The sequence below is a fragment of the Delftia sp. SD018 genome (assembly GCF_017355445.1).
GTDB lineage: Bacteria > Pseudomonadota > Gammaproteobacteria > Burkholderiales > Burkholderiaceae_C > Comamonas > Comamonas acidovorans.
Map to the genome: position 1 here is coordinate 57,050 of NZ_JADDRN010000014.1, position 53,741 is coordinate 110,790.

Genomic DNA, 53,741 nt, shown 5'->3' on the forward strand with positions numbered 1-53,741 from the left:
TTCCAGCTTGCCCAGCACCACGTTGCCACGTTCCTGGCGAGACTGCGCACCGATGCGCTGCAATGCCACCAGGGGCGTGCGGCCGATGGCGTCTTCGATGGTCGGATAAATTTTCATAGCCTCACACTGTGCCATAATTCGCCCCTGCGCTAAGTAGCCCGGGTGGTGAAATTGGTAGACGCAGGGGACTCAAAATCCCCCGCCGCAAGGCGTGCCGGTTCGATTCCGGCCCCGGGCACCAGAGATTACGTAGCCGAAAAAGCAGTCACCTGCTTTTTCGGCTATTTCTTTTCCGGCCGCTGTCTTCACAGCGTCCGCACAAACCTCAAGCCCCTTTGCATCCAGCCGTGTTCAACGGCTGCACTGCATTTCAAGGCCTTCCAGCCTGCACCGATCCTGCGTCCTCATGCCTTGGGCGGGATGACGCCTGCGCGCTTTTCGCCGCACAGGGCCCAACCTGTGTACAACTTTGGCATCAACCGCCTCTCAAGGCCTGCCAGGCCTGGACCTTGGCCCATGCTGAAGCCTGCTTGAAGCAGCACCATCCCAGCCTGCAGGCAGGGCTGCAGCCCTGCGTCAAATTCAGCACCTTCCCTCTGAAAACCGCCACTTGCACCACCGTCATGCAGCCCTTGCCCAGCGCGGGCACCAGCCCGGTGCGCCCACGGCTCGGGCCTGTAAAAGCCCATGAAAAAAGCCACCCTGGGGTGGCTTTCTTTCTCCACAGATCCATTGAACAACCCTGTGGATAATCAGTGAACAGCAAGTGAACGAGGCGTCCAAGTGCTTGCATTCACTGGCCGCAGGCTAAGCTGCCTGCAAATCAGGCAACCTCCAGATCCAAGGGAAAACCCTCGATTCGGAAGGCGCCTGACACACCTTGCCTCAGGCATCCGTGCGGCGGATCTGCGCGCGCCCTGCCGCCGTGATGTGCCATTGATGGCTGCTGTCCACTTCGACCAGTCCACGCTCGCGCAGCCTCTTGGACAGATGCTCGCGCGCCGCGCTTTCCAGCGACACGGGCTCGCCCATCTCCAGCTTCTTGAGCACTTCGAGTTCATCCACCGTCGGCTCGTATACGGGTGCGTGATATGTGGTTTCGGCCATCGCTACTCCTTCGCTATTCAAAGTCTCATGCCCCAGGACTCTAGGGGGCACGGACCCAAACATAGCCTTGGCCCGGGAGCCGCGCAATCGGTGGCCGCACCTTTTTTCGAGTTGTGGGCGATGATTGCACGCTTTGCGGCGGCGTCCCACAGGCGCCAGGGCCAGGCCCCGGCCTGACAACGGGCGATCCACGCTCTTGCCGCACCCGCCCCATTGGCCGCTCCCTCACCCATCTGACCCAGGAATTCAGGTTTTCATGCTGTACGCCATCACCGCCTTGTTCGCCTTCCAGTTGCTGGGGGAGGCCATCGTCCAGCTCACGGGGCTGCCGCTTCCGGGCGCGCTCGTGGGCACGCTGCTGCTGCTGGCGGCGCTGCTGCTGCACGGCCGCCTGCCCGAGTCGCTGGAGAAGGCCGCCGGCGTGCTGCTGCAGAACATGATGCTGCTGTTCATTCCCGTCATTGCAGGCGTGATGCTGGAGTTCGACCGGCTGTCGCGCGAATGGCAGCCCTTCGTGATCGCCTGCGTGGCCGGTGCGGCCATTACCTTCCTGGCCACGGCCTTCACCTTCCGCTGGTGCCTGGAGCGCCAGCGCGCCCGCGAAGCGGCCGCCAGCCAGGGAGACAAGGCATGAGCGCGCTCACCACCCACTGGCACAGCGCCTGGCAATCGCTGTCCGGCAACGCCTCCACCGCCCATCTGCCCTGGCTGGTGCTGACCATGGCCGTCTACCTGGCGGCCACGGCGCTGTACCGCAGAAGCGGCAACCATCCGCTCCTGATTCCCGTCTTCACGGCTGTGGTCGTCATCGTGGGCGTGCTGCTGGCCACGGGCACCTCCTATGCCAGCTACCGCAGCGGCGTCTCGCTGCTGGGACTGCTGGTCGGCCCGGCCACCGTCGCGCTGGCAATTCCGCTGTACGCCCAGCGCGAGCGCATACGCGCGCTGTGGCTGCCCATCAGCGTGGCGCTGGCCGTGGGCTGCGTGGTGGCGTTGCTGTCGGCACTGCTGATCGGCTGGAGCCTGGGAGCGACGGTGCAGACACTGGTGGCGCTGGCGCCCAAGTCGGCCACCATTCCCATCGCCCTGCCCATGGCCGAGCGCTTTGGCGGGCCGGCCTCGCTGGCGGCCGTGGCCGTGGCCATCACCGGCATTGCGGGCACGATGATGGCGCCGCTGCTGATCCGCCTGGTGCGCAGCGATGACCCAGCCGTGCAGGGTTTTGCCCTGGGACTTACAGCCCACGCCATTGGCACGGCACGCGCGCTGCAGGTGAATCCGACCATGGGCGCCTTCTCGGCCCTGGCCATGGGCCTGAACGGCGTGGCCACGGCCGTGGTCATGCCGCTGTGCCTGGCCGTGCTGCCCTGGTTTTGAGCGCGATTGCGGGTTTTCCCCAGAGACACCCCCACAAGCCTGTGGACAAGCGCCGCCAGCAGCAAGGATAAGTCAGTTAAGTGACTGTCATCGTTGAACAATCCAAAGCCTGCTTAATTTTCAGGCAGGCCGGTGCTCCCTGGCGCGCTGCTGCAGCCATGACGAGAACACGCGCAGGGCGGGCGCGGGCTGCGCATCGGGCGCCAGGGCCGGCGTGACCAGGTAGTAGGCACGGTTGCCGCGCAGTGGCTGGGGGCAGGCAATGATGAGGTCGCCGCGCGCCAGTTCCTGCTCGATCAGCATGGGTGGCATCAGCGCTACGCCCAGGCCCTGGCTGGCCGCCACGGCCAGCATGGAGAACAGCTCCAGCCGCATGCCGTCCAGCGCGCGCGGCGCGGCCACGCCCATGGCATCGAACCACTGCTGCCAGCCGTAGGGCCGCGTGCTTTGCTGCAGCAGCGGCATCCGGGCCACGATGTCCGCCCCCACGGGCAGCCAAGCGCGGCCCGGCTCGCGCGCCTGGGCCGTGGCCAGCAGTTGCGGGCTGCACACGGGCACCACCTCTTCATCCATCAGCCACTGCGCCTGCACGCCGGGCCAGCGCGCCACCTGCTCGGGCGTGCCTGCATAGAGCGCGGCGTCGAACACGGTATCGGCAAACAGGAAGGGCCGCGTCTGCACGTCGATGTGCACCGTGACCTCGGGATGCTCGCGCGCCAGCTGCGGCAGGCGCGGCAGCAGCCAGCGCGTGGCGAAGGTGGGCACGGCCGCCAGGTTGAGCGGCCCGCCTTCGCCCTGGTGGGCCATGATGTCCAGCGTGTCGCGCTCCAGGCCGTGCAGCCAGCGCGAGACCTGCTGTGCGTACTGCGTGCCCGCCTCCGTCAGCAGCACGCCGTGGCGCGTGCGCCGGAACAGCTGCACGCCCAGGAACTCCTCCAGCGCAATGATCTGGCGCGATACCGCGCTTTGCGTGAGCGACAGTTCCTGCGCCGCACGCGTGTAGCTGATGTGCCGGGCGGCCGATTCAAAGCAGGCCAGGGCTTGGGTGGATGGCAGGGCTCTACGCATATCTCATGAATTCAACGCACTCCAATGGCACACATCATAGGGAATAACCCGCAACATGGAATCCATACATGCGCTTTACGCATTCATGGATGAACAAACATCGTTTGCGCCACGCGCAGGCCCGCTTCTAAGATGCGTCGCAACAACGCTCCATGGCCACAGCCTGCCCGGCTTTGGCATATGGCAGCGACCCGCCCTTGACCTCTTTGTTTTTTGGAGAAACCACGCCATGGCCCGCAACAGCTTCCAATGGGATGACCCCTTCCAGCTCGACCAGCAACTGAGCGAAGACGAGCGCATGATCCGCGACGCGGCCCATGCCTACTGCCAGGAGAAGCTGGCCCCCCGCGTGCTGGAAATGTTCCGCCACGAAAAGTCCGACGTGAGCATCTTCCGCGAGATGGGCGAGCTGGGCCTGCTGGGCCCCACCATCCCCACGCAGTACGGCGGCGCGGGCCTGAACTACGTCAGCTACGGCCTGGTGGCGCGCGAGATCGAGCGCGTGGACTCGGGCTACCGCTCCATGGCCAGCGTGCAAAGCTCGCTGGTGATGGTGCCCATCAATGAATTCGGCACCGAAGACCAGAAGAACAGGTACCTGCCCAAGCTGGCCAGCGGCGAGTTCATCGGCTGCTTCGGCCTGACCGAACCCGACCACGGCTCCGACCCCGGCAGCATGTCCAGCCGCGCCTACAAGGTGGACGGCGGCTACCGCCTCAAGGGCAACAAGATGTGGATCACCAACAGCCCCGTGGCCGACGTGTTCGTGGTCTGGGCCAAGGAAGTGACCGAGGACGGCCATGTGGGCGAGATCCGCGGCTTCATCCTGGACAAGGGCATGAAGGGCCTGTCGGCCCCGGCCATCCACGGCAAGGTGGGCCTGCGCGCCTCCATCACGGGCGAGATCGTGATGGACGACGTCTTCGTTCCCGAGGAAAACGCCTTCCCCGAGGTGCGCGGCCTCAAGGGCCCCTTCACCTGCCTGAACAGCGCACGCTTCGGCATCGCCTGGGGCGCCCTGGGCGCAGCCGAGTTCTGCTGGCACACGGCGCGCCAGTACACGCTGGACCGCAAGCAGTTCGGCCGCCCCCTGGCTGCCAACCAGCTGATCCAGAAGAAGCTGGCCGACATGCAGACCGAGATCACCCTGGGCCTGCAGGCCGCGCTGCGCGTGGGCCGCATGAAGGACGAGCACCAGAACGTGATCGAGATCACCTCGCTGATCAAGCGCAACAACTGCGGCAAGTCGCTGGACATCGCCCGCATGGCGCGCGACATGATGGGTGGCAACGGCATCAGCGACGAGTTCGGCGTGGCCCGCCACCTGGTCAACCTGGAAGTGGTCAACACCTACGAGGGCACGCACGATGTGCATGCGCTGATCCTGGGCCGGGCCCAGACCGGCATCGCAGCGTTTTCGAACTGAAGCTCCCCCTGAGCCGCTGCGCGGCTTCCCCCTCTCTACTTGCTCCGCAAGGGAGGGGGACGACGCCCTCGCCGCGAGGCGGCTCTTGCTCGGCGTCTCTCGCTTGGGCAGCGTCCGTCTCGCACGCTATGGGGGATGGAAGCTCAAGCACTCAGCTGAACTACCAGCGGCATCGGGCGCGCTCATATTTCTTCCCTCTCATGTCCTCCACATCCTCCGCGCCGGCCGCATTGGCCGGCATCAAGGTGCTTGATCTTTCCCGCGTGCTGGCCGGGCCCTGGTGCACGCAGACGCTGGCCGACCTGGGTGCCGATGTGATCAAGGTCGAGCGGCCCGTGGCCGGCGATGACACGCGCCACTGGGGGCCTCCGTTCCTGCCGCGCGACGATGGCCAGGCCACGCAGGAGGCCAGTTATTTCACGGCCTGCAACCGCAACAAGCGCTCGGTCACCATCGACATGTCCACCCCCGATGGGCAGCAGCTGATTCGCCAGATGGCGGCCGGGGCCGATGTGCTGGTGGAGAACTTCAAGGTCGGTGGCCTGGCGCAGTACGGGCTGGACTACGAAAGCCTCAAGGCGCTCAACCCGCGCCTGATCTATTGCTCGGTCACGGGTTTCGGCCAGACCGGCCCGTATGCCGAGCGCGCGGGCTACGACCTCATGGTGCAGGCCATGTGCGGGCTGATGAGCATCACCGGCCATGCCGACGAGGCGCCCGGAGGCGGCCCGCTCAAGGTGGGTGTGGCCGTGATCGATGTCTTCACGGGCCTGTATGCCAGCAATGCCATCCTGGCCGCGCTGCATGCGCGCCAGGCCTCGGGCCGGGGCCAGCACATCGACATGGCCCTGCTCGACGTGGGCATGGCCGTGCTGGCCAACCAGGCCGCCGGCTTTCTGGCCACGGGCGAATCGCCGGGCCGTGCCGGCAACATCCACCCTAGCCTGGCGCCCTACCAGGACTTCGCCACGGCCAACGGCAACGTGCTGCTGGCCATTGGCAATGACGGGCAGTTCGCGCGCTTTTGCGCCGCCGTCGGCGAAGCCGGCTGGTCGCAGGACGAGCGCTTTGTCACCAACACCGCGCGCGTGCGCAACCGCCAGGCGCTGCTGGAGCGGATGGTGCCCCTCATGAAGACACGCGGCACGGCCGAATGGATTGCGCTGCTGGAAGACAAGGCCGTGCCCTGCGGCCCCATCAACACCATCGCCCAGGCCTTCGACGACCCGCAGGTGCGCGCACGCGGCATACGCGTCGAGCTGCCGCGCGAGGCCGGCGACGGCATCTCGCGCATCGCCGGCGTGGCCAGCCCCATGCGGCTGAGCGATACCCCGCCCGTGCTGCGCAGCGCACCGCCCTCCCTGGGCCAGCACACCGATGAAGTGCTGGGCGAGCTGGGCATTGCGCCCATGGCCATCCAGGCGCTGCGCTCGCGCGGCGTGGTCTGATCGCCAGCGCCGCGCAGCACCGCCTCCACATTTCTCAGCCCAAGCACCGCCATACGAATGTCCTAAAGAATCACGCCCTCCCACCCGTCGGTGCCTCACAACAAACGTCCACAACATCCATTCAAGGAGACAACACCATGACTCACACCTCCCGCATCGCGCTCGCCGGCATCCTCGGCGCCCTCGCGCTTTCGGGCGCAGCCCATGCCCAGGGCTACCCCACCAAGCCCATCAAGCTGCTCGTGCCCTTCGCGGCCGGCGGCACCACCGACCTGATCGCGCGCATAGTGGCCGAGCCGCTGGGCCGTGCCCTGGGCCAGCCCGTGGTGGTCGAGAACAAGGGCGGCGGCGGCGGCAGCATCGGCGCGGCCGAGACGGCGCGCTCCCAGCCCGATGGCTACAGCCTGGGCATCGCCACCGTGTCCACCACGGCCACCAACCCGGCGATCAACCCCAAGATCCCGTACAACGTGCTGACCGACTTCACGCCCATCGTGAACATCGCGGCCACGCCCAACATCATTGCGGCCAACCCCAAGTTCGCGGGCAAGAACTACCAGGAGTTCCTGGCCGAGGTGAAGAAGAACCCCGGCAAGTACTCCTACGCCTCGCCCGGCAACGGCAGCATCACCCATCTGATGATGGAGATGTTCAAGCTGTCCACGGGCACCGACATCACCCACGTGCCCTACCGTGGCAGCGGCCCCGCGCTGAACGACGCCGTGGCCGGCCAGGTTCCGCTGATCTTCGACAACCTGCCCTCGGCCCTGGGCTTCGTCAAGGAAAAGCGCCTGGTGCCCATCGTAGTGGCCGCGCCCCAGCGCCTGGCAGCGCTGCCCGATGTTCCCACCTTCAAGGAAGTGGGCCTGGCCCCCGTCAACCGCATGGCCTACTACGGCATCGTCGGCCCCAAGAACCTGCCGCGCGACATCGTGGACAAGGTCAACGCCGCCACGCGCAAGGTGCTGCAGGACCCGGCCATCAAGAAGCGCATCGAGGAAACCGGCTCGCTGATCGTGGCCGACACGCCCGAGCATTTCTTTGAAGAGATCAAGGCCGAACTGGCGGTCTACAAGGACGTGGTGCAAAAGCAGAACCTGACGATGGATTGAGCCTGCGCGTCACCCGCTGACCATCCCCGCCACGGCGGGGATTTTTGTTGGAGGGCTCGAAGGCGGGAGCCGCCAAGCGACATCCCAGCAACCTGCCTCCTTACCTGTCTTTTGCCCTGCGAGATACAATGTATCTCACCCCTTTTTGCAAAAGCACACCATGGCAACCACCACCATGATCCACGTGCGCGTGGATGAAGAGATCAAGGCACAGGCCGCCGAAACCCTGGCCGGCATGGGCTTGACGGTGTCGGATGCCGTACGTGTCTTCCTGATGCGCGTGGTGGCCGACCAGCAATTGCCCTTCGACCTCAGGGCACCCAACGCCGAGACGCGCGCAGCCATGCAGGAGGCACGCACCATGCGCAAGGCACGCTTTGCCACCGCGGACGATTTGCTCCATGACCTCGAAAAAGGCAGCGAGCAGTAAGCGCGCAGTCCTTCCCCGCGCATCGGACCGGACCAAGGCTTTCGCCAAGGACTGGGTCCGGCTGTCGCATTCCGGCCGCCATGACATGAAGCGGTTGAAGGAGGCCATGCTGCTGCTGATTGCCAACGACGCCCCCCTGGAGCCTCAGTGGCTGGACCATGCCCTCACCGGCGACTGGGCCGATCACAGGGAGTGCCACGTGGGGGGCGATTTCCTGCTGATCTACCGGCTCGATGGCCAGGGCGCCAACGAATCGATCGTTTTCGTGCGAGCCGGCACGCACGCCGAGCTGTTCGACTAAGACACACCCAGCAACGCCTCGCACACCTCGCACAGGCGCTCGGCCAGACGCCGGCCCGGCGCCGACAACTGGGCGCGCACATGCAGTGCCACTTCCACATCAGGCACGGGGGCGAAGCCGGCCATGCCGTCGAGCAGGCGGTGGCCGGGACCGACCAGCCTGCGCGGCAGCAGGCTGATGCCCAGGCCCTGCTCCACGGCGGCTTCCAGGCTCGCCAGGCTAGCGCTCACATAGGCCAGGCGCCAGCGCCGGCCGGCGGCATCCAGCGCATGCGTCATCTCGCTGCGGTACAGGCCGCCCTGCGGAAATACCACCAGAGGCAAGGGATCCATCCCGTGGCAGGGATGCCGCGCACTGTCTATCCAGGCCAGCGGTTCGGGCCAGCGCGCCATGCCGGGCGCGCTGCCGCTGCGCTGCTTGACGATGGCCAGGTCCAGCTCGCCGGCCTGCAGTTGCTGCCATATCGCCTGCGACAGCCCGCTGGTCAGCTCCAGGCGCAACTGCGGCTGGCTGCGCGCCAGCGCGCCCAAGGCGGGCATCAAGGCATTGCCGGCAAAGTCCTCGGGAACACCGATGCGCAGCACGGCTTCGGTGGCGCCAGCCAACTGCTCCACGGCCTCGTCCATGAGGGCCAGGATTCGTTGCGCATAGGCCAGCAAGCGCTCTCCTTCCAGCGTGCATTCCACATGGCGCCCGCTGCGGTCCAGCAGCGTGCAGCCCATTTGCTCCTCCAGCCTGCGGATCTGCTGGCTGACCGTGGACTGGGTCAGGTGCACGCCCTGCGCCGCGCGCGTGAAGCTGCCGGTTTCGGCCACGGCGCAGAAGCTGCGCAGCAGGGTGGGGTCTATGGAAGAGGGTTGCATGGGGCGTGGGCGGGTTTCAGTGGCTTTGTCACTGCCCGGCATTTGATCATTTAATTTTCCAATTGATGCCCTCCGTCCTAGACTGCGGCCTCAGCTCCCTATTGCCAGCCATCCCCCATGCAAGAACAAGAACACATCCGCCTTCTGCGCCATGCCGTGCAGTTGGCGCACGACAACCGCCTGCGGGGCGGCCGGCCCTTCGGCGCCCTGCTCGCGCGCGAGGGGCAGATCCTGTCCACGGGCGTCAATGAGATCGTGCAAAGCCATGACCCCAGTGCCCATGCCGAAATGCAGGCGCTGCGCGCCGGCACGCGCGCCCAGGCCAACCCCAGCCTGGCTGGCTGCACCATCTACGCCAGCGGCCACCCCTGCCCCATGTGCCTGGCGGCGCTGGTGATGGCCCGGGCCGAGCAGGTTTTCTTCGCCTTCGACAACGCGGACGCCCAGCCTTACGGCCTGTCCAGCGAAGGCGCCTACCAGCGGCTGCGCATGCCGCTGCAGCCGCCACCGCTGCCCCTTACGCGGCTGGACACGGGCATCACGGCGGCCCAGCTGTATGGCAACGCCCCCTGGGCCTGAAGCCATGTCGTCCATTGCGCCTGCACGCACCGAGGCGCCCGCCGCAGCGCACGCCATTCCAACGGCGCTGTGGCTGGCCACCGTGGTCCTGGTCACGCTGAACCTGCGCCCGTTTCTCACGGCCATCGGCCCGCTGGGCCCGCAGATCCAGTCCGCCACGGGCATGGATCTGTCCACGCTGTCCTGGCTGACGCTGCTGCCCATGGCGTTGATGGGGATCGGCGCCTGGCTGGCCCCGGCCGCGCTGCGGCGCCTGGGTCCGCGCCGCGCAGTGGTCGGGTCCTTGGCGGTGATTGCGCTGGGCTGCGCGCTGCGCGTGGCGGGCTCCAGTGCAGCCACCCTGCTGGCCACGGCAGCGCTGTGCGGCGCTGGCGTGGCCCTGGTGCAAGGCGTGCTGCCGGGCCTGATCAAGCGCCAGTCGCCCGCACGCATGGCCCAGATGATGGGGCTGTACTCGGCGGCGCTCATGGGCGGCGGGGCGCTCGGTGCCCAGATTTCGCCGCTGGCCGTGCAATGGGGGCTGGACTGGCGCTTTGCACTGGCGCTCTGGACTGCACCCGCCCTGCTGGCATTGGCCCTGGCGCGGCATGCGCTGAGCACATTGCCGGGTCCGGCGCCCATGGCCGCCCATGCCTCGCAAGACACCGGCTGGCTGCGCCAGCGCCCGCGCACCTGGCTGCTGATGGCCTGCTTCGGCCTCATCAATGGCGGCTATGCGGCCATGGTGGCCTGGCTTGCGCCCTTCTACCAGACGCACGGCTGGAGCCCCGCGCAAAGCGGCGGCCTGGTGGCCCTGCTGTCGGTGGCCCAGGCCAGCGCCGCGCTGGGACTGCCCGTGCTGGCTGCGCGCCATGCCGACCGGCGGCCATGGCTGGGGTTCACGCTGCTGTGCCAGATCATCGGCCTGGCCGCGCTGGCCTGGTGGCCTGATGCAGCGCCGCTGCTCAACATCGTCATCCTCGGCATCGGCCTGGGTGGGTGCTTCGCCTTGATGATGGTGGTGGCGCTCGACCATCTTCCCCACCCCACGCAGGCCGGTGCGCTCAACGCACTGATGCAGGGCGGCGGCTTTCTGATTGCGGCGCTGGCGCCCTATGTGATCGCCCGGCTGCACCAGTTCACGGGCGGATTCGGCGCCGGCTGGCTGGCCCAGATGGCCGCCGTGCTCGTGGTCTGCGTGCTGGTGTCCCGCCTGGCACCGCAGCGCTACGCCCAGGCCATGCGGGCACCCGGCGACTGACCCGCTTCAGTGCGCGGCCTGGAAGCCGGCCGACCAGCGCACGAAGGCCCAGATGCACCAGGCCAGGCCCAGCGCCACCAGGCCGCCGCCGATCCAGCCGATGTTCTGCATGCCCGCATGCATGCTGACCTGGCTGCCCAGCAGCGCACCGCCGCCAATGCCGATGTTGAAGATGCCCGAGAACATGGACATGCCCACATCGGTGGCGTCGGCCGCCAGCTTGAGCACCTGGGACTGCATGGCCAGGGCGAAGCAGATCATGGCGACACCCCAGACCGAGCTCATCACGTAGAGCGATGCCTCATGGCCCGAGGCCGGCACCAGCATCAGCAGGCTGGCCGACAGCACGCCAATGGCGGCCAGCAGAAAGCCGCGCGGATGGCGCAGGCCCCACCAGCTGAACATCACGCTGCCCACGATGCCCATGCCGCCGTACAGCAGCAGCACGGCCGTGGTGACCTTGCCCTCGAAGCCCGCGATGTCCTGCACGAAGGGCTCGATATAGCTGTAGGCCGTGAACTGCCCGGTGATCACGACCACCAGCAGGATGTAGATGGACAGCAGCGCCGGGCGGCGCAGCAGCATGGGCACGCTGGCCAGGTTGCCCGCGTTCTCGCTGGGCAGGCGCGGCAGCAGCCGGGCCAGGGCCACCATGACGATGGCGGCCACCCCGCCCACGGCCAGGAACGTCGTGCGCCAGCCCAGCCATTCGCCCACGATGCGGCCCAACGGAATGCCCAGGACCATGGCCATGGAGGTGCCGGTGGCCAGCAGGCTCAGCGCCACGGCCTTCCTGCCGGGCGGCGCCACGCGCACGGCCAGCGAGGCGGTGATGGACCAGAACACCGCGTGCGACAGCGCAATGCCGATGCGGCTGACCATGAGCGAGGCAAAGCTCCAGGCCACGCCCGACAGCACATGGCTGGCCACGAACAGCGCGAACACGCCCATCAGCAGCTTGCGCCGCTCCACATTGCGCGTTAGCAGCATGAAGGGCAGCGAGGCCAGGGCCACGATCCAGGCATAGATGGTCAGCATCAGCCCGACCTGCTCGGTGGGCATGCCAAAGCTCGCGCCAATGCTGCTGAGCAGGCCCACGGGCACGAACTCGGTGGTATTGAAGACGAAGGCGCCCAGCGCCAGCGCAATCACGCTGAGCCAGGCCTGGGCGGCCGTGGGTGTGGATGACGCGGAAACGGAGCCGGCCGCAGCGGAGACGGAAGGGGGCATGGGGAACGTGGGGCCTTTTTTGTTGCAGCGCAATATTGTGCTGCGCCATGCGACCGCCTGATGTCAGCTGCCGCGCAGGCCCCAGTGCCGCCAGGGGGACTCAGGCTGGAGGCAGGTGGCAGACGGCCTCGATGTTGTGGCCGTCGGGGTCGAGCACGAAGGCCGCGTAATAGTCGTCGTGGTAGTGCGGTCGCAGGCCGGGCTCGCCGTTGCAGCGCCCGCCTGCCGCCAGGGCCGCCGCATGGAAGTCATCGACCATGTGGCGGTTGTCCACGCGGAAGGCCACATGGATGGGCGGCTGGTTGGGCGTGCCCCCGCTGATCCAGAAATCGGGCTTGGGCGGCTCGCCGAAGCCCGCAGTGTCTGTATGGCCCGTGACTTCGGCAGAAAGCTCCATGAGGATTTCATAGCCCAGCGGCGCCAGGACGCGTGCATAGAAATCCTTGCTGCGCTCGAAGTCCGATACGAGGATTCCCGTGTGGTCGATCATGGCTGTGCTCCTGCCTGTTCATGACGGACACCAGCATGCCATGGAGACCGCTGCGGCACCAGTGGACTGGCGCAGGTGTTCAGTAAGCGACGGTGAAACGCTGGCGCAGGTGCAGGCCCTTGTCCAGCGCGTCGACCAGGGCCACGGCCAGGTCCGCTGCCGAAATCGTGCCGGGCTGGCCATCGGCCTGCATCAGCGGCTCATCCTTGCCCGTGCGGTATTGGCCTGTGCGTTCGCCATGGTCGCCCAGGTGCAGGGCAATGGGCGGGCTCAGCATCGTCCAGTCCAGGCCCTGCTCCTTTTGCAGATCGTTGAGGGCATCGCGGGCAGCCGAGGCGCCAGGCTTGATGGCGGCCGGGAACTCGGGCGTGTCCACCAGTTGCTTGCCGGGTGCGATGTAGAGGCTGCCTGCGCCGCCGACCACCAGGTAGCGCTTGATGCCGGCCGCCTTGGTGCCCGCCACGATGGCGCGCGAGCCGCGCATGAAATCCTCATAGATGTCGGGATTGCCCCAGCCCGCGTTGTAGGCGCTGACCACGGCGTCCGCGCCCGCCACGGCGCGCTGCACGGCGGCGGCGTCCAGTACATCGGCCTGCACGGCCTGCAGCCGCGGCTGGGCCGCCAGCTTGGCGGGGTCGCGCACCAGGGCCACGACCTCATGGCCGCGCTGCAGCAGCTCCTTCAATACCGCCGAACCCACAAAGCCGGTTGCGCCAATCAATGCCACTTTCATCTTCGGTCCTTTATGGCGCCAGGGCGCCTGTTCACGATGGCATTGAGATTACGCCGTTCACAATGCATGCGGTAGACGGCAATTTTTACCAAGACCTTGAAGTGCAGCTTCACAATACAGCCCATGGATGACTACAAACGCATGGCCGTTTTCGCCGCCGTGGTGCAGCACGGCTCCATGAGCGCCGCCGCGCGTGCCCTGGGCATGAGCCCCTCGGCCGTGAGCCAGCAGGTGCGCCAGCTCGAACGCGATGGCGGCGTCACCCTGCTGCACCGCTCCACCCGGCAGATCGCGCTGACCGACACCGGCGAGCGCTACTACCAGCAGTGCGCCGCCATGGCCCAGGCCGCCAGCCAGGCGCGGGCCGAGCTGGCGGCCGCGCGCGACGAGCCCGGCGGCGAGCTGCGCCTGTCAGCCACCGTGGGCTTTGCCCGCCACATCGCGCCGGCCCTGGGCCACTGGCTGGCTCGGCACCCCGCACTGCGCCTGCACCTGGATGTGGACGACGCGCCCATCGACCTCATACAAAGCCGCATCGACCTGGCCTTGCGCTTCGGCCGGCTGGCCGATTCCGGCTGGGCCGCCCGGCGCCTGGGCGCCATGCGCAATTGGCTGTGCGCCTCGCCCGCATGGATACAGGCCCAGGGTGGCGGCGCGGCCTGGCGCCACCCGGCACCGCTGGCCAGCATGCGCTGGCTGGGCCTGGCGCGCGAGGGCCAGGGCCAGGCCCTGCGTGCCGAGGCGCGCCACCCTGACACGGGCGAGACCTACAGCCTGCAGGTGCTGCCGCATGTGGCCAGCAACAACCAGCTGTCCATCCAGCAGATGTGCGAGGCGGGCCTTGGCCTGGCCCTGCTGGGCAGCATGGACGTGGCCGACACGGTGGCCGAAGGCCGCCTGGTGCGCCTGCTGCCCGACTGGGACTTCGGCGGCCTGGACATCTGGGCCGTCACCCCGCAGCGCCAGGCCCAGCCCGCCAAGGTGCGCCAGGCCATCGCTGCCTTGCAGGCCTATCTGGCCCGGTTGCCGGGCGTGGTCGATGCGCCGGCCCCGGCCTGAGGATCATGGACAGCGCACGAAAAAAAGCCCGCACGGGGCGGGCATGAAAACGAAGGAAGGACGCTCGCTCAGTCGAGGGCTGTCTTCTGGCCGTTCTTGAACACGCTCAGCGTGTACGAGGGGTTCTTCATCTCGCCGTTCTTCTCGAAGGCGATCTTCGAGGTCACGCCCGAGTAGTCGGCTTTTTGCAGGAAGGGGATGTAGACCTTGGGGTCCCAGGAGTTGGCGCGCTTCATGGCGTCGGCCAGCATCATGGTGGCGTCGTAGAAGTACGGGCTGTAGACCTGGAACTGGCCGGGGTACTTGGCGTCGTAGCGCTTTTTCCATTCCGTGCCGCCGGGCATCTTGGCCAGCGAGGCGCCGCCATCGGCGCAGATCACGTTGTCCAGCGGCTTGGCACCGGCCGCCACCTTGGCCAGCTCGGGCACGCACAGGCCGTCGCCGCCGAAGTACTTGGCATCGTTCAGGCCCAGCTGGGCCATCTGGCGCAGCATGGGGCCGGCCTGGCCGTACATGCCGCCGTAGAAGATGCCGTCGGGCTTCTTGGCCTTGATCGAGGTCAGGATGGCCATGAAGTCCGTGGCCTTGTCGTTCGTGAACTCCGAGGCCACGACCTTCACGCCCAGCTTTTCCGCATCCTTCTTGAACACATTGGCCAGGCCCTGGCCATAGGCCGTGCGGTCATCGATGATGGCCACGGTCTTGAGCTTGAGCGTCTGCGCCGCGTACTTGGCCAGTGCCGCGCCCAGCGCGTTGTCATTGGCGATCACGCGGTAGGTGGTGTTCCAGCCGGGCTTGGTCAGGTCGGGGTTGGTGGCCGCGCCCGTGATCATGGGAATGCCGCAGTCCTGGAAGACCTTGGACGAGGGAATGGCCACGCCCGAGTTGAGGAAGGCCACGGCGCCGGCGACCTTGTCGTCGCACAGCTTCTGCGAGGCGGCCGTGCCCTGCTTGGGATCGGCCACATCGTCCTCGGCCACCAGCTGGAACTTGACCTTCTTGCCGGCGATCTCCATGCCCTTGGCATTGAGCTCGTCGATGGCCATGCGCACGCCGTTTTCGTTGTCCTTGCCGAAATTGGCCTGGGGACCGGACACCGGGCCGATGTGGCCGATGCGGATCACCTGCTCCTGGGCCATGGCCACGCCACCCATGCCGGCCACGACGGCCGCAATACACAACTTCCGGGACATCTTCATCGCGCACTCCTCAGTTGAAACAGGCCGTCACGTTATTCCCGTCATCGCGGCTTGGCAATGCCGCGTGACGGGGCCGCGACACTCGGCACCAACTCAGTGTTTACGAGCATCCGTCCCCACCCAAAGCTGTGCTGGGTGGCGCGCCGCAACCGGCGACGCAGGCGACGCTTGCAACTCAGGCCGCGCGGGCCTGGCCCAGCGCCTGCACCTGGGCCAGCTGGTCCAGGGCCGCCAGGCAGGCATGGGCCACCTCCACGCCCTTCTTCACGAAGTGGGCGCGGAAGAACTCCACATGGTCGCCGTGCTCGTGGAAGTCGCGCGGCGTGAGCACGGCGGAGAACACCGGCACCTCGGTGTCGAGCTGCACGCGCATCAGCCCGTCGATCACGGCCGAGGACACGAACTCATGGCGGTAGATGCCGCCATTGACCACCAGAGCGCAGGCGATGATGGCGTCGAAGCGGCCAGTGTCGGCCAGCTTCTTGGCCAGCAGCGGGATCTCGAAGGCGCCGGGCACATTGAAGTGGCTGATGTTCTGCGCGGCCACGCCCTGGGCCTGCAGCTCGGCCGCCATGGAGTCGCGCGCCTGGTGCACGACATCGGTATGCCAGCTCGCGCAGATGACGGCCACGCGGCTGCGGCCCGCGACGGCCCTCCACGGCGTGCCCGAGGCCGTGCCGTGTGCGGAGAAATTCAAGGAGACAGGAGTCTGATTCATGGTGCTCTTTCAAGATGAGACAAATGAATCAGGGCGCGCGCCATGGCGCCGCATGGCGCGGCGCAGCCCATGGGAAAACCATGAGCATGGCGCCTGCCATGCAGGTGCTGCGCGATCTCTTTCATCCGGACTGTGACCGTCGGCTCTGGCATCTCACCAGATCTGCTGACCCCGGCCGGCCTTGCGGCTTGCCGGGCGCTCGCGGGCTCCTGGACACATGCCGAAAGACAGATCCAGATACCGCCGGTGGGGAATTTCGCCCCGCCCTGAGAACGCTGCTTTGCGGCGCACGGACTGCGCACCGCCAAAGACAGAGGCCATTCTAGCCGCGCCCGCAAGCCATTGCCGCGATCGGGGCGGCAGGCGCCCTTGCGCACCACGCCTGCGCAATTCATCTGGCAACACCTACAGAATATGGGCGAATTGCTATCAAAATAGAAGCTCCGCTGTCGCCCTTGTTGCCTTGCAAGGACGACTCAGGTCAACCAATACGGCCTGTCAAACGTCATAGGAAGAGATCCAGACAGGAAACACGCCTTTGCCCGGACCCCATACCATGCCCCGTTCCAACGCCCCCACCGCGCAGTCACACCAGCAGCGTGACCTGCGCCCCCTGCGCACGCTGCGCCTGCTGGCCGGCCTTGGCCTCGCCGCTCTGGTCACCGCCTGCGCCGTGCCGCCCGATGGCTACTCGGACATGGGCTCCGGCTACCCCAGCTATCCCAGCTATCCGACCTACCCCAGCTACCCCTCTGGCGGCGGCGTCATCTACCCCTCCTATCCCACGCAGCCCGCCTATCCCGACAACGGCTGGTACGAGCGCCAGCGCCTGCAGCGCGAGCGCGATCGCCTGCAGTACGAGCGCGAGCGCATTCAGCAGGAGCGCAACCGCGACGCCTGGCGCGACCGCCAGGAGCGCGAGCGTGAAATGCGCGAGCGCGACCGGGACCGTGACCGCCAGGCACAGGACCGCGACCGCCAGTTGCGCGAACGCATGCAGGAGCAGCAGCGCCGCGAAGCCGAGCGCCAGCAGCGGGACCGCGAGCGCGACCAGGGCCAGCAGCAACGCGATCGTGAACGCCAGCAACGCGACCGGGAACAGCAGCAGCGTGACCGCGAGCAGCAGCAACGCGCCATCGAGCGCATGCAGCGCGAAAGCCAGGGCGGCGGCAACCCCTACCCCACGCAGGATCCGCGCCACTGGCGTTGAACGGCTGACCAGCGGCATATCCAGCCCCCTGCGCTGCGCACCATAATCGGCAATGCACCACATCCCTGTGCCGTTTGTGATGGGAAAGGAAACCGCCATGCACCGCACCCAAGACCTTTGCCAGCGCCGGGCGCTGGCGGCGCTTGTACCGATGCTTGCAACGCTGGTGGTGGCACTCACCGCAGGCCCGGCCTCGGCCCAGGTCATCCGCTGCACGGACGCCAAGACCGGCCGCGTCACCTACACCAACAGCAGTTGCAAGGACGGCGAAAACCGCGTGCAGGTGCAGGAAGCCCCCAGCCCCGAAGAGCTGGAACGCGAGCGCGCGCAGTCCGCCGCCGCCATAGAGCGCAAGAACCAGCAACTGACGCGCGAGGAGGCCGAGCGCCGCGCACGCGCCCAGCAGCAGGAGCGCGAGGCGCGCAGCCGGCGCGAGCGCGAGAACTCGGCGCAGCGCGACAGCGGCGACTCACCTGCCTGCCAGCAGGCGCGCCGCCGTCTGGACACCATCCTGGCCGAGTCCAATCCCGATCCCGCCACCTGGGGCCCGCGCAGCCAGGCCGCCCAGCAGCAAATGGAAATGGCCTGCCTGGGCCCCAAGGCCTATGAGCAGCTGCAGCAATCGCGCGCATTGCAGCCCAATGCCATCAACCGGCCGTGGATCGTCGGGCGCCCCGTGCCGCCGCAGCCGCTGCCGCCTTCGGCACCCATCTCGCACTGCAACGTGTTCCGCTGCTACGACACCAACGGCGGCATCCATCCGCGCTGATTCACGCGCGCAGGCCCTGCTCCACGGTCGGGTAGCGCAGGCGCAGGCCCAGCTCGGCCTTCAGGCGCTGGTTGCGCAGGCGGCGTGACTCCCCCATGAAGCTCAGAAGGCTGGCCGGCAGCTCGCGCTGTGCCTGCTCGCGCGTGATGCGTGCGGGGCGCGGCAGGCCGTAGAGATCGGCCGCAAAGTCGAAATAGTCCCCCATGCGCAGCTGCGTATCGTCGCTGGCGTGGTAGATGCGCTGCGGCCGACCGCGCCACAGCGCCCGCACGCAGGCGCGGGCCAGATCATCGGCATGGATGTGGTTGGTGTAGACATCCTCTGCGGCACACAGCAGGGGCGTGCCGCGCAGCAGCCGCCCGCACGGCGTACCGTTTTCCCGGTCCGGCGCATAGATGCCCGGGATGCGCAAAATGCTGGCGCGCAGCCCGCCGCGCCCGGCAAAGCGCACGGCACGCTCGGCGTTCACGCGGCGCTGGGCACGCGCCGTGGCCGGTGCGGGCGGGCGGCTTTCGTCGATCCAGGCGCCCTCGCAGTTGCCATAGACGCCCGAGGTCGAGCCATAGACCAGGCTCGCCGGCCGGCCGCGACGGCGCAGCACGCGCAGCAGGGCCGTGGTGCGCGGGTCCAGCCACCAGCCCTCTTCGCCAGCGGGCGGATTGGGTGGCGGCGCCAGGTGGACGACGCGCGTGGCCAGGCCGGCCAGACGGCGCAGCGTGGCAGGTGCGTCCAGATCGCCCAGCAGCGGCGTGATGCCGCGCCCGCGCAGATCCTGCAGGCGCTCGGCGCCACGCGTCAGGGCCAGCACGCGCGGGCCCCGTCGTGCGACGCCGGAGCGCGCGCCGGGCGCGCCCGCCAATGCACCAGCCACGCGCAGCCCCACGTCGCCGCAGCCGACGATGAGCACGCGTTCGCGTCGAAAGCGCGCCGGCAGCGCGCCCAATGGGTTTTGGTTTGAGGGCAAAATCCTGGCCTGTTGCGAGGGCGGCCACCCGCGCGCCGCCGGTCGCGGCAGCGGCATGTCCGTCCGGGAAAGAAGATCGCCGGCGCGCTCCACGCGCCCGCCAGCGCCCCCGAGGATACCGAGAACATGACCGAGATAGCCAACGCTTCCCACGAAATCACCGTACAGCCCAGCGGCCGCGCCTTCGCCACGCAGGGCAGCGAGACCATCCTGGCCGCCGCCATCCGCTCCGGCGTGGGCCTGCCCTATGGCTGCAAGGACGGTGCCTGCGGTTCCTGCAAGTGCAAGAAGCTCAGTGGCGATGTCACCCATGGCCCGCATGCCGACAAGGCGCTGACCGCCCAGGAAGAGGCCGACGGCTATGTGCTCACCTGCTGCGCCAGGCCGGCCACCTCGGTGGTGCTGGAGTCCCGCCAGGTCACCGATGCCAGCGCCTTCCCCATCAAGAAAATGCCCGTGCGCGTGGCCACGCTGGAGAAGAAGTCGCACGACGTGATGCAGGTGCGCCTGCAACTGCCCGCCGCAGACAAGTTCCGCTACCACGCAGGCCAGTACGTGGAGTTCATCCTGCGCGACGGCGCCCGCCGCGCCTACTCCATGGCCACGGCCCCCCACTTGCAGGACACGGCACCGGGGCTGGAGCTGCACATCCGCCACATGCCGGGCGGCAAGTTCACCGACCATGTGTTCGGCGCCATGAAGGAAAAGGAAATCCTGCGCGTGGAAGGACCGTTCGGCAGCTTCTTCCTGCGCGAGGACAGCGACAAGCCCGTCATCCTGCTGGCCTCGGGCACGGGCTTCGCGCCCATCAAGGCGCTGCTGGAGCACATCCGCCACAAGGACATCCACCGCTCCGTCACCCTGTATTGGGGCGGCCGCCGCCCCGAAGACCTCTACATGGACGCCTGGGTGCGCGAACAGGCCGAAGCCATGCCGCAGCTGTGCTACGTGCCCGTGGTCTCGGATGCCCTGCCCGAAGACGCCTGGACCGGCCGCACGGGCTTCGTGCACCAGGCCGTGCTGGACGATTTTGCCGACCTCTCGGGCCACCAGGTCTATGCCTGCGGCGCGCCCATCGTGGTCGATTCCGCGCACCAGGCCTATGTGCACCAGCGTGGACTGCCCGACGAAGAGTTCTACGCCGACGCATTCACCACGGAAGCCGACAAGGCAGCCTGAAGCCAGGACAGATCAATCAATACGCAGAAAAACTGCTCTGCATACCTGCGCGCAGCCAGGTGTCGCAATTTTTTTGCACAATAGCGCCCCTATGAACCGTAGAAACAGCCTTCTTTCGGTCATGGCGGCCGCTGCTGCCCTGGCCTCCCCGCTTGCCCTGGCGCAAGAGCCCATCCGCCTGATCGTGCCCTATGCGCCCGGCGGTCCGCTGGACATCACCTCGCGCGCGCTGGCCGAGCGGGTGCGTGACTCCCTGGGAGTGGTGATCATCGACAACAAGGCCGGCGCCGGCGGCAACATCGGCGCCGACGCCATTGCCCGCGCCACGCCGGACGGCATGACCATCGGCCTGGCCGCCACGGCCACCCATGCCGTCAATCCCTGGCTGTACGCCAAGATGCCCTATGACGCGGGCAAGGACTTCGCTGGCATCACCCAGATGGTGCGCGTACCCAATGTGCTGGTGATGAACGCGGCCCGAGCCGAGCAGCTCAAGATCCACAGCGTGGCCGACCTGATCGCCTACGCCAAGGCCAACCCCGGCAAGCTCAACTACGGCAGCGGCGGCAACGGCAGCGCGGGCCACCTGGCCGGCGAAATGCTCAAGCAAAAGGCCGGCATCTTCGCGCTTCACGTGCCCTATCGCGGAGCCAACCCGGCCCAGCTGGCCCTGCTGTCGGGCGAGGTGGACTTCAACATCGACAACCTGGCCGCCGCTGCACCCAACATCCGTTCGGGCAAGCTCAAGGCGCTGGCCGTGACCACGCTGAACCCCACCACGCTGCTGCCCGGCGTGCCCGCACTGTCCAAGACCTTCCCCGGCTTTTCCATCGACACCTGGTGGGGCCTGGTGGCCCCGGCCGGCACGCCCAAGCCCGTGCTGGACAAGCTGAGTAAGGCCTTTGGCGATGCACTGGCCGCGCCCGAGACCAAGACCCGCTTCGAGACCCTGATGGCCGAGCCCGTGTCCTCCACGCCTGCCGAATTCGACAGGTTCATGGCCGCCGAGCGCGCCAAGTACCAGCCCATCGTCAAGGCCTCCGGAGCGAAGGTGGACTGAGCCGATCCACCGCGTCCCGCCTGGCAAAAAGCCGCAGCCGCCCTCAGGGCGCTGCGGCTTTTTCATTCAGGTCACTGTCGGGACTCAGGCTTGTCGGAGATGCCAGCCAGGCTTGTGCGCCAGGCGGATGCCCTGCCCCGCCACGGCCTGCAGTTGCGCGGGCGTGACGCGCTCAGGCGCGATCTCGGCCAGCGGCACGAGCACGAAGGCGCGCTCGTGCATGCGCGGGTGCGGCACGCTCAGGCGCGGCAGCGCGATGCGCTCGTCGTCCCACAGTTCGATGTCCAGGTCCAGCGTGCGCGGCGCGTTGCGGTAGGGACGCTCACGGCCGGCCGCCAGTTCGATGGCCTGCAGCGCATCGAGCAGCGCCAGCGGCTGCAGCGTGGTGTGCACGGCGGCCACGGCGTTCAGGTAGTCCGGGCCGCTGGAATCGACGGGTGCCGTGCTGTAGAGGGAGGACACGGCCACAAGGCGCGTGCCCGGCAGGCCGCCAATGGCCTGCAGCGCCTGGGCCAGCGCCTGGCCCCGGTCGCCCAGATTGGCGCCCAGGCCAATGGCGACCCAGTGCCCCGACTCAGTCATCCCCGCCCACGGCGCCATCACCACCGCCCTGGGGCTTGCGGCGACGGCGGCGGCGCTTCTTGGGCGCTGCACCTTCCTCACCCTCCACCTGGGGCAAGGCGGCGGCAGGTGCGTCGGCCTGCTGCGCTTCGCCAGCGCCGGCGTCCTCGCGCGCGGGGCGGGCCTTGGCCACGCGGTGCACCTTGGGCTCGGCGCTGCGCTGGCGGGCGCGCTGCTCGTCGCGGGCCTGGGCGATCAGGTCGTCGCGGCGCGCGTCGTCGGCGTTCTGGAATTCCTGCCACCAGCTGGCCAGGCTTTCATCGACCTCGCCGATGTCGGCGCGCAGGCGCATGAAATCGAAGCCCGCGCGAAAGCGTGGCTGGGCCACCAGGCTGAACGGCGTGGCGCCGGTGCGCTTGTCGAAGCGCGGCTGCATGACCCAGATCTCGCGCATGTCGGCGGCCAGCTTGCCGCGGCCCGAGACATCGCCGATGCGCTGGTCGAACACTTCGTCGATGGATTCCTGCAGCGCGGGGAAGGGGTGCTGGCGCTGGTTCAGGCGGCGCTCCCAGCCGGTCTTGACGTCATGCCACAGCACGCAGGCCAGCAGGAAGCTGGGCGCCACGGGCTTGCCTTCCTCGACACGGCGGTCGGTATCGGTCAGCGCGGCGCGCACAAAGGGCTGCTCCGCGCGCTCGACCACCACATCCAGCAGCGAGTAGATGCCGCGTGCCAGGCCCAGGCCGCGCAACTGCTCCACCGAGGCCAGCGCGTGGCCGGTCTGCAGCAGCTTGAGCATTTCATCGAACAGGCGGCTTTGCGGCACATCGGCCAGCAAGGGCTCGCACTCCACCAGGGGCTTGGCGGTCTTGGGCTCGATCTTGAAGCCCTTGCCCGCCAGCTTGGCCGCGAAGCGCACGGCGCGGATGATGCGCACCGGGTCTTCGCGGTAGCGCGTGGCCGGGTCGCCGATCATGCGCAGCATGCGCTTCTTGGCGTCGTCGATGCCCTTGTGATAGTCCACCACGATCTGCGTGCGCGGGTCGTAGTACATGGCGTTGATGGTGAAGTCGCGGCGCGTGGCGTCCTGGTCCTGCGGGCCCCAGACGTTGTCGCGCAGCACGCGGCCGCTGGCGTCCACCGCATGGTGCATGCCGGCGAGCTGGGCCTTGCTGGTGCGCTCGTTGCCGCTCACGGCCTCGGCCGCGCTGTTGTCCAGGAAGGCGCGGAAGGTGGAGACTTCGATGACCTCGTTCTCGCGCCCGCGGCCATAGACCACGTGCACGATGCGAAAGCGCTTGCCGATGATGAAGGCGCGGCGGAACAGGCCCTTGACCTGCTCGGGCGTGGCATTGGTGGCCACGTCGAAGTCCTTGGGGCGCAGGCCCAGCAGCAGATCGCGCACGGCGCCGCCGACGATGTAGGCCTCGTAGCCGGCGTCCTGCAGCGTCTCGACCACGTCGATGGCACGCCGGTCCACCAGGTTGGGGTCGATGCCGTGCACCTGCACGGGCACTTCCTGGCGCTTGCCGAAGGGGGACTTGCGGGCGCGGGGGGCAGCCGAGGTCTTGCCCAGCAGCTTGTCGATGATGTTCTTGATCATGGTGCTTCGCCAAACAGGTCCAGAATGCGCCAGCCACGTTCCTGGGCCAGGGCGCGCAGCCGTGCGTCGGGGTTGGTGGCCACGGGATGGTCCACGCGTTCGAGCAGGGGCACGTCGTTCCAGGAGTCGCTGTAGAAGAAGCTCTCCACGCCGCCCCAGTCCAGGCCACGCGCATCCAGCCACTGTTGCATGCGCCGGACCTTGCCGTCGCGCATGCTGGGCGTTCCACGGATCTCGCCCGTGAACCAGCCCTGGGCGTCGCGCTCCAGTTCCACGGCAATCAGCTCCTGCACGCCCAGTGCGGCGGCAATGGGGCGCGTCACGAACTCGTTGGTGGCCGTGACGATGATGATCTGGTCGCCCGCCTGCTGGTGCGTGCGCAGCAGCTCCAGCGCCTGGGGACGGATCGCGGGGGTGATCACCTCGCGCATGAAGCGCTCATGCGCCTCGCCGGCCTGTTGCGCGCCACGGCCGCAGAATGCCTCGGTGGCAAAGCGCACATAGTCGTGCACGTCGAGCGTGCCGGCCTGGTAGTGCGCGAAGAACTCGGCGTTGCGGCGGCCGAACTCGGCCGGATCGGTCCAGCCGATGCGCGTCGTGAACTCGCCCCACTCGTAGTCCGAATCGAGCGGCAGCAGCGTATGGTCCAGGTCGAACAACGCCAGCCGGGGCCGGAGTTGCTTCTGATCAGAGGTCATGCATATCCTAAAAAAATGGGTCCCGCGCTGCCCTTGCAACGCAGGCTCCGCCGGCTCCCGCAGTCCCTGCCCACACGAGAATGTGGGCTCATTCGGTTTCCAGCATCGTCTTGAGCAACGGGATGGTGATGGCGCGCTTGTTGCGAAGCGCAAAGCCGTCGAGCATGTCGAGCAGCTGCATCAGGCTGCCCAGGTCGCGTGAGAAGCGCTTGAGCATGTAGTCCATCACATCGTCGCCCAGAAAAACGCCACGGGCATCGGCCTCCTGGCGCAGCACCGCGCGGCGCGCGGTTTCATCGAGCAGTTGCAGCTGGAACACATGGCCCCAGCCCAGCCGCGTGCGCAGATCCTCGCGCAGCTTGAGGTCGGCCGGCGGCAGGGGGCCGGCACCCAGCACCCAGCGCGGCGAGCCCGTGGCCGGGCTCGTCGCATTCACGAACCAGTTGAAGGCCCGCGCCTGCTGCAGCGGAGTGTAGATGTCCACGTCGTCCATCAGCACCGCCGCCCAGCGCTCGTCGAACGGCGGCGGGAACAGGGTGGATGCATCCATCCAGCCCACCATGGCGCCCTGCTCGCGCAGCGCCTCGCGCACGGCCTTGAGCAGGTGGGTCTTGCCCGAGCCCGACTCGCCCCAGAGATAGGTGGGCACCGGCGTGCGGGCGGTCTGCATGCGGCCGTCGCCCACCCAGTGGCGCAGATGATCGATCACTGCGGCATTGGGACCGACGAAAAAGCGCGACAGCGTCGGACTCGACGCCATGCTGATATCCAGAGCCAGCTGCTTCATCTGCGACATACGCGCAGCGCCCCCTTTCCTGTGTCCAGGCGGGTCCATGCGGCAAAAGCAGGCAGAGGAATCGGCAACGGCATTGGGTTGAGAGCAAAGACAGGCCCGCCTCGGCGCAGCGCTGCGGCAAGGCGGACAACGCCCGGGAGCTCCCGGGCGGACGAGGGATTTTAGTCTGCGCGGCGCCCGGCACGGCGGCAGCCGGCCCGCATGTGCAACGAAAGCCCCCTCGAAGCCCACTGGCGCGCGCGCCTGCCGGCGGCCGGCGCCGTAGAATCCCGGGGTTCCAGCCCGGCATCGGGCCTACCGCACCGTACCCATCCATGAGCTCTTCTGCCCCCTCCTCTACCCCGATTTCCTACAAAGACGCCGGCGTCGACATCGTCGCTGGCGATGCGCTGGTCGAGCGCATCAAGCCGCTGGCCAAGAAGACCATGCGCGAAGGCGTGATGGCCGGCATCGGAGGCTTCGGCGCGCTGTTCGAGGTGCCCAAGCGCTACAAGGAACCCGTGCTGGTCTCGGGCACCGATGGCGTGGGCACCAAGCTCAAGCTGGCCTTCGAGTGGAACATGCACGACACCGTGGGCATCGACCTGGTGGCCATGAGCGTCAACGACGTGCTGGTCCAGGGCGCCGAGCCCCTGTTCTTCCTCGACTATTTCGCCTGCGGCAAGCTGGACGTGGACACGGCCGCTGCCGTGGTCGGCGGCATTGCACGCGGCTGCGAGCTGTCGGGCTGCGCACTGATCGGCGGCGAAACCGCCGAAATGCCCGGCATGTACCCGGCCGGTGAATACGACCTGGCGGGCTTTGCCGTCGGCGCCGTCGAAAAATCCAAGATCCTCACGGGCCAGAGCGTGGCCGCAGGCGACGTGGTGCTGGGTCTGGCCTCGGCCGGCGTGCACTCCAATGGCTTCTCCCTCGTGCGCAAGTGCATCGAGCGCGCCGAAGCCCAGGGCAGCCTGCCCGAATCGCTGGACGGCAAGCCGTTCAAGCAGGCCATCATGGAACCCACGCGCCTGTACGTGAAGAACGTGCTGGCCGCACTGGAGCAGCACCCCATCAAGGCGCTGGCCCACATCACCGGCGGCGGCCTGCTGGAGAACATCCCCCGCGTGCTGCCCGAAGGCCTGGCCGCCCACCTGGATGCCGGCAGCTGGCCCCAGACCGAGCTGTTCGCCTGGCTGCAGAAGACGGCGGGCATCGACGCCGTGGAAATGAACCGCACCTTCAACAACGGCATCGGCATGGTCGTTGTCGTGCCCGCCGAAGCTGCCCAAGCCACGGCCGCCACGCTCAAGCAGCTGGGCGAGACGGTCTACACCATCGGACGCATCGCCGCACGCGGCGAGGGCGAGCCTGTCGAGGTCCGCTGACCACGGGCCCGCAGCGCATGACCCAGCACCTGCCCTCGCCCATCATCTCCCCGCAGCCCGCGCCCACGCGCGGCGTGACGCTTTCCAGCTATGTGCTGATGGCAGGCGCCCTGCTGCTGATCATGTGGCAGGGCCTGTTGCCGGGCATGCTCTGTGTCTGCGTGGGCTTTCTGGTCACGCGCGCCCTTGCCGGGCTGCTGGCACGGGCCCAGCCCAAGGCCCGGCGCGGCTCGCTGCCGCGCTGGACCCAATTGGTGGCAGCCACCATCGTCATTCTTGCGCCGCTGGCCCTGCTGAGCGGCGCGCTCTCGCATACACGCACCTACATCACCGACGCGCCGCAGCAGTACCGCGAGCTGCTCGACTATCTGGCCCACACGGTGCTGGAGCTGCGTGACAAGCTGCCCGCCGACATGGCCGACCAGTTGCCGGACGGCGCGCAGGAAATCCAGCACCTGCTGGCCAGCTACCTGGCGGCCAAGGCCGGCGCCCTGGCCCATGCGGGCCGCGCCTGGCTTACCGGCCTGCTGTACGCCTATGTGGGCCTGATCATCGGCGCGCTGGCCGCCGTGCGCCCCATCACCACGCGCCGCCCGCCCCTGGTGGCTGCGCTGCGCGAACGCATCCGGCTCATGGGGCTGGCCTTCCGCCAGATCGTGGCGGCGCAGTTCTGGATTGCGGCCTTCAACACCTTCCTGACGGCCATCTTCCTGCTGGGCGTGCTGCCGCACTGGAACCTGACCCTGCCCTACACGCCAGCCCTGATCACGCTGACCTTCATCGCGGGCCTGGTGCCCATCGTGGGCAACCTGCTGTGCAATGCGGTGATCACCATCGTGGGGTTGTCGGTCTCCCCGGTGGCCGCCGCGGCCTGCCTGGGCTTTCTGATCCTGATCCACAAGGCCGAGTACGTGATCAACGCCAAGGTGGTGGGCCAGCGCACGCACATGGGCGTGTGGGAGCTGCTGGCCGTGATGTTCGTGGCCGAGTCGGTGTTCGGCCCCGCAGGCCTGGTGGCGGCGCCACTGTTCTACGCCTATCTCAAGAAAGAGCTGGAAGCCGTCCGGCTGGTCTGAGCAGCGCTCCGACACTGGGGTTGCCGCCGCTACAGCCCCCTGAGCCGCCGGATCACCTCGCGCACGGCCACGGCCTGCGCGCCCTGCTGGGAATGCAGGAAGCGCTCCAGGTCTTCGAGCGCACGCTCGGTCACTCCCCATTGCGCATAGGCCAGCCCCCGGTCCCGGAAGATCTCCGGCATGTCGGGCCGCAGCACGGCCAGCCGGTTGAGCACGGCCACCAGCAGCGGCCAGTCGCGCCGCGCATGGTGGATCTCCTGCAGATTGCGCAGCATGCGCTCCAGAATGTCGCGCGGCGATGCACCCTGCAGGTACATGCCCAGCGGAGCCGCCTCCTCGGCGGACAGGCCGGCGTTCTGCCAGAAGGGCTCCAGCCGCTCGGCCAGGCTGTTGGCCGAGAAGGATTCACCGCTCAGCGGGTCCATCACCACCTGCCCCTGGGGCAGACGCAGCTTGACCAGGAAATGCCCGGGAAAGCTCACGCCCTGTGCCGGCAGATCGATGGCCGCAGCCAGCTCCAGCCAGATCAGCGCCACACTGATGGGAATGCCGCGCCGCGTCTGCAGCACGTGGTGGATGTAGCTGTTGGACGGGTCGTAGTAATCGTTGAGATTGCCGCCAAAGCCCAGCTCGCCATAGAAGAACTGGTTGAGCACGCGCAGGCGCTGCAGCGAATCGGTTTCGCCGGCCAGGCGCTGGAGCAGGCGCACCTGCAGCCGGTCCAGCTCGGCGCTGGCCGCCTGCAGGTCGAGATCGGGCACGGCATCCTGGGCGATGCTGATTGCCGCCTCCATCAACGGCAGGTGGTCATCGCTTTGCACCAGCGCTGCAAAGTATTGCAGGGCCGTTGGCGTGTCTTCGTAACTCCAGCTCATGATGCTTTGTATATTGCAGCGCCCAAGCCTGCAATTATGCGGGTTTGGGCGATGCCTCTCAGCGCCGCAGAAGTGCGCGCAGCTTGAGCCCCGCCGCCCACAGCGCACCGAAGTACAGCAGCACCGAGGCGGCCATCAGCGCGGCGAGCAGGCCCACACGCTGCCAGCCGTTGGCGCGCAGCGCGATCCAGTCGAAATGCTGGCTGCCCCAGGTCAGCAGCACGGCCAGCAGGCTGCTGGCCGCGACCACCTGCAAGCCCAGCCGGCCCCAGCCCGGCTTGGGACGGTAGACGCCCCGGCGCAGCAGACCCCACAGCAGCCAGCCCGCATTGACCAGGGCCGCCAGGCCGATGGACAGCGCCAGGCCGGTATGCGCCATGAAGGGCACCAGGACCAGGTTGAGCAGCTGGGTGATGACCAGCACCACGATGGCGATCTTGACGGGCGTGCGGATGTCCTGGCTGGCGTAGTAGCCCGGCGCCAGCACCTTGATGGCCACCAGGCCCACCAGGCCTGCGCCGTAGCCGACCAGCGCCAGGGCGATCTGGCCCACGTCGCTGTCCTGCAGCGCACCGCGGTGGAACAGCGTGGCCACCAGCGGCTCGGCAAAAGTGAGCAGGCCCACGGCGCACGGCACGGACAGCAGCACCACCAGGCGCAGCCCCCAGTCCAGCATGGCCGAGTAGCGCTCCGAGTCGTCGGCCGCCTTGGCAGCGGCCAGCTGGGGGGTGAGCACCACGCCCAGCGCCACGCCCAGCAGCGCCGTCGGAAACTCCATGAGCCGGTCGGCATAGAACAGCCACGTCACGCTGCCCGGTTGCAGATAGGAGGCGATCTGCGTGTTGATCATCAGCGAGACCTGTGCCACGCCCACGCCCAGCAGGGCCGGCGCCATCAGCTTGAGGATGCGGCGCACGCCGGCCTCGGCCCAGGCTTCGCGCAGCGCAGCTGGCGAAAAGCCGATGCGCGGCAGCAGGCCCAGGCGCGCCAGCGCAGGCAGTTGCACCGCCAGCTGCAGCACGCCGCCCAGCATCACGCCACCGGCCATGGCATAGATGGGCTCGATGCCACGCGCCTGCAGCCAGGGCGCGCCCCAGAAGGCGGCGGCGATCATGGCCAGGTTCAGCAGCACCGGCGTGGCGGCCGAGACGGCAAAGCGCCGCCAGGTATTGAGCACGCCGGCAGACAGCGCCACCAGCGACATGAAGCCGATGTAGGGGAACATCCAGCGTGTCATCAGCACGGCGGCGTCATAGCCCTCGGGCGACTGGCGCAGGCCGCTGGCCAGCAGCCAGACCAGCAGCGGCGCGCCCACCACGCCCAGCACGCAGGTCACCAGCAGCACCCAGAACAGCAGCGTGGCCACGTGCGAGATCAGCGTGCGCGTGGCCTCTTCTCCCTCCTTGGCCTTGCTGGCGGCCAGCACCGGCACGAAGGCCTGGCTGAAGGCCCCCTCGGCGAACAGCCGCCGAAAGAGATTGGGAATCCTGAAGGCGACATTGAACGCATCGGTCAGCGCATTGGCTCCGAACATGGAGGCCATGAGCAGATCGCGCACCAGCCCGGTGATACGGGAGGCCAGCGTCAGCAGGGAAACGGTGGAGGCGGCTTTGAACAGTGACACCGTGGGGAGTGTATGCGCTGGCATGCCCCGCCGGCCGGCGCTCCAGGCGGGCCTGGCCGCTCTTGCACTCCGTTGCAACAGGCCGGCCCGTGCGGCCTGGGCCCTCAAGGCCCCGTCCGGGCTGCGTGCTATAATCCCGCGCTTCGCCGACAACATCCTCAGACACTAGGAATACATATCATGGCATCCAAGCCCGCAAAGAAGAACCCCCGTCTCGCCTCCGGCCGCAAGCGCGTCCGCCAGGACACCAAGCTCAACGCAGCCAACACCTCGCTGCGCTCCAAGTACCGCACCGCCGTCAAGAAGGTCGAAAAGGCCGTTCTGACTGGCGACAAGGCCAAGGCAACCGAACTGTTTGCCGCAGCCCAATCCGTTCTGGACACGATCGCCGACAAGGGCATCTTCCACAAGAACAAGGCCGCTCGCGACAAGAGCCGCCTGTCCGCCAAGGTCAAGGCCCTGGCCGCCGCCTAATCCAATTAGGCAACCGCACGGATGGCTCCGGCCATCTGCCGTTTGTAACGGGTGCGCTGTCAGCGAACGAAAAAACCGCCTTCGGGCGGTTTTTTTGTGCCTGAACGATGCCCCTGCATCCGCAGGATTCACCAAAAAATCCCCACCCTCCGGAGCACAGGCGAAAAAAAACGCACCCCAGGCGCGCTTCACATCGGACGGGAACGACCCGCAAAAAAAGAAGCCGGCCTCAGCGGGCCGGCTCGTCCGGTATCAGGCAGGCCTCGGCAACCTGCAGGTTGTTGTCCTTGGCGAAGTTCAGGCAGAAATCCCAGGCCATGGGCTCGTAGTCGCGCAGGTCGCGGTGCACGACCACGCACTTGACGCCATTGAGCGTTGTGGGAACACACCAGGGCGAGTAGCTCAGGTGGCTGCCGCGCTGGGCACCACCGGGGCGAAACTGGCTCATGACGCCTGCCAGCCGCTCGGCCCAGTCGCTGGGCCGGAAAGTCTTGCCTTCGTGGGTGATGCCCTGGATGAACAGTTCTTTGCTGGAGGGAGAGACCATCAGGATGCACGCCAAAATACGACTTGCGCAACAAGGAACAACACAGGCGACCTGCCAAGGGGCACGGCGCCCTGCCACATCCTGCTTGCGCAAGTCCTTCAAAAAAGTCAGAGCCCACAGGCAGGATCGCTGCCAGCAGGCCAAGCCGGAATTTTATCTCTTATATAAGAGCTGAGGCCTTGTTGCAGCGCACTACCCAAGTGTGGCGTAGGTTCATTGCATGGCTGTGATGCGCAAACCGCAACGGTAGGCCATCGCGCGGCCCCTAGAATCGGGCTTCGCTGTTTTTCAGGCATCTGCGGCGGCAACGCCCGGATGCCGTTTACTTTCCAGCTCAGGAGATTTTTGCAATGACCGCTTTCATTGAGGCTGCCTCGCCCCACGTGATGAACACCTATGGCCGCGTACCGATCGCTCTGGAGCGAGGCCAGGGCTGCCGCGTGTGGGACGTCAACGGCAAGCAGTACCTCGATGCGCTGGGCGGCATTGCAGTGAACACGCTGGGCCACAACCACCCCAAGCTGGTGCCTGCGCTGCAGGACCAGGTGGCCAAGCTCATCCACACCTCCAACTACTACCACGTGCCCGGCCAGGAAACGCTGGCCAAGCTGCTGACCGAGCGCGCGAAGATGACCAATGTCTTCTTCTGCAGCACGGGCCTGGAGGCCAACGAGGCCGCCATCAAGATCGCGCGCAAGTACGGCGTGGACAAGGGCATCGCCAAGCCGGTGATCGTGGTCTACGAGCATGCCTTCCACGGCCGCTCCATCGCCACCATGACGGCCACGGGCAACCCCAAGGTGCGCGACGGCTTCGGCCCCCTGCTCGACGGTTTCCTGCGCGTGCCGGTGAACGACTACGAGGCGCTCCAGAAGGCCACGGCCGGCAACCCCGACGTGGTGGCCGTGATGATGGAGCCCATCCAGGGCGAAGGCGGCCTGCACCCCATGCGCATCGAGTACATGCAGCAGGTGCGCGCACTGTGCGATGCCAACGGCTGGCTGATGATGTTCGACGAAGTCCAGGCCGGCATGGGCCGCACGGGCAAGTGGTTCGCCCACCAGTGGGCCGGCATCATCCCCGACGTGATGACCCTGGCCAAGGGCCTGGGCTCGGGCGTGCCCATCGGCGCCGTCGTGGCCCATGGCAAGGCGGCCACCGTGCTGCAGCCGGGCAACCATGGCTCCACCTTCGGCGGCAATCCGCTGGCCATGCGTGCGGGCATCGAAACCATCCGCATCATGGAAGAGGACGGCCTGCTGGCCCACACCACCAAGGTGGGCGACCACCTGAAGGCCACGCTGCAAAAGGAACTGGCCGACGTCAAGGGCGTGGTCGATGTGCGCGGCCAGGGCCTGATCATCGGCATCGAGCTGAACAAGCCCTGCGGCGCCCTGCTGGGCCGTGGCGCCGAAGCCGGCCTGCTGTTCAGCGTGACCGCCGACACCGTGGTGCGCCTGGTGCCGCCGCTGATCATGACCGAGGCCGAAGCCGACGAAGTGGTCGCCAAGCTCAAGCCCCTGATCGTGCAATTCCTGTCCGAATGAGTACCTGCCTATGACTGCCATCAAGCACTATCTGCAGTTTTCCGACTTCACGGCCGACGAGTACGCCTATGTGCTCGAACGCGCGGCCCTGATCAAGAAGAAGTTCAAGGGCTACGAAAAGCACCACACGCTCAGCGACCGCACGCTGGCCATGATCTTCGAGAAGGCCAGCACGCGCACCCGCGTGAGCTTCGAGGCGGGCATGTACCAGCTCGGCGGCTCGGTGGTCCACCTGACCACGGGCGACAGCCAGCTGGGCCGCGCCGAGCCCATCGAGGACAGCGCACGCGTCATCAGCCGCATGACCGACCTGGTGATGATCCGCACCTATGGCCAGGACAAGATCGTGCGCTTTGCCGAATACTCGCGCGTTCCCGTCATCAACGGCCTGACCAACGAGTTCCACCCCTGCCAGATCCTGGCCGACATCTTCACCTTCATCGAGCACCGCGGCTCGATCCAGGGCAAGACCGTCGCCTGGGTCGGTGACGGCAACAACATGGCCAACACCTGGCTGCAGGCGGCCGACCTGCTGGGCTTCACCGTCCACGTCAGCACGCCGGGCGGCTACGAGGTGGACGAGAAGCTGGCCTTTGGCGGCAAGACCCCGCGCGAGGGCTGCTACAAGGTCTTCAAGGACCCGCTGGACGCCTGCAAGGGCGCCGACCTGGTGACCACCGACGTGTGGACCAGCATGGGCTACGAGGCCGAGAACGAAGCCCGCAAGAAGGCCTTTGCCGACTGGTGCGTGGACGCCGAAATGATGGCCGCAGCACGTGGCGATGCCCTGTTCATGCACTGCCTGCCCGCCCACCGCGGCGAGGAAGTGGAGGCCGAGGTCATCGACGGGCCGCAGTCCGTGGTCTGGGATGAGGCGGAGAACCGGATGCATGTGCAGAAAGCTCTGATGGAATACCTGCTGCTGGGCCGCCAGCCGAACTGACAACGCAGTCCGCTCAAAAAAGAATGCCTGCAGGCTTTGCGCCTGCAGGCATTCTTTTTTCCCGGCGGAAGTTCGGGCCGTGGCCTTACGGCCCCCGCTTGTCCGGTGCGCAACTGTCCCCGCCGCAGGCACTGCAGCCGCCACAGCCGCCCGCATCCTTGGGCGCCAGTGCCGGATGCATCTGCCCGGCCTTCTGGCGCCAGCGCGCGGGCAGATAGCGCCAGACCAGAGACACGCCGGCCAGGGCCACGATCAGCCCGACGATGATGTTCTGCCACATGGTGCTTGTTCCTTTCAGCCCGCGCCCAATGCGATGGCCACGCGGTAGGTGATGAAGCTGGCAAGGTAGGCCAGCGCGAACAGATAGCCGGTCATCAGCAGCGGATAGCGCCAGCCGTTGGTCTCGCGCCGCACGGCGGCCAGCGTGGAGATGCACTGGGGCGCGAACACGAACCAGGCCAGCAGCGACAGCGCCGTGGCCATAGACCAGGTGTGGGCGATCAGCGGGCCCAGTTGCTCGGCCATGGCCTCGTCGCTGGCGGCGGACAGGGCATAGACCGTGCCCATGGCGCTGACGGCCACCTCGCGCGCGGCCATGCCGGGCACCAGGGCGATGGCGATCTGCCAGTTGAAGCCGATCGGCGCCAGCACCACCTCCAGCCAGCCGCCGATGCGGCCCGCAAAGCTGTAGCGGATGGCCGCTTCGGTGACGCCATCGGGCGGCGCCGGGTAGCTGGCCAGGAACCACAGCACGATGCTCACGGTCAGGATGATGCCGCCCACGCGGCGCAGGAAGATCATGGCGCGCTCGTACAGGCCCAGGGCCAGGCTGCGCGGGCTGGGCCAGCGGTAGGAGGGCAGCTCCATCAGCAGCGGCGTGGGTCCGGCGCTGCGGCCGGCCAACTTGGCCACGCCGGCCACGGCCATGGCGCTGGCGATGCCGGCCACGTACAGCGCGAACAGCACCAGGCCCTGCAGGTTGAAGATGCCGCCCACGGTGCGCTCGGGAATGAAGGCGCTGATCAGCAGCGCATAGACCGGCAGGCGCGCCGAGCAGGTCATCAGCGGCGCGATCATGATCGTCACCAGGCGGTCGCGCCAGCTGGTGATGGAGCGCGTGGCCATGATGCCGGGCACGGCGCAGGCGAAGCTGGACAGCAGCGGAATGAAGGAGCGGCCCGACAGGCCGACCTTGCCCATGATGCGGTCCAGCATGAAGGCGGCGCGCGGCAGGTAGCCCGAATCCTCGAGTGCAAGGATGAACAGGAACAGGATCAGGATCTGCGGCAGGAAGACCAGCACGGCGCCGGTGCCCGCGATCACGCCGTCGGCCAGCAGGCTGCGCAGCGCGCCTTCGGGCATGTGCTCGTTGACCAGGGCCGAGACGGCCGAGACGCCGCCCTCGATGCCGTCCATCAGCGGCTGCGCCCAGCTGAACACGGCCTGGAACATCAGGAACAGCGTGGCCGCCAGCAGCAGCATGCCCCACAGCGGGTGCAGCACCACGGCGTCGATGCGGTCATCACGCCGGGTGTCCACCACGGGCTCCTTGACGCAGTCGGCCATGATGCGGGCCACCTGCTGGTGCAGGGCCAGCACCTGCTCGCGCGCATCGCCCGGGCGGGCCGGGGCCTGCAGCTGCGGCGCTGCCAGGGCGCGGGCTTCGGGGCCGTCCAGCCATTGCAGCAGCTCGCGTGCGCCGTCCTGGCGCACACCCACCGTGGACAGCACGGGCATACCCAGGGCGCGTGACAGCGCCTCGCGGTCGATATCGATGCCCTGGCGCCTGGCCATGTCGCTCATGTTGAGCACCAGCAGCATGGGCAGGCCCAGGCGCTGGGCTTCCAGCACCAGGCGCAGGTTCAGGCGCAGGTGGGTGGCGTCGGTGACGCAGACCAGCAGTTCGGGAGGCGCCTCGCGCGCGTGGCGGCCCGAGACGATGTCGCGCGTGATGCGTTCGTCCTCGCTGTGGGCGTGCAGGCTGTAGGTGCCCGGCAGGTCCAGCACGCGCACACGCCGGCCGCTGGCCGTGCTCAGCCAGCCTTCCTTGCGCTCCACGGTCACGCCCGCGTAGTTGGCCACCTTCTGGCGTGCGCCGGTCAGCAGGTTGAACAAGGCTGTCTTGCCGCAGTTGGGGTTGCCCAGCAAGGCCAGGCGCAATGCGGAATCACCGCTGCCGCCGCCACCCTGGGCAGGCTGCAGCGGCTGGATGAGCTTGGGAGAGGACGACGCGCTCATGCCACCGCCTCCGGCGCCACGCGCACCAGGGCCGCCTCATGGCGGCGCAGCGCGAACGTGGCCTGGCCCACGCGCACGGCCAGCGGGTCGTCGCCAGGAAAGCCTGCGGCCAGGATGCGAACGGGCTCGCCCGGCAGGAAACCGATTTCCATGAGGCGCAGCAGCAGTTCCTGCTCGACGGCATCGCGCGCCGCATGGAGTTCGACCACGCGCGCCGGAACCTGGCGCGGCAGCGCATCCAGGGTGATGGCCGCAGCGGTGGCCGGGCTTGGAGAGCTGGGAGGCGCGGACAGCGCGGACGGAGCCGTGGCGTCCGTCCCGGGATTCATCGAATGCATGGCGTGTTGTATCAACTGATTTTTATTCTCATTTTGATTTTGATCGAATCCCCGTGGGAAGCCCGCGCATGGTATCGGAGTAAGAGGCAGGGTCTTGCCAAATGGCCGTCATGGTTTTTGGCCGGTTCCAGGCGCCCCGCACGCGTGCGCGCGACAATCGCGCTCCCACGATCCGCACCTGCACCTGCTTGCCCACGCCATGACCCATCCCTGCCTGAGCTGCGGCGCCTGCTGCGCATCGTTCCGCGTGGACTTTTCCGTGCACGAGTCGCAGGAGCATGGCGGTCGCGTACCGGCCGGGCTGATCGAGGAAGTCACCGACTACACCTGCCGCATGCGCGGCACGGACTGGTCGCGCCCGCGCTGCGCAGCGCTGGTGGGCAAGGTGGGCGAGAAGGCCCATTGCGGCATCTACGAGTGGCGGCCCTCGCCTTGCCGCGAATTTGCGGCCGGCAGCGATGCCTGCAACCGCGTGCGCGTGCGCCATGGCATGCAGGCGCTGGACAGCGGCCTGCTGTAGCAACCAGCCAGGCGCCAACAGCCGCCACCACCAGCCGCTATTCCACGGGCAGCCCCGCCAACTGCCCCTTGAACTCCTGCAGCGAGAAATGCGTGTGCACCTGGCGCACGCCGGGCAGCCGGTGCAGGCGGGTGAGCAGCAGGTCCGAATAGGCATCGAGATCGCGCGCCACGACGACCAGCAGGAAGTCTTCCGGCCCCGAGATGCCGTGGAACATCACGACCTCGGGAATGGCGCAGACCGCTTCCTGGAAGTGGCGCGATGACTCCTCGTTCTGATGGTCTATGCCCACCATCACGAAGGCCAGCACGCCAAAGCCGATGGCGCGCCGGCTCAGCGCGGCGTGGTAGCCGGTGATCACGCCCTCATCCTCCAGCCGCTTGATGCGCCGCCACGACGGCGATTGCGACAAGTGCACGCGTTGCGCCAATTCGCCCGAGGTCAGCCGCGCGTTGTCCTGCAAGGCGCGGATCAGCAGCCGGTCCGTTCTGTCGATCTCGATTGACATAAACCACCTATGAATTCATGTTTCACAGAATAACTTATCCAAGATCAAGCGTATTTAGGGATAACTACTAAACGCCCTGCGAAGGCCGTAACTAGCATCCGCCTCCGAAGCCCCCCACAGCAACGGAGACAACAACCCATGCCAGCCTTCGAAGACATCGTCCAGCGCGAAGCCGGACTCCAACAGCAGCTGTCCGCCGGACAGATGACCATGATCGCCATCGGCGGTGCCGTCGGCACCGGCCTGTTCCTGGGCAGCGGCTTTGCCATCGGCTTCGCCGGGCCCAGCGTGCTGATCAGCTATGCCATCGGCGCGGTGATCTCGCTGCTGCTGATGGGCTGCCTGGCCGAGATGACGGTGGCCCACCCGACCTCGGGCTCGTTCGGCGCCTATGCCGAGCACTACATCGCCCCCTGGGCCGGCTTCGTGGTGCGCTATGCCTACTGGGCCTGCGTGGTGCTGGCCGTGGGCACCGAGGTGACGGCCGTGGGCCTGTACATGGGCTACTGGTTCCCCGAGGTGCCGCGCTGGGCCTGGGTGGTGATCTTCTCGGGCGCGCTGATCGGCGTGAACATGATGAGCGTCAAGGCCTTCGGTGCCGTGGAGTACAGCTTCTCCATGATCAAGATCATCGCCATCGTGGCCTTCATCGTGGTCGGCGCCTGGGTGGTGTTCGGCACCCGCCCGGCCGGCGTGGGCTTTGCCAACTACGTCAACAACGGCGGCTTCTTCCCCAACGGCCTGTGGGGCACCTGGGTGGGCGTGATCATCGCCATCTTCAGCTACCTGAGCATCGAGATGATCGCCGTGGCCGCCGGCGAGGCCAAGGACCCGCAGCGCGCAGTCACCAGCGCCTTCCGCTCCACCATGGTGCGCCTGGTGGTGTTCTATCTGGCCACGATCGCGCTGATGCTGGCCATCGTGCCGTGGTCGGCCGCCGGCAAGGACGGCAGCCCCTTCGTGAAGGTGATGGAGATCATCGGCCTGCCCGGCGCGGCCAGCGTGGTCAATTTCGTGGTGCTGGTGGCTGCCCTGTCGGCCATGAACAGCCAGCTGTACATCACCACCCGCATGATGTTCAGCCTCTCGCGCGCCGGCCATGCGCCCGCCGTGCTGGGCCGCGTGAACTCGCGCGGCGTGCCGCTGCCGGCGCTGCTGCTGTCCTGCCTGGGCATTGCCGTGGCCACCCTGTTCAACATCATCAATCCCGAGCAGTCCTTCATGCTGATGATGGCCGTGGCCATGTTCGGCGCCATGTTCACGTGGTTCATGATTTTCGTGACCCACCTGTTCTTCCGCATCCACTGGGTGCGCCAGGGCAACAAGCCGCTGGCCTTCCGCATGTGGGGCTTTCCGGTGCTGACGCTGCTGGGCGCGGCTCTGATGCTGGCCGCCCTGGTGTCCACGCTGTTCACCGACGTGTTCCGCCTGACCGTGCTCACCGGCCTGCCCTTCCTGCTGCTGCTGGGCGCCATCTACGCCATCTGGTACCGCAAGCCGGCCGGCCAGACCGCAGCCGCTTCTCAAGCCAATACCCCAACCCAGGCCCAGGCCCGGTGACATCCGGCCTTCCGTTTTTCTCCCTACCTTAGAAACATGACGACTCTTGCCCCCCTCGATACCGCCCGCGCCTCGATGTTCAGCCACGTCCCGCCCTACCCCGGAGATCCCATCCTGTCGCTGATGGAAGCCTTTCAGCAGGACCCGCGCGCCGACAAGGTCAGCCTGAGCATCGGCCTGTATTTCGACGAGGCCGGCCGCCTGCCCGTGCTGGACTCCGTGCGGCAGGCTGGCGATGTCCTGGCCCGCGAGCAAAGCCCCAGCGGCTACCTGCCCATCGAAGGCATTGCTCCCTACCGCCAGCTGGTGCAGAACCTGGTGTTCGGCGCTGAGCACGAGGCCGTGCGCGCGCAGCGCATCGCCACCGTGCAGACCCTGGGCGGCTCGGGCGCGCTCAAGCTGGGTGCGGACTTCATCAAGCACTATTTCCCCGACGCCGAGGTCTGGCTCAGCGATCCCACCTGGGACAACCACCTGGCCATCTTCCAGGGCGCGGGCCTGCGCACCCACAGCTACCCCTACTACGACGCGGCCACGGGCAGCCTGCGCTTCGACGCCATGCTGCAGACACTGCGCGAACTGCCCTCGGGCAGCGTGGTGCTGCTGCATGCCAGCTGCCACAACCCCACGGGCGTGGACCTGTCGCGCGAGCAGTGGCAGCAACTGATCCCCGTGATCGTGGAGCGCGGCCTGATCCCCTTCGTGGACATGGCCTACCAGGGCTTTGGCGATGGGCTCGATGAAGACGCCTGGTCCGTGCGCGCCCTGGCCGATGCGGGCGCCCAGGCCTTTGTGGCCAATTCGTTTTCCAAGAACTTCTCGCTGTATGGCGAACGCGTGGGCGGCCTCAGCGTGGTCTGCAGCGACGCGGCCACGGCCGGCAATGTGCTGGGCCAGCTCAAGGCCACGGTGCGCAGCAACTATTCCTCGCCCCCCACCCGTGGCGCGCGCCTGGTGCAGCAGGTGCTGGCGTCGCCCGAACTGAGCGCCCAATGGGCGCAGGAGCTGGCGCAGATGCGCGGCCGCATCAAGGACATGCGCGCCCAGCTGCACAGCGCGCTGCATGAACGCTTTGGCGAGCGGCGCGACTTCGGCTTCCTGCTGACCCAGCGCGGCATGTTCAGCTACACCGGCATCAGCGAGCCCCAGGTCCACCGCCTGCGCGACGAGCACGGCGTATACCTGATCCGCTCGGGCCGCATGTGCATGTCTGGCCTGTCCGCCGCCAACGTGCAGTACGTGGCCGACGCCATTGCCACGGTGCTGGAGGCACCGCAATGAGCGGCTGCCCCGTCCAGGGAGGCCTGACCGAGCGCATCGTCGCCGAGGAAAGGGCGCAGCTGGATTTCAGCCAGTCCATGAGCTATGGCGACTACCTGCAACTGGACGCCATCCTGGGTGCACAGCAACTGCTGTCGCCCACGCATGACGAGCTGCTGTTCATCATCCAGCACCAGACCAGCGAGCTGTGGATGAAGCTCATGCTGCACGAGCTGGGCGCGGCCACGGCCGCCGTGGCGGCCGACCGCCATGCCGATGCCTTCAAGATGCTGGCCCGCGTGAGCCGCATCATGGAGCAGCTGGTCGGCGCCTGGTCCGTGCTGGCCACCATGACGCCTACCGAGTACACGGCCATGCGCCCGTATCTCGCCAGCTCCAGCGGCTTCCAGAGCTACCAGTACCGCTGCATCGAGTTCGCGCTGGGCAACAAGAATGCCGCCATGCTCCAGCCCCATGCCCACCGACCCGACCTGCTGGCCCGGGTGGATGCCGCATGGCGCGCACCTTCCCTGTACGACGAGGCCCTGCGCCTGCTGGCACGCCAGGGGCTGGCCATTCCTGCCGGGCACCTGGCGCGCGACTGGACCCAGCCCTACACGGCCAGCCCCGAGGTCGAGGCCGCCTGGGCCCAGGTCTACCGCGACCCGCAGTCGCACTGGGACCTGTACCAGCTCGGCGAAAAGCTGGCCGACATCGAGGACGCCTTCCGCCTGTGGCGCTTTCGCCATGTGACCACAGTGGAGCGCGTCATCGGCTTCAAGCGCGGCACGGGTGGGACCGGCGGCGTCAGCTATCTGCGCAAGATGCTGGACGTGGTGCTGTTCCCCGAAATCTGGTCCGTGAGAACGAAACTGTGACCCCTGAGCGGCTTTGCCGCTTCCCCCGCTCTCGCTGCGCGGGCGCGGGACGACACCATCGCTGCGGGACGGCCCTTGCTCGGCGTCCGCCGATGGGCCGCGCCAAGTTTCCGACGCAAGAACACCATGCCTTCGCATGTAGTCAAAACACAAGGAAATCCATGAAGCAAATCATCGACGTGGGACTGCCGCCGCTCAAGCAGCCCTTCTCCTGGGCCGTCAAGGCCAGCGGCCAGATGCTGTTCACGGCCCACGGCCCCGTGCGGCCCGACGGCAGCATCGACACCGGCCCCATCGAACAGCAGGCGCGCCTGACCTTCACCAACCTGCGCAATGCGCTGCAGGCCGCAGGCGGCACGCTGGCGCATGTGACCCAGGTGCTGATCTACATGACCGACGTGGCCGACATGCCGGCCATCGACGCCGTGTACCGCGAGTTCTTCGAGGCGCCCTACCCCAACCGCTCCAGCATGGGGATTTCGGCGCTGGTGGTACCGGGGATGAAGCTGGAGATCGTGGCCTACGCCATGCTCCCCTAGAGGATGTGACGGACATGCCGGCGCCCCGCAATTGCGTTCAATACAGGGGCGGCGTGCGGGACGAGACTGCGGGCCTTGTGCAGTCCTGCGTCCGCGCGAAATCTCATGTCCTCCTCGCTGCTCGCCATGGGCGTCTTCACCCTCGTCGGCGCCATCACGCCCGGCCCCGTCAATGTGCTGGCCCTGCGCCACGGCGCAGCCCGCTCACGCCTGGTCTCTGCCGCCTACGTGCTGGGCGCCAGCGCCAGCTATGCGGCCGTGGTCTGGGTCATGGGCCAGGGCGCACAGTGGCTGCTGCAGACGCTGCCGCAGCTGTCCACGGCCGCACAGTGGCTGTGCGCCGCCTATCTGCTGTGGCTGGCCTGGCGGCTGGCCAACACACCTGTGGGCCAGGCCGGTGCGCAGCAGCAGGCCGGATCGCAGCGCCCGCTGCAGGCCCTGCTGCAAGCGCTGTTGCAGGGAACGGCCGTGCAGACGCTCAACCCCAAGGCCTGGCTGGTGGCGCTGGCCGGCGTGGGCCTGTTCGTGCTGCCCCACGCGAATGCGCCGTGGGCGCTGCTGCAGTTTTGCGCCATCTCGCTGCTGGCCTGCCTGGTGGGGGTCGGTAGCTGGGCACTGCTGGGGCAGCTGCTTTCGGGCTGGCTGCGCACCGAACGCCGCCAGCGCCTGTTCCACCGCCTGCTGGCCCTGCTGCTGGTCGCCAGCGTGGCGGCCATGCTGGCATGATGGCTGGCCGCCATGACTTCAACCTCGCCCCACCGCTTCCACCGCCATCCGGCCGCCCCCTGGGCCGAGCTGCGCGACAGCGCGCGCTCACCGCATTGCTTTCGGCTGCACATGCATGCCGAGTACTCGATCGGCATCGTGGACGCGGGCCGTACCGTGTTCCACCATGCCCACGGACCGCAGCCTGTGGAGGCGGGCGGCGTGGTGCTGATCGAGCCCGGCGCCTGGCATGCCTGCAATCCCGACCCTGGAGCGCCGTGGTCCTACCGCATGCTGTTTGTCGATGCCGACTGGCTGCACGCGCGGCTGGGCGTGGCCGCGCTGCGCTTTCCCCGACGCACGCTCACGGATGCGGACATTGCCCGCCTGGTGGATGGCCTGTGCCGCCCCGTCGATGGCACGGCGGCCGCCGACCGCCTGGCCCTGGGCCTGGAGCACCTGCTGGACCGCTGTGCCCAGCCCGCAGCCGCACCCCTGCCCGGCGACGCGGCGGCCCTGGCCCCCGCACTGCAGCGCCTGCATGCGGGGCCCGATGCGGGCCTGACCGTGCAGTCCCTGGCCCAGGAATGCGGCATGAGCGCCACGCGCTTCATCCGCCGCTTCAAGGCGGCCACGGGCATGACGCCCGGCAGCTACCGCCTGAACCTGCGCATCAACGGCGCGCGCCGCCTGCTGGCCACGGGCGCGGCGCTGTCCGATGCGGCCTATGCCATGGGCTTTGCCGACCAGGCGCACCTGCAGCGCGCCTTCAAGGCACACCATGCGCTGACGCCGGGCTGCTACGCACGCGGAGCCTAGGCCGGTACCTGGCCCGGCCGCACCTGAGCCGGACCCTCCCATGGTTTTGCAGCGGCCAGCCCGGGGCCGGCGGTGAAAGCGCAGATACTTACGCCTTCCGCTTTCAGCCCCCACCTGCCGCGCACCATGGCCGCCTTCCAAGACATTCAGCAACGAGAAACCGGCCTGCGCCAGCAGCTGTCCGCCGCCCAGATGGTGATGATCGCCATTGGCGGCGCCATCGGCACCGGCCTGTTCATGGGCAGCGCCTTCGCCATCGGCTTCGCCGGCCCCAGCGTGCTGGTCAGCTATGCCATCGGCGCGCTGATCTCGCTGCTGCTCATGGGCTGCCTGGCCGAGATGACGGTGGCCCACCCGACCTCGGGCTCGTTCGGCGCCTATGCCGAGCACTACATCAGCCCGCTGGCCGGCTTCATGGTCCGCTATGCCTACTGGGCCGCCGTGGTGCTGGCCGTGGGCATGGAGGTGACGGCCATCGGCATCTACATGGGCTACTGGTTCCCGGACGTGCCGCGCTGGATCTGGGTGCTGGTGTTCTCGGGCGCGCTGGTGGCCGTCAACGCCAGCAGCGTCAAGGCCTTCGGCCAGGTGGAGTACGGCTTTTCCATGGTCAAGATCATCGCCATCGTGGCCTTCATCCTGAGCGGCGCCTGGGTGGTGTTCGGCTCGCAGCCCCAGGGCATCGGCTTTTTCAACTACACGGCCGATGGCGGCTTCTTCCCCAAGGGCCTGTGGGGCACCTGGGTGGCCGTGATCATCGCCATCTTCAGCTACCTGAGCCTGGAGGCCGTGGCCGTGGCGGCCGGCGAGGCCGAGGACCCCAAGCGCGCCATCACCCGGGCCTTTCGCACCACCATGGCGCGCCTGGTGATCTTCTACCTGGCCACGATCGCGCTGATGCTGGCCATCGTGCCCTGGCAGCAGGCCGGCACGGACAAGAGCCCCTTCGTGAAGGTGATGGAGATCATCGGCATCCCGGGCGCTGCCAGCATCATCAACTTCGTAGTGCTGGTGGCCGCGCTGTCGGCCATGAACAGCCAGCTGTATGTGACCTCGCGCATGATGTTCAGCCTGTCGCGCGGCGGCTATGCGCCCTCGGTGTTCGGGCGGTTGAACAGCCGGGGCGTGCCCGTGGCGGCAATTGCCATCTCCTGCCTGGGCATTGCCGTGGCCGTGGCCGTGAACCTGTGGAAGCCCGAGGGCTCGCTGCTGTGGATGATGTCCGTGTCCATGTTCGGCGCCATGTTCACCTGGTTCATGATCTTCGTGACCCATCTGTTCTTCCGCGCGCGCTGGTCGCGCGAGCATCCGGGCCAGCGCCTGCAGTTCCGCATGTGGGGCTTTCCGCTGTTCACGCTGGCCGGCGCCGCGCTGATGCTGGGCGTGATCGTCACCACCTATTTCACCGAGGTCTTCCACATGACGCTGCTCACGGGCCTGCCCTTCCTGGGCCTGCTGGCCCTGGTGTACGCGCTGTGGTACCGGCCCCGCGCACAAGCGCGCAAAAAGGACTGAAGCCATGACCCGCAGACTCTGGGACATCTCCCCGGCCGTGCAGGCCGCCAGCCCCGTCTTTCCCGGCGACACGGCCTACAGCCAGCAGTGGTGCGCCACCATCGGGCCGGGCTGCCCGGTCAATGTCAGCGCCATCACGCTGTCGCCCCATGTGGGAGCGCATGCCGATGCACCGCTGCACTATGACGCCGACGGGGCATCCATCGGCAACGTGGATCTCGACGCCTTCCTCGGCCCCTGCCGCGTGATCCACTCCATCGGCAAGGGGCCGCTGGTCGAATGGGAGCACATCGCCCACGCCGTGGAGCATCTTCCGGCACGCGTGCTGGTGCGCACCTACGAGCGCGCCCCCACCACCTGGGACCAGGAACTGGCAGCCTATGCACCGGCCACGGTCGAGCGGCTGGCCGACCTGGGCGTGAAGCTCATCGGCATTGACACGGCCAGCATCGACCCGGCCAGCAGCAAGAGCCTGGACAGCCACCAGGTGATCCGCCGGCGCGGCCTGCGCGTGCTGGAGAACCTGGTGCTGGACGAGGTGGCCGAGGGCGACTACGAGCTCATCGCCCTGCCGCTCAAGCTGGTCGAGGCCGATGCCTCGCCCGTGCGCGCCGTGCTGCGCGCCCTGGCCTGATCCCTGCCCGCATTGCGGCGCCGGCCCTGCCCGCGCCTTTCGCCTTTTCGATACCCAAGGAGACCCCGTGACGAGCCTGCAAGACTGCCTCACCCTCGATGCGCAAGACCCGCTGCGCGCCCTGCGCGACCAATTCATGCTGCCCGAAGGAGTGATCTACCTTGACGGCAATTCGCTGGGCGCCAGCCCCCGCGCCGCCGCCGCGCGCGTGGCCGAGGTGGTGCAGCAGGAATGGGCGCAGGGCCTGATCCGCTCGTGGAACGATGCCGGATGGATCAGCCTGCCCCAGCGACTGGGCGACCAGTTCGCCCCCTGGCTGGGCGTGGGCGCGGGTGAGCTGGTGTTCACCGACACGGCCTCCATCAACCTCTACAAGGTGCTGACAGCGGCGGCCCGCATCGCGCGCGAGGACGCGCCGCAGCGCAAGCGCCTGATCAGCGAGCGCAGCAACTTCCCCACCGACCTCTATATCGCCCAGTCGGTCTGCCAGGAATACGGCCTGGAGCTGGTGCTGCTCGAACCCGAGGAAATTGCCGGCGCGCTGACCGACGAGGTGGCCATCTGCATGCTCACCCATGTCAACTACCGCACGGGCGCCATGCACGACATGGCTGCCGTGACGGCTGCCGCGCAGGGCAAGGGCATTCTCTGCGTCTGGGACCTCTGCCACAGCGCGGGTGCCGTGCCTGTCGATCTCAAGGGCGCGAATGCCGACTTCGCCATTGGCTGCAGCTACAAGTACCTCAACGGCGGCCCGGGCGCGCCGGCCTTTGTCTGGGCCAACCCGCGCCTGATCAACCGCTTCTGGCAGCCGCTGTCGGGCTGGTTCGGCCATGCCGAGCCTTTCAAGTTCGTGCCGGACTACCACCCGGCCCAGGGCATACAGCGCTACCTGTGCGGCACCCAGCCCATGGTCAGCCTGAGCGTGCTGCAGTGCGGCCTGGACGTGTTCACGGCCGTGGAGCCGCTGGGCGGCATGGACGCGCTGCGCAACAAGTCGCTGGCGCTGACCGACCTGTTCATCGCCCTGGTCGAGGAACGCTGCCAGGGCCACGGCCTGGGCCTGGCCACGCCGCGCGAGCACGGCCGGCGCGGCTCCCAGGTCTGCCTGACGCGCGAGGAGGGACTGGGCGTGGATGGCAAGGACAGCGGCGCCTATGCCATCGTGCAGGCGCTGATCGCGCGCGGCGTGATCGGCGACTTCCGCAAAGGCGACGGCACGGGCCTGCACAAGGACATCCTGCGCTTCGGCTTCACGCCGCTGTACGTGGGATTCGAAGATGTCTGGCATGCCGTGGAGCACCTGCGCCAGGTGCTGGAATCGGGCGAATGGCGCAAGCCGGAGTTCAACCGCATCAATGCGGTGACCTGAAGCCTGGAGCCCGGCGCTCAGAACGCCGTGGACGACAGCGAGGCCCAGAGATGGGCCGCGACCAGGGCGCGCCAGGGTGCGAAGTCCCGCAGCCACAACTCGGTCTGCACCGCGTCCATGGCGTCCGTCTTCAGCAGCAGGGCCAGGGCCCGGCGCACGGCCACATCGCCGTGCAGCGGGCCGTCCAGGTGGCCATAGCCGCGCAGAAGCATGTAGTTCACGGTCCACGGGCCTATGCCCTTGAGGGCCAGCAGCCGCTCGCGGATCTCGGCCACCGGCAGTTCAGGCAGGGCCGCCCAGTCGTCCAGCGGCAATTCACCCGACTGCACGGCCTGCGCCAGCAGGCGCAGCGTGTGCGTCTTGCTCCGCGAAAAGCCAGCGGCGCGCAAATCCTCCTCACCGAGCTGCGCCAGCTGGGCGGCCTCCGGCATGCACCACAGCTGCTGCGGCGCGTCGGCATGGCCATCGTGCAGCGCCACCGGCTGGCCGGCTGCAGCGATCAGGCGGCGGCGCAGCGACACGGCTGCCGCCACGCTGATCTGCTGCCCGGTGACGGCCCAGCTCAGCGCCTCCCAGGGCGTGCAGGCCGCCGGCACATGCAGGCCACGCTGGCGCGCCAGCAGCGGCCCCAGCCGCGCATGGCGGCCAAAACGGCGCTCGAATTCGCCCACATCCTGGGACAGTCCGAACATGCGCCGCAGCATGGCGGCCAGCACATCGTCCATGCCGGCGATGGCGCCTGCATCGGCGGGCAGGCGCCATCGGGCCTGCACCACGGCCGCCTCTTCGCAATGCTGCGTCAGCTCCAGGGTGAGCAGCGTGGGAAGGCCTTTCCACATCAGGCCCTTGTGCATGCGGATGGTGTCGCCGTCCTGCAGATCGCATTCGGACAGGCGCTGGGCATCGCGCCGGTGAAAGCCCCAGAACTCGTTCATGCGGTAGCCGGCCGGCAGTGTCAGTTGCTGCTCTGCGCCATGGCTGTGGCCGCCACGCCGCCCGCTCATGCCTTGCCGGCCTGGCGCAGCGGGGCTCGGCCGCTCTCCCGCCCCGTCTCCCGGCCAGCGGCCTCCTGCGCCTGGCGCGCCTCGCGCAGCAGCAGGGCACGCTTGCGCTCCACGCCCCAGCGGTAGCCGGAGATGCTGCCATCGTTGCGCACCACGCGGTGGCAGGGCACGGCCACGGCAATCGGGTTGGCAGCGACGGCGCTGGCCACGGCGCGCGCGCCCGTGGGCATGCCCAGGCGCAGTGCCAGTTCCGAATAGCTCAGGGTCTGGCCGGCCGGAATGGCGCACAGCGCCTGCCACACGCGCTGCTGGAAGACCGTGCCCTGCACATCCAGCGGCAGCGCCAGGCCGCGGCGCGGCTGCTCGACCAGGGCCACGACCTGGGCCACGGTGTGCTCGAAGCCCGCATCGCCGCCCACCAGCTCGGCCAGCGGAAAGCGCTGCTGCAGGTCCTGCACCAGGGCCTCGGCGTCGTCGCCCAGCAGCACGCAGCACACGCCGCGCTCGGTACTGGCCACGAGGATGCTGCCCAGCGTGCATTCGGCCACGGCAAAGCGGATGGTCTGGCGCATGCCGCCGCGCCGGTAGTCGCCGGGCGCCATGCCCAGCATGGCGCCTGCGTCGCGATAGAAACTGCTGCTGGCCGCATAGCCGCTGGAGTAGGCCGCATCGGTGACCGAGTCGCTCTGGCCCGGCTGCAGCGCCGCGCGCAGGGCATGCGCGCGATGGGCCTTGGCATAGGCCTTGGGCGTGAGGCCCGTGGCCTGCTTGAACAATCGGTGCAGCTGCCAGGGGCTCAGGCCCGAGCGTTCGGCCAGCTGGCCCAGGGCGGGTGGGGGCTCCTCGGTCTCCAGCCAGCGGCAGCATCGGGCCACCAGGGCCGTGGGGTTGGCAGTGGCATCGCTGGCTTGATTCATGGCTTGGTTGGACACGGCATGTCTTTCTGGGTCATCGGATGCCCTACTCTACGCAGCCCGGAGCACCCGCGCATCCCGCTTCTTGCAACCCGCAGGATTTCAGCGCGGGATTCGGTTACGCTGCGCCCTGCATTTTCCGCGTCGAGACTTGCGAGACTCCCACATGACCACCGAACACTCCGGCTGCCCCATGAACAGCCCCGGCCGCACCGAATCCATCGTCAAAGAGGAGCGCGCCCAGTTGGACTTCAGCCAGTCCATGAGCTATGGCGATTACCTGCACCTGGACCAGATCCTCACGGCACAGCATCCGCTGTCGCCCGCGCATGACGAGATGCTGTTCATCATCCAGCACCAGACCAGCGAGCTGTGGATGAAGCTGATGCTGCATGAGGTCCGAGCCGCCACGGCCGCCATCGCAGGCGGCACGCGTGCCGACGCCTTCAAGATGCTGGCCCGCGTGAGCCGCATCATGGAGCAACTGGTCAGCGCCTGGACCGTGCTGTCCACCATGACCCCGCCCGAGTACACGGCCATGCGCCCCTACCTGGCCAACTCCAGCGGCTTCCAGAGCTACCAGTACCGCTGCATCGAGTTCTCCCTGGGCAACAAGAACGCCGCCATGCTCCAGCCCCATGCCCACCGGCCCGACCTGCTGGCCCAGGTGGAGGCGGCATGGCGCTCGCCCTCGCTCTACGACGTCTCCCTGCAGTTGCTGGCGCGCGAGGGCATCGACGTGCCCGCCGACCGGCTGGAGCGCGACTGGACCCAGCCCTACGAGGCCAGCGAGGGCGTCAAGCAGGCCTGGATCACCGTCTACCGCGATCCCCACAAGCACTGGGACCTGTACCAGCTTGGCGAAAAGCTGGCCGACATCGAGGACGCCTTCCGCCTGTGGCGCTTCCGCCACCTGACGACCGTGGAGCGCGTCATCGGCTTCAAGCGCGGCACGGGCGGCACCGGCGGCGTCAGCTATCTGCGCAAGATGCTGGACGTGGTGCTGTTCCCCGAAATCTGGGCGCTGCGCACCGAGCTGTAAGAACTGGCGGGCGCCACCGACGGCAGACCGCTGCGGTGGCGACAGCGCGCAGGCGCGCAAACGGGTAAGCTGCGGCGCCAGGAGAAATACCGTGTCCGCAGCGCCACAACAGCCCCCACACAACAACATACACACAGAGGCTTCGCAGACCTCCCCCGCAGCACCGCCGCCGCGCAGCCAACTGCTGTGGGCCATGCTGCTGTCCCTGCTCTCGGCCTTTGCGCTGAGCCAGGCCTTTCGCACCATCACCTCGGTCATGGCCACGGGTCTGCAGCAGGATTTCGGGCTCACGGCCCAGTCGCTGGGCGCCTTCGCCGGCCTGTTCGGCCTGTCCTTCGGCGTGGCCCAGTTGCTGATGGGCATCGGCATGGACCTCTACGGCCTGCGGCGCACGGTGCTGCTGTCGTTTCCGCTGGCGATTGCGGGATCGGCACTGTCCGCCGCCGCACCCAACTACGGCTGGCTGATGGTGGGCCAGTTGCTGATCGGCGTGGGCTGCTCGCCCGCCTTTCTGGCCTGCACCATGTTCATCTCGCGCCACTTTCCCATGGACCGCTTTGCCTTTCTGTCGGGCGTGGGCATGGGTGTCGGTGGACTGGGGCTGCTGTTCACAGGCACGCCACTGGCCTGGCTGGTCCAGCATTTCGGCTGGCGCTCGGGCTTTGCGCTGCTGGCCGTGATGTCGGCCCTGTCGTGGCTGCTGATCTGGTGGCGCGTGCACGAGCCCGCCCGCAGCGGAGCACAGACCGCCGCACGGGAAAGCTGGGGTGTGGCGGCACGCCGCATGGCCGAGCTGTTCACGCTGCCGCACACGCTGGGCATCGTCCTGCTGGCCATGGCCTGCTATGCATCGTTTCTGGCGCTGCGCGGCCTGTGGCTGGGGCCGCTGCTCATCCATCGCTATGGCTTTTCGCTGGTGGAAAGCGGCAATGTGGCGCTGGTCGTATCGATGATCTCGCTGTTCAGCCCCGCGATTTTCGGGCGCATGGACCCCGGCCCAGGACGGCGCCGGCGCTGGCTCACCAATTACTCGCTGCTCATGGGCAGCCTGTTCATGCTCATGGCCTTTTTGCACCATGGCTGGACCAATGTGGCGCTGATCTTCGCCATGGGCCTGCTGTCGGGCTATTCGGTGCTGCAGTACGCCGATGTGCGCGCTTCCTACCCCCCCGAGATGACCGGCCGCGCACTGTCGCTGTTCACCATGGCCATGTTCCTGGGCGTGGCCCTGGTGCAATGGTTCACGGGCTGGGTCGCCGCCTGGGCCGAGGCCTGGGGCGTGGAGCCCTACAAGGCCGTGATGATCTCGATTGCAGCCACGCTGGTGGGCGCGTCAACCGCGTTCCGTTTCCTGCCCTCCTCGCCGCTGCTGCGCCAGGCATCCGCCGCCTAGCGGTCGGAGTCTGTGCCTCTACAAGGCGTTGGCGGCCGAGCCATCGCCACGGTACAGCCAGGGCAGATCCATCAGCCGGGAGCCCAGCAGGCGCAGCGACAGGTCACGCCCCCAGCGCACGGGACCCGTGGCATGGAAGATGCGGCCGTTGCGCTGCGAGCGTGCCTGCACGCGCGCGTTGCGCTGCCAGCGGTTGAGCGCGTAGCGGCGCAGGCGCATGTTGACGTCGAGATCGTGCATGGACAGGGCGCGCTGCAGCTCGGCTGCATCTTCAATCGCCATGCCGGCGCCCTGGGCCAGATAGGGGCGCATGGGATGGGCCGCATCGCCCAGCAAGGCCACCACGCCGCGCGCCATCTGCGCGGCCGATTGCACGGGCGGGCGATCCCCCACCGGCCACAGCCGCCAGTCGCCACCGGCTGCAGGCACATGCTGGACCAGGTCCAGCAGCTGGGGGCAACTGCCCTGCAGCACCCGCACCAGATCGTCCAGATTGCCCGCATGGTCCCAGTTCGCCAGATCCTCGGGCGCCGGGCCCTGGATGATGATCACCAGGTTCTGCAGCTCGCCCCGGCGCACGGGGTACTGGATGGCATGCATGCGCGAGCCCAGCCAGGCCGTGACATCGGTGGCCCGCAGGCGCTTGGGCAACTGGGCCTGGTGCACCAGGGCGCGGTAGGCCAGGTGCCCGGTGACACGCGGCGGGCCGTCGCCCAGCAACTGCTGGCGCAGAACGCTGCGCACGCCATCGGCGGCGACCAGGGCATCGCCTTCTATCAGCTTGCCGGCCCGGGTTCGCACGGTGACCACGCCGTCGGTCTCGGAAAAGCTCTCGATGGGCTGGCCCAGGTTCAGGTGCATGCCCGGATAAGTCTGAGCGGCTTCCCGCAGCAATTGCTGCAGATCGGCCCGGTGGATGGTGGCGTAGGCCGCGCCATAGCGTTGCACGGACTCGCTGCCCAAGGGCATATGCGCCAATTCCTGCCCGGTGACTGCGCTGCGCACGCGCAGGCTGCCCGGCAATGCCACCACCTGCTGCAGCGGTTTTTGCAGGCCCCAGGCCTGAAGCCGCCGCACGACATTCGGACCAATCTGGATTCCGGCGCCCACTTCACTGAGCGCGGGCGCCTGCTCGAAAAGACGCACTTCCCAACCCGCCCGCGACGCACCGATGGCGGCGGCCAGGCCACCAATGCCGCCGCCGGCAATCAACACCTGCTTGTTCATGTGCGTATTGTGCCCCTGCCGCCACCCATGGCGGCCGGGGCCTGATTATTCAAGTCGGACACCGCTGAAGAAAATCAAAGAATGCTCGGAATCTTCTGAAACATGCGCGCATCCCCCAGGCATTGAGGCGCATCAAGATCCCAAAAACGGGCATCTCGCCACGCACCAGACTGCCATAAAGGACATCGCCCCGCCATCACCTGTGCGGCGCGGCCAAAAATCGGCCTTTGCATCGCCGCTCTGGAAATGTCCATACACGGATCCACACTTTACGCCGCGGATGATAGAGATTCTCAACTGAGACAATGTTTTGACAAATGGCCGTGACAATGAAAAAAGCCCGCACTGGGCGGGCTCTTTCATGCGCGACGGGAAAATCAGATGACAAACTTCTCACGGTCCTGATTCTGAATCCACTTTGGCGGCTTGCCACGTCCGGTCCAGGTTTGGCCGGTTGCGGGATCGCGGTACTTGGGAGCCACTTTGGCGCCGGTTGTGCCAGCGGTACGACCACGAGCTGCAGGAAACACGTCATCGGCAGTCAGACCATATTCGGCAATCAAGTTGCGAACCTGTCCCACGGCGTCGGCAAGCTCGCGCTTGCGTGCTTCCTGGATCTGTTGCTCCAGTTCCTGTCGCTGCTTCAGCAGTTCCTTGTAAGAGCTCATGGTATGCGCCTTGAAAGTAGTTTAAGAGCTTTCATTATAAAAACATAATCAGCCCATGGCGCAAGACGCATGTAAGCAAAACCCACAATATCGCTGCTGCCTATTGCGAAGAGTAGTTCTCGGATAAATCCGATATGGCCAGCACCTTGTCAATGCGTTTGCCATCGAGATCGATGACCTCGAAGATCCAGCCCGCACAGCTGACCCGTTCCCCCAGAATGGGCAAATGACCGCTTTCTGCCATGAGAAGGCCCGCCACGGTGTTGTATCGGCCGCGGTGCTCATCGGGAAGATCACGAATATCGAGGCGCGCCTTCAGCTCAGATATGGGCATCAGACCGTCCAATAGCCAGGAGCCATCCTCGCGCTGCATGGCCCAGGCTTCTGCCTCGGTCACAGGCTGTAACTCGCCGGTAATCGCCTCGAGCAAATCCCGGGGAGTCATGATGCCCTGCACCACGCCATATTCGTCCACCACAAACACCATGCGCCCGGACCGGGCACGCAATTGCTCCAGCAGCTCCATGGCGCTGAGCGTCTCGGGCAGGAAAGAAGCCGGCAGCACATGTTCGTACAGCGTTGTGCCGGCGGCATCCGAGCCCAATGCCAGCAGGCGCGCCACGCTGATGATGCCGACCACGTCATCCAGCGAATTGCGGCACACCGGGTACCAGGAATGCCCGCCCTTCGAGTGGTCGTCGGCCGAGGCCTGCAATGCCTCGGTGACGGTCATGTCGGCATCCAGCCATTGCACGTCGCCGCGCGGGACCATGATCGACGTCAGTGAGCGGTCATCGAGGTGAAAGACGTTTTGCACCATCTGGTGCTCGTTGGCCTCGATCACTCCGGCATCCCGCCCTTCGGCGAGGCTTGCCACGATTTCCTCTTCGGTCACGGCGCGCGCTGCGGATTCATTGATGCGCAGCAGAGTCAG

At 67.5% G+C, this 53,741-nt stretch carries 58 protein-coding genes, 1 tRNA gene and 1 riboswitch (2 of these 60 running past the window's edge); of the genes, 32 read left to right on the forward strand and 27 right to left on the reverse strand.

The window, feature by feature from the left end:
• Nucleotides 1–117 carry the 5' portion of a cysteine synthase CysM gene (gene cysM, locus INR38_RS15355; protein ID WP_017407070.1) on the reverse strand. 789 nt of this gene lie to the left of the window's left edge, so only the first 117 of its 906 coding nucleotides appear in the window; the start codon lies at nucleotides 115–117; the stop codon falls past the left edge of the window.
• Nucleotides 118–156: 39 nt separating this feature from the next.
• Between cysM and INR38_RS15360 the strand changes: the two genes are divergently transcribed.
• Nucleotides 157–241: transfer RNA gene (locus INR38_RS15360), tRNA-Leu, on the forward strand.
• Nucleotides 242–885: 644 nt separating this feature from the next.
• Here the strand turns inward: INR38_RS15360 and INR38_RS15365 are convergent.
• Entirely contained in the window at nucleotides 886–1,107 is a 222-nt protein-coding gene (locus INR38_RS15365; RefSeq protein WP_012204134.1) for a hypothetical protein, read from the reverse strand.
• Nucleotides 1,108–1,363: 256 nt separating this feature from the next.
• Between INR38_RS15365 and INR38_RS15370 the strand changes: the two genes are divergently transcribed.
• Nucleotides 1,364–1,741, forward strand: coding sequence for a CidA/LrgA family protein (locus tag INR38_RS15370; protein WP_016448957.1), 378 nt, complete (start codon nucleotides 1,364–1,366; stop codon nucleotides 1,739–1,741).
• A complete protein-coding gene (locus tag INR38_RS15375) occupies nucleotides 1,738–2,484 on the forward strand; it encodes an LrgB family protein (RefSeq protein WP_207442027.1) in 747 nt (248 codons plus the stop codon). The genes INR38_RS15370 and INR38_RS15375 overlap by 4 nt, the downstream gene beginning before the upstream one ends.
• 120 nt (nucleotides 2,485–2,604) lie before the next feature.
• Here the strand turns inward: INR38_RS15375 and INR38_RS15380 are convergent, their stop codons facing one another.
• Nucleotides 2,605–3,552, reverse strand: coding sequence for a LysR substrate-binding domain-containing protein (locus INR38_RS15380; RefSeq protein WP_012204131.1), 948 nt, complete (start codon nucleotides 3,550–3,552; stop codon nucleotides 2,605–2,607).
• A gap of 229 nt (nucleotides 3,553–3,781) precedes the next feature.
• Here INR38_RS15380 and INR38_RS15385 point away from each other — a divergent pair, with 229 nt between their 5' ends.
• The 5 genes from INR38_RS15385 to INR38_RS15405 all read left to right on the forward strand — a co-directional run bounded on the left by INR38_RS15385 (nucleotide 3,782) and on the right by INR38_RS15405 (nucleotide 8,269).
• Nucleotides 3,782–4,978, forward strand: coding sequence for an acyl-CoA dehydrogenase (locus INR38_RS15385; protein WP_013803645.1), 1,197 nt, complete (start codon nucleotides 3,782–3,784; stop codon nucleotides 4,976–4,978).
• 200 nt (nucleotides 4,979–5,178) lie between these two features.
• The gene (locus tag INR38_RS15390; RefSeq protein WP_207442025.1) at nucleotides 5,179–6,426 is read left to right on the forward strand and encodes a CaiB/BaiF CoA-transferase family protein; all 1,248 of its coding nucleotides are present in this window, start codon (nucleotides 5,179–5,181) and stop codon (nucleotides 6,424–6,426) included.
• A 137-nt stretch (nucleotides 6,427–6,563) separates the two neighbouring features.
• The gene (locus INR38_RS15395) at nucleotides 6,564–7,538 is read left to right on the forward strand and encodes a tripartite tricarboxylate transporter substrate binding protein BugE (protein WP_012204128.1); all 975 of its coding nucleotides are present in this window, start codon (nucleotides 6,564–6,566) and stop codon (nucleotides 7,536–7,538) included.
• A gap of 160 nt (nucleotides 7,539–7,698) precedes the next feature.
• Complete coding sequence (locus INR38_RS15400; protein ID WP_099735190.1) at nucleotides 7,699–7,968, forward strand: type II toxin-antitoxin system RelB/DinJ family antitoxin; 270 nt, start codon at nucleotides 7,699–7,701, stop codon at nucleotides 7,966–7,968.
• Nucleotides 7,940–8,269, forward strand: coding sequence for a type II toxin-antitoxin system YafQ family toxin (locus INR38_RS15405; RefSeq protein ID WP_199960598.1), 330 nt, complete (start codon nucleotides 7,940–7,942; stop codon nucleotides 8,267–8,269). Before INR38_RS15400 ends, INR38_RS15405 begins: the two co-directional genes overlap by 29 nt.
• Here INR38_RS15405 and INR38_RS15410 read toward each other — a convergent pair.
• Nucleotides 8,266–9,132 (reverse strand): LysR substrate-binding domain-containing protein, encoded by an 867-nt coding sequence (locus tag INR38_RS15410; RefSeq protein WP_207442023.1) that lies wholly within the window; start codon nucleotides 9,130–9,132, stop codon nucleotides 8,266–8,268. The two genes, INR38_RS15405 and INR38_RS15410, sit on opposite strands and share 4 nt — an antisense overlap.
• Before the next feature lie 117 nt (nucleotides 9,133–9,249).
• Between INR38_RS15410 and INR38_RS15415 the strand changes: the two genes are divergently transcribed.
• Nucleotides 9,250–9,711: a nucleoside deaminase gene (locus INR38_RS15415; protein WP_207442022.1), complete on the forward strand. Its 462-nt coding sequence runs from the start codon at nucleotides 9,250–9,252 to the stop codon at nucleotides 9,709–9,711.
• Between the two features lie 4 nt (nucleotides 9,712–9,715).
• Nucleotides 9,716–10,951 carry a cyanate transporter gene (locus INR38_RS15420; RefSeq protein WP_207442020.1) on the forward strand — a complete coding sequence of 412 codons (1,236 nt, stop codon included), beginning with the start codon at nucleotides 9,716–9,718 and terminating at the stop codon, nucleotides 10,949–10,951.
• A gap of 6 nt (nucleotides 10,952–10,957) precedes the next feature.
• On the opposite strand, the gene INR38_RS15425 is transcribed toward INR38_RS15420, so the two are convergent.
• The 3 genes from INR38_RS15425 to INR38_RS15435 all read right to left on the reverse strand — a co-directional run bounded on the left by INR38_RS15425 (nucleotide 10,958) and on the right by INR38_RS15435 (nucleotide 13,404).
• Nucleotides 10,958–12,181, reverse strand: coding sequence for a sugar transporter (locus tag INR38_RS15425; RefSeq protein WP_012204124.1), 1,224 nt, complete (start codon nucleotides 12,179–12,181; stop codon nucleotides 10,958–10,960).
• A 100-nt stretch (nucleotides 12,182–12,281) separates the two neighbouring features.
• A complete protein-coding gene (locus INR38_RS15430; protein ID WP_207442018.1) occupies nucleotides 12,282–12,671 on the reverse strand; it encodes a VOC family protein in 390 nt (129 codons plus the stop codon).
• A 79-nt stretch (nucleotides 12,672–12,750) separates the two neighbouring features.
• Nucleotides 12,751–13,404 carry an NAD(P)-dependent oxidoreductase gene (locus INR38_RS15435; protein WP_012204122.1) on the reverse strand — a complete coding sequence of 218 codons (654 nt, stop codon included), beginning with the start codon at nucleotides 13,402–13,404 and terminating at the stop codon, nucleotides 12,751–12,753.
• Between the two features lie 123 nt (nucleotides 13,405–13,527).
• On the opposite strand from INR38_RS15435, the gene INR38_RS15440 reads away from it, so the two are divergent.
• Complete coding sequence (locus INR38_RS15440; RefSeq protein WP_063326895.1) at nucleotides 13,528–14,463, forward strand: LysR family transcriptional regulator; 936 nt, start codon at nucleotides 13,528–13,530, stop codon at nucleotides 14,461–14,463.
• Nucleotides 14,464–14,531: 68 nt separating this feature from the next.
• Here the strand turns inward: INR38_RS15440 and INR38_RS15445 are convergent, their stop codons facing one another.
• A complete protein-coding gene (locus INR38_RS15445; RefSeq protein WP_013803650.1) occupies nucleotides 14,532–15,662 on the reverse strand; it encodes a branched-chain amino acid ABC transporter substrate-binding protein in 1,131 nt (376 codons plus the stop codon).
• Nucleotides 15,663–15,837: 175 nt separating this feature from the next.
• Nucleotides 15,838–16,380: a 6,7-dimethyl-8-ribityllumazine synthase gene (locus INR38_RS15450; protein ID WP_012204119.1), complete on the reverse strand. Its 543-nt coding sequence runs from the start codon at nucleotides 16,378–16,380 to the stop codon at nucleotides 15,838–15,840.
• A 109-nt stretch (nucleotides 16,381–16,489) separates the two neighbouring features.
• A riboswitch (FMN riboswitch) is annotated at nucleotides 16,490–16,658 on the reverse strand.
• Nucleotides 16,659–16,936: 278 nt separating this feature from the next.
• Between INR38_RS15450 and INR38_RS15455 the strand changes: the two genes are divergently transcribed.
• Both INR38_RS15455 and INR38_RS15460 read left to right on the forward strand, forming a co-directional pair.
• Entirely contained in the window at nucleotides 16,937–17,590 is a 654-nt protein-coding gene (locus INR38_RS15455; protein WP_013803652.1) for a hypothetical protein, read from the forward strand.
• A 97-nt stretch (nucleotides 17,591–17,687) separates the two neighbouring features.
• Nucleotides 17,688–18,359 carry a DUF4124 domain-containing protein gene (locus INR38_RS15460; RefSeq protein WP_013803653.1) on the forward strand — a complete coding sequence of 224 codons (672 nt, stop codon included), beginning with the start codon at nucleotides 17,688–17,690 and terminating at the stop codon, nucleotides 18,357–18,359.
• Between the two features lies 1 nt (nucleotide 18,360).
• Here the strand turns inward: INR38_RS15460 and INR38_RS15465 are convergent, their stop codons facing one another.
• A complete protein-coding gene (locus INR38_RS15465) occupies nucleotides 18,361–19,380 on the reverse strand; it encodes an SDR family oxidoreductase (RefSeq protein ID WP_207442016.1) in 1,020 nt (339 codons plus the stop codon).
• A gap of 69 nt (nucleotides 19,381–19,449) precedes the next feature.
• Between INR38_RS15465 and INR38_RS15470 the strand changes: the two genes are divergently transcribed.
• Nucleotides 19,450–20,502: a CDP-6-deoxy-delta-3,4-glucoseen reductase gene (locus tag INR38_RS15470; protein WP_013803655.1), complete on the forward strand. Its 1,053-nt coding sequence runs from the start codon at nucleotides 19,450–19,452 to the stop codon at nucleotides 20,500–20,502.
• Between the two features lie 91 nt (nucleotides 20,503–20,593).
• The gene (locus INR38_RS15475) at nucleotides 20,594–21,562 is read left to right on the forward strand and encodes a tripartite tricarboxylate transporter substrate binding protein (RefSeq protein ID WP_043781175.1); all 969 of its coding nucleotides are present in this window, start codon (nucleotides 20,594–20,596) and stop codon (nucleotides 21,560–21,562) included.
• An 84-nt stretch (nucleotides 21,563–21,646) separates the two neighbouring features.
• Here INR38_RS15475 and folK read toward each other — a convergent pair whose 3' ends face one another.
• The 4 genes from folK to hda all read right to left on the reverse strand — a co-directional run bounded on the left by folK (nucleotide 21,647) and on the right by hda (nucleotide 25,211).
• Nucleotides 21,647–22,162, reverse strand: coding sequence for a 2-amino-4-hydroxy-6-hydroxymethyldihydropteridine diphosphokinase (folK, locus tag INR38_RS15480; RefSeq protein ID WP_207442014.1), 516 nt, complete (start codon nucleotides 22,160–22,162; stop codon nucleotides 21,647–21,649).
• A complete protein-coding gene (gene pcnB / locus INR38_RS15485; protein ID WP_088166752.1) occupies nucleotides 22,137–23,726 on the reverse strand; it encodes a polynucleotide adenylyltransferase PcnB in 1,590 nt (529 codons plus the stop codon). Before pcnB ends, folK begins: the two co-directional genes overlap by 26 nt.
• Nucleotides 23,723–24,424 (reverse strand): HAD family hydrolase, encoded by a 702-nt coding sequence (locus INR38_RS15490; RefSeq protein ID WP_043824060.1) that lies wholly within the window; start codon nucleotides 24,422–24,424, stop codon nucleotides 23,723–23,725. The genes pcnB and INR38_RS15490 overlap by 4 nt, the downstream gene beginning before the upstream one ends.
• Before the next feature lie 88 nt (nucleotides 24,425–24,512).
• Complete coding sequence (gene hda, locus INR38_RS15495; protein WP_026062235.1) at nucleotides 24,513–25,211, reverse strand: DnaA regulatory inactivator Hda; 699 nt, start codon at nucleotides 25,209–25,211, stop codon at nucleotides 24,513–24,515.
• Between the two features lie 323 nt (nucleotides 25,212–25,534).
• Between hda and purM the strand changes: the two genes are divergently transcribed.
• Nucleotides 25,535–26,587: a phosphoribosylformylglycinamidine cyclo-ligase gene (purM, locus tag INR38_RS15500; RefSeq protein WP_013803658.1), complete on the forward strand. Its 1,053-nt coding sequence runs from the start codon at nucleotides 25,535–25,537 to the stop codon at nucleotides 26,585–26,587.
• 17 nt (nucleotides 26,588–26,604) lie between these two features.
• Entirely contained in the window at nucleotides 26,605–27,663 is a 1,059-nt protein-coding gene (locus INR38_RS15505) for an AI-2E family transporter (protein ID WP_012204107.1), read from the forward strand.
• 29 nt (nucleotides 27,664–27,692) lie between these two features.
• Here the strand turns inward: INR38_RS15505 and INR38_RS15510 are convergent, their stop codons facing one another.
• Nucleotides 27,693–28,538 (reverse strand): tetratricopeptide repeat protein, encoded by an 846-nt coding sequence (locus INR38_RS15510; protein WP_013803659.1) that lies wholly within the window; start codon nucleotides 28,536–28,538, stop codon nucleotides 27,693–27,695.
• 58 nt (nucleotides 28,539–28,596) lie between these two features.
• Complete coding sequence (gene murJ, locus INR38_RS15515; RefSeq protein WP_099734375.1) at nucleotides 28,597–30,162, reverse strand: murein biosynthesis integral membrane protein MurJ; 1,566 nt, start codon at nucleotides 30,160–30,162, stop codon at nucleotides 28,597–28,599.
• A gap of 177 nt (nucleotides 30,163–30,339) precedes the next feature.
• Here murJ and rpsT point away from each other — a divergent pair, with 177 nt between their 5' ends.
• Nucleotides 30,340–30,636 carry a 30S ribosomal protein S20 gene (gene rpsT, locus INR38_RS15520; RefSeq protein ID WP_034398277.1) on the forward strand — a complete coding sequence of 99 codons (297 nt, stop codon included), beginning with the start codon at nucleotides 30,340–30,342 and terminating at the stop codon, nucleotides 30,634–30,636.
• A 229-nt stretch (nucleotides 30,637–30,865) separates the two neighbouring features.
• Here the strand turns inward: rpsT and INR38_RS15525 are convergent, their stop codons facing one another.
• Complete coding sequence (locus tag INR38_RS15525; RefSeq protein ID WP_012204103.1) at nucleotides 30,866–31,183, reverse strand: DUF3579 domain-containing protein; 318 nt, start codon at nucleotides 31,181–31,183, stop codon at nucleotides 30,866–30,868.
• Between the two features lie 350 nt (nucleotides 31,184–31,533).
• On the opposite strand from INR38_RS15525, the gene INR38_RS15530 reads away from it, so the two are divergent.
• Together INR38_RS15530 and argF are read left to right on the forward strand one after the other, a co-directional pair.
• Nucleotides 31,534–32,730, forward strand: coding sequence for an aspartate aminotransferase family protein (locus INR38_RS15530; protein ID WP_034391194.1), 1,197 nt, complete (start codon nucleotides 31,534–31,536; stop codon nucleotides 32,728–32,730).
• Between the two features lie 10 nt (nucleotides 32,731–32,740).
• The gene (gene argF, locus INR38_RS15535) at nucleotides 32,741–33,673 is read left to right on the forward strand and encodes an ornithine carbamoyltransferase (RefSeq protein ID WP_012204101.1); all 933 of its coding nucleotides are present in this window, start codon (nucleotides 32,741–32,743) and stop codon (nucleotides 33,671–33,673) included.
• A gap of 85 nt (nucleotides 33,674–33,758) precedes the next feature.
• Here the strand turns inward: argF and INR38_RS15540 are convergent, their stop codons facing one another.
• The 3 genes from INR38_RS15540 to INR38_RS15550 are packed head-to-tail and all read right to left on the reverse strand — an operon-like array spanning nucleotide 33,759 to nucleotide 36,249.
• Nucleotides 33,759–33,953 carry a hypothetical protein gene (locus INR38_RS15540; protein ID WP_043824054.1) on the reverse strand — a complete coding sequence of 65 codons (195 nt, stop codon included), beginning with the start codon at nucleotides 33,951–33,953 and terminating at the stop codon, nucleotides 33,759–33,761.
• A gap of 14 nt (nucleotides 33,954–33,967) precedes the next feature.
• Nucleotides 33,968–35,911 carry a ferrous iron transporter B gene (locus INR38_RS15545; RefSeq protein WP_012204099.1) on the reverse strand — a complete coding sequence of 648 codons (1,944 nt, stop codon included), beginning with the start codon at nucleotides 35,909–35,911 and terminating at the stop codon, nucleotides 33,968–33,970.
• A complete protein-coding gene (locus INR38_RS15550; RefSeq protein WP_063326903.1) occupies nucleotides 35,908–36,249 on the reverse strand; it encodes a FeoA domain-containing protein in 342 nt (113 codons plus the stop codon). The genes INR38_RS15545 and INR38_RS15550 overlap by 4 nt, the downstream gene beginning before the upstream one ends.
• 199 nt (nucleotides 36,250–36,448) lie before the next feature.
• Between INR38_RS15550 and INR38_RS15555 the strand changes: the two genes are divergently transcribed.
• Nucleotides 36,449–36,769 (forward strand): YkgJ family cysteine cluster protein, encoded by a 321-nt coding sequence (locus INR38_RS15555; RefSeq protein WP_034391185.1) that lies wholly within the window; start codon nucleotides 36,449–36,451, stop codon nucleotides 36,767–36,769.
• A 37-nt stretch (nucleotides 36,770–36,806) separates the two neighbouring features.
• Here the strand turns inward: INR38_RS15555 and INR38_RS15560 are convergent, their stop codons facing one another.
• A complete protein-coding gene (locus INR38_RS15560; protein ID WP_012204096.1) occupies nucleotides 36,807–37,277 on the reverse strand; it encodes an Lrp/AsnC family transcriptional regulator in 471 nt (156 codons plus the stop codon).
• Nucleotides 37,278–37,415: 138 nt separating this feature from the next.
• On the opposite strand from INR38_RS15560, the gene INR38_RS15565 reads away from it, so the two are divergent.
• From INR38_RS15565 to kynU, 9 genes are all read left to right on the forward strand, one after another.
• Entirely contained in the window at nucleotides 37,416–38,837 is a 1,422-nt protein-coding gene (locus INR38_RS15565) for an amino acid permease (protein WP_207442013.1), read from the forward strand.
• 75 nt (nucleotides 38,838–38,912) lie between these two features.
• A complete protein-coding gene (locus INR38_RS15570; protein WP_207442054.1) occupies nucleotides 38,913–40,118 on the forward strand; it encodes an amino acid aminotransferase in 1,206 nt (401 codons plus the stop codon).
• Nucleotides 40,115–40,975 carry a tryptophan 2,3-dioxygenase gene (gene kynA / locus INR38_RS15575; RefSeq protein ID WP_207442011.1) on the forward strand — a complete coding sequence of 287 codons (861 nt, stop codon included), beginning with the start codon at nucleotides 40,115–40,117 and terminating at the stop codon, nucleotides 40,973–40,975. Before INR38_RS15570 ends, kynA (INR38_RS15575) begins: the two co-directional genes overlap by 4 nt.
• 161 nt (nucleotides 40,976–41,136) lie before the next feature.
• Complete coding sequence (locus INR38_RS15580; protein WP_013803668.1) at nucleotides 41,137–41,514, forward strand: RidA family protein; 378 nt, start codon at nucleotides 41,137–41,139, stop codon at nucleotides 41,512–41,514.
• A gap of 105 nt (nucleotides 41,515–41,619) precedes the next feature.
• Nucleotides 41,620–42,240, forward strand: coding sequence for a LysE family translocator (locus INR38_RS15585; protein WP_097203165.1), 621 nt, complete (start codon nucleotides 41,620–41,622; stop codon nucleotides 42,238–42,240).
• A 12-nt stretch (nucleotides 42,241–42,252) separates the two neighbouring features.
• Nucleotides 42,253–43,038: an AraC family transcriptional regulator gene (locus INR38_RS15590; protein ID WP_207442009.1), complete on the forward strand. Its 786-nt coding sequence runs from the start codon at nucleotides 42,253–42,255 to the stop codon at nucleotides 43,036–43,038.
• Between the two features lie 126 nt (nucleotides 43,039–43,164).
• Nucleotides 43,165–44,553 carry an amino acid permease gene (locus tag INR38_RS15595; protein WP_207442008.1) on the forward strand — a complete coding sequence of 463 codons (1,389 nt, stop codon included), beginning with the start codon at nucleotides 43,165–43,167 and terminating at the stop codon, nucleotides 44,551–44,553.
• A gap of 4 nt (nucleotides 44,554–44,557) precedes the next feature.
• Nucleotides 44,558–45,187, forward strand: a complete 630-nt coding sequence (gene kynB / locus INR38_RS15600; RefSeq protein ID WP_013803672.1) for an arylformamidase — start codon at nucleotides 44,558–44,560, stop codon at nucleotides 45,185–45,187.
• 67 nt (nucleotides 45,188–45,254) lie between these two features.
• Nucleotides 45,255–46,559 (forward strand): kynureninase, encoded by a 1,305-nt coding sequence (gene kynU / locus INR38_RS15605; RefSeq protein ID WP_207442006.1) that lies wholly within the window; start codon nucleotides 45,255–45,257, stop codon nucleotides 46,557–46,559.
• A 17-nt stretch (nucleotides 46,560–46,576) separates the two neighbouring features.
• Here kynU and INR38_RS15610 read toward each other — a convergent pair whose 3' ends face one another.
• Nucleotides 46,577–47,563, reverse strand: coding sequence for a DNA-3-methyladenine glycosylase 2 family protein (locus INR38_RS15610; protein ID WP_207442004.1), 987 nt, complete (start codon nucleotides 47,561–47,563; stop codon nucleotides 46,577–46,579).
• Nucleotides 47,560–48,480 (reverse strand): bifunctional DNA-binding transcriptional regulator/O6-methylguanine-DNA methyltransferase Ada, encoded by a 921-nt coding sequence (gene ada, locus INR38_RS15615; protein WP_012204085.1) that lies wholly within the window; start codon nucleotides 48,478–48,480, stop codon nucleotides 47,560–47,562. The genes INR38_RS15610 and ada overlap by 4 nt, the downstream gene beginning before the upstream one ends.
• Before the next feature lie 163 nt (nucleotides 48,481–48,643).
• Between ada and kynA (INR38_RS15620) the strand changes: the two genes are divergently transcribed.
• Both kynA (INR38_RS15620) and INR38_RS15625 read left to right on the forward strand, forming a co-directional pair.
• Nucleotides 48,644–49,519, forward strand: coding sequence for a tryptophan 2,3-dioxygenase (gene kynA / locus INR38_RS15620; protein WP_034391164.1), 876 nt, complete (start codon nucleotides 48,644–48,646; stop codon nucleotides 49,517–49,519).
• 91 nt (nucleotides 49,520–49,610) lie between these two features.
• Nucleotides 49,611–50,912 (forward strand): MFS transporter, encoded by a 1,302-nt coding sequence (locus INR38_RS15625; RefSeq protein ID WP_012204083.1) that lies wholly within the window; start codon nucleotides 49,611–49,613, stop codon nucleotides 50,910–50,912.
• A gap of 18 nt (nucleotides 50,913–50,930) precedes the next feature.
• Here INR38_RS15625 and INR38_RS15630 read toward each other — a convergent pair whose 3' ends face one another.
• From INR38_RS15630 to INR38_RS15645, 4 genes are all read right to left on the reverse strand, one after another.
• On the reverse strand, nucleotides 50,931–52,139 hold the full coding sequence (locus INR38_RS15630; RefSeq protein WP_013803678.1) for an FAD-dependent monooxygenase: 1,209 nt from the start codon (nucleotides 52,137–52,139) through the stop codon (nucleotides 50,931–50,933).
• Between the two features lie 74 nt (nucleotides 52,140–52,213).
• Nucleotides 52,214–52,393 carry a hypothetical protein gene (locus INR38_RS15635; RefSeq protein WP_148078923.1) on the reverse strand — a complete coding sequence of 60 codons (180 nt, stop codon included), beginning with the start codon at nucleotides 52,391–52,393 and terminating at the stop codon, nucleotides 52,214–52,216.
• 123 nt (nucleotides 52,394–52,516) lie between these two features.
• A complete protein-coding gene (locus tag INR38_RS15640) occupies nucleotides 52,517–52,807 on the reverse strand; it encodes an H-NS histone family protein (protein ID WP_012204081.1) in 291 nt (96 codons plus the stop codon).
• Nucleotides 52,808–52,907: 100 nt separating this feature from the next.
• Nucleotides 52,908–53,741: the 3' portion of a hemolysin family protein gene (locus INR38_RS15645; RefSeq protein ID WP_012204080.1), read on the reverse strand. 480 nt of this gene lie beyond the right edge of the window; only the last 834 of its 1,314 coding nucleotides appear in the window; its start codon lies off the right edge, out of view; its stop codon occupies nucleotides 52,908–52,910.

Excerpts from the sequence above, each read along its gene's own strand:
- INR38_RS15365 (WP_012204134.1), bottom strand. The coding sequence starts at position 1,107 with ATGGCCGAAACCACATATCACGCACCCGTATACGAGCCGACGGTGGAT.
- INR38_RS15370 (WP_016448957.1), top strand. The coding sequence starts at position 1,364 with ATGCTGTACGCCATCACCGCCTTGTTCGCCTTCCAGTTGCTGGGGGAG.
- INR38_RS15375 (WP_207442027.1), top strand. The coding sequence starts at position 1,738 with ATGAGCGCGCTCACCACCCACTGGCACAGCGCCTGGCAATCGCTGTCC.
- INR38_RS15380 (WP_012204131.1), bottom strand. The coding sequence starts at position 3,552 with ATGCGTAGAGCCCTGCCATCCACCCAAGCCCTGGCCTGCTTTGAATCG.
- INR38_RS15385 (WP_013803645.1), top strand. The coding sequence starts at position 3,782 with ATGGCCCGCAACAGCTTCCAATGGGATGACCCCTTCCAGCTCGACCAG.
- INR38_RS15390 (WP_207442025.1), top strand. The coding sequence starts at position 5,179 with ATGTCCTCCACATCCTCCGCGCCGGCCGCATTGGCCGGCATCAAGGTG.
- INR38_RS15395 (WP_012204128.1), top strand. The coding sequence starts at position 6,564 with ATGACTCACACCTCCCGCATCGCGCTCGCCGGCATCCTCGGCGCCCTC.
- INR38_RS15400 (WP_099735190.1), top strand. The coding sequence starts at position 7,699 with ATGGCAACCACCACCATGATCCACGTGCGCGTGGATGAAGAGATCAAG.
- INR38_RS15405 (WP_199960598.1), top strand. The coding sequence starts at position 7,940 with ATGACCTCGAAAAAGGCAGCGAGCAGTAAGCGCGCAGTCCTTCCCCGC.
- INR38_RS15410 (WP_207442023.1), bottom strand. The coding sequence starts at position 9,132 with ATGCAACCCTCTTCCATAGACCCCACCCTGCTGCGCAGCTTCTGCGCC.
- INR38_RS15415 (WP_207442022.1), top strand. The coding sequence starts at position 9,250 with ATGCAAGAACAAGAACACATCCGCCTTCTGCGCCATGCCGTGCAGTTG.
- INR38_RS15420 (WP_207442020.1), top strand. The coding sequence starts at position 9,716 with ATGTCGTCCATTGCGCCTGCACGCACCGAGGCGCCCGCCGCAGCGCAC.
- INR38_RS15425 (WP_012204124.1), bottom strand. The coding sequence starts at position 12,181 with ATGCCCCCTTCCGTCTCCGCTGCGGCCGGCTCCGTTTCCGCGTCATCC.
- INR38_RS15430 (WP_207442018.1), bottom strand. The coding sequence starts at position 12,671 with ATGATCGACCACACGGGAATCCTCGTATCGGACTTCGAGCGCAGCAAG.
- INR38_RS15435 (WP_012204122.1), bottom strand. The coding sequence starts at position 13,404 with ATGAAAGTGGCATTGATTGGCGCAACCGGCTTTGTGGGTTCGGCGGTA.
- INR38_RS15440 (WP_063326895.1), top strand. The coding sequence starts at position 13,528 with ATGGATGACTACAAACGCATGGCCGTTTTCGCCGCCGTGGTGCAGCAC.
- INR38_RS15445 (WP_013803650.1), bottom strand. The coding sequence starts at position 15,662 with ATGAAGATGTCCCGGAAGTTGTGTATTGCGGCCGTCGTGGCCGGCATG.
- INR38_RS15450 (WP_012204119.1), bottom strand. The coding sequence starts at position 16,380 with ATGAATCAGACTCCTGTCTCCTTGAATTTCTCCGCACACGGCACGGCC.
- INR38_RS15455 (WP_013803652.1), top strand. The coding sequence starts at position 16,937 with ATGCCCCGTTCCAACGCCCCCACCGCGCAGTCACACCAGCAGCGTGAC.
- INR38_RS15460 (WP_013803653.1), top strand. The coding sequence starts at position 17,688 with ATGCACCGCACCCAAGACCTTTGCCAGCGCCGGGCGCTGGCGGCGCTT.
- INR38_RS15465 (WP_207442016.1), bottom strand. The coding sequence starts at position 19,380 with ATGCCGCTGCCGCGACCGGCGGCGCGCGGGTGGCCGCCCTCGCAACAG.
- INR38_RS15470 (WP_013803655.1), top strand. The coding sequence starts at position 19,450 with ATGACCGAGATAGCCAACGCTTCCCACGAAATCACCGTACAGCCCAGC.
- INR38_RS15475 (WP_043781175.1), top strand. The coding sequence starts at position 20,594 with ATGAACCGTAGAAACAGCCTTCTTTCGGTCATGGCGGCCGCTGCTGCC.
- folK (WP_207442014.1), bottom strand. The coding sequence starts at position 22,162 with ATGGCGCCGTGGGCGGGGATGACTGAGTCGGGGCACTGGGTCGCCATT.
- pcnB (WP_088166752.1), bottom strand. The coding sequence starts at position 23,726 with ATGATCAAGAACATCATCGACAAGCTGCTGGGCAAGACCTCGGCTGCC.
- INR38_RS15490 (WP_043824060.1), bottom strand. The coding sequence starts at position 24,424 with ATGACCTCTGATCAGAAGCAACTCCGGCCCCGGCTGGCGTTGTTCGAC.
- hda (WP_026062235.1), bottom strand. The coding sequence starts at position 25,211 with ATGAAGCAGCTGGCTCTGGATATCAGCATGGCGTCGAGTCCGACGCTG.
- purM (WP_013803658.1), top strand. The coding sequence starts at position 25,535 with ATGAGCTCTTCTGCCCCCTCCTCTACCCCGATTTCCTACAAAGACGCC.
- INR38_RS15505 (WP_012204107.1), top strand. The coding sequence starts at position 26,605 with ATGACCCAGCACCTGCCCTCGCCCATCATCTCCCCGCAGCCCGCGCCC.
- INR38_RS15510 (WP_013803659.1), bottom strand. The coding sequence starts at position 28,538 with ATGAGCTGGAGTTACGAAGACACGCCAACGGCCCTGCAATACTTTGCA.
- INR38_RS15525 (WP_012204103.1), bottom strand. The coding sequence starts at position 31,183 with ATGGTCTCTCCCTCCAGCAAAGAACTGTTCATCCAGGGCATCACCCAC.
- INR38_RS15530 (WP_034391194.1), top strand. The coding sequence starts at position 31,534 with ATGACCGCTTTCATTGAGGCTGCCTCGCCCCACGTGATGAACACCTAT.
- argF (WP_012204101.1), top strand. The coding sequence starts at position 32,741 with ATGACTGCCATCAAGCACTATCTGCAGTTTTCCGACTTCACGGCCGAC.
- INR38_RS15540 (WP_043824054.1), bottom strand. The coding sequence starts at position 33,953 with ATGTGGCAGAACATCATCGTCGGGCTGATCGTGGCCCTGGCCGGCGTG.
- INR38_RS15545 (WP_012204099.1), bottom strand. The coding sequence starts at position 35,911 with ATGAGCGCGTCGTCCTCTCCCAAGCTCATCCAGCCGCTGCAGCCTGCC.
- INR38_RS15550 (WP_063326903.1), bottom strand. The coding sequence starts at position 36,249 with ATGCATTCGATGAATCCCGGGACGGACGCCACGGCTCCGTCCGCGCTG.
- INR38_RS15555 (WP_034391185.1), top strand. The coding sequence starts at position 36,449 with ATGACCCATCCCTGCCTGAGCTGCGGCGCCTGCTGCGCATCGTTCCGC.
- INR38_RS15560 (WP_012204096.1), bottom strand. The coding sequence starts at position 37,277 with ATGTCAATCGAGATCGACAGAACGGACCGGCTGCTGATCCGCGCCTTG.
- INR38_RS15565 (WP_207442013.1), top strand. The coding sequence starts at position 37,416 with ATGCCAGCCTTCGAAGACATCGTCCAGCGCGAAGCCGGACTCCAACAG.
- INR38_RS15570 (WP_207442054.1), top strand. The coding sequence starts at position 38,913 with ATGTTCAGCCACGTCCCGCCCTACCCCGGAGATCCCATCCTGTCGCTG.
- kynA (WP_207442011.1), top strand. The coding sequence starts at position 40,115 with ATGAGCGGCTGCCCCGTCCAGGGAGGCCTGACCGAGCGCATCGTCGCC.
- INR38_RS15580 (WP_013803668.1), top strand. The coding sequence starts at position 41,137 with ATGAAGCAAATCATCGACGTGGGACTGCCGCCGCTCAAGCAGCCCTTC.
- INR38_RS15585 (WP_097203165.1), top strand. The coding sequence starts at position 41,620 with ATGTCCTCCTCGCTGCTCGCCATGGGCGTCTTCACCCTCGTCGGCGCC.
- INR38_RS15590 (WP_207442009.1), top strand. The coding sequence starts at position 42,253 with ATGACTTCAACCTCGCCCCACCGCTTCCACCGCCATCCGGCCGCCCCC.
- INR38_RS15595 (WP_207442008.1), top strand. The coding sequence starts at position 43,165 with ATGGCCGCCTTCCAAGACATTCAGCAACGAGAAACCGGCCTGCGCCAG.
- kynB (WP_013803672.1), top strand. The coding sequence starts at position 44,558 with ATGACCCGCAGACTCTGGGACATCTCCCCGGCCGTGCAGGCCGCCAGC.
- INR38_RS15610 (WP_207442004.1), bottom strand. The coding sequence starts at position 47,563 with ATGAGCGGGCGGCGTGGCGGCCACAGCCATGGCGCAGAGCAGCAACTG.
- ada (WP_012204085.1), bottom strand. The coding sequence starts at position 48,480 with ATGAATCAAGCCAGCGATGCCACTGCCAACCCCACGGCCCTGGTGGCC.
- kynA (WP_034391164.1), top strand. The coding sequence starts at position 48,644 with ATGACCACCGAACACTCCGGCTGCCCCATGAACAGCCCCGGCCGCACC.
- INR38_RS15630 (WP_013803678.1), bottom strand. The coding sequence starts at position 52,139 with ATGAACAAGCAGGTGTTGATTGCCGGCGGCGGCATTGGTGGCCTGGCC.
- INR38_RS15635 (WP_148078923.1), bottom strand. The coding sequence starts at position 52,393 with ATGGACATTTCCAGAGCGGCGATGCAAAGGCCGATTTTTGGCCGCGCC.
- INR38_RS15640 (WP_012204081.1), bottom strand. The coding sequence starts at position 52,807 with ATGAGCTCTTACAAGGAACTGCTGAAGCAGCGACAGGAACTGGAGCAA.